We start from the raw sequence: 55999 nt of genomic DNA, 5'->3' as shown, positions 1-55999 counted from the left end.
GGACCATCGTCAACAAGCTCTACCATCTGCATTCATGAGAAACGGCCGGCGAGAACTTCGCCGGCCGTTTCCAGATTAACTTCTGAGCACGCCGCCGGTCGTCTTGGTGACGTTGGCGACGATCTTCTGCGTCAGAGCCTCGAAATCCTCGTCCGTCAGCGTCCGCTCTGCCGGCTGGATCTGAACCTCGATCGCGACCGATTTCTTGTCCTCGCCGAGCGATGCGCCTTCGAATATGTCGAAGACGTTGACGCCCGATATCAGCTTGCGGTCGGCGCTGGTCGCTGCGCGGATGATCGCACCTGCTTCAACAGACTTGTCGACCACGAAAGCGAAGTCGCGCTTGACGGCCTGGAAGGGCGAAAGCTCCAGCGCCGGCTTGGTGCGCGTCGCCTTCTTCTTCGGCTCAGCCATCGCGTCGATGAAGACCTCGAAGCCGCAGAGCGCGCCTGACACATCCAACGCATCGAGCGTCTTCGGATGAAACTCGCCGAAATAGCCGAGAACGACCTTCGGCCCCATCTTGATCGTGCCGGAACGGCCCGGATGATACCAGGAGGGACCGCCCTGCTCGACCTGGATATTGGCCATCGGCAGCCCACAGGCTTCGATCACCGCCAGCGCATCGGCCTTGGCGTCGAACACATCGACCGGCTTGCCGCCGCCCTTGGCGGCGTTGGACCACATGCGGCCGGAACCGGCAAGCGAGGCAGTGCCACGACGGATGCCGCCGGCAACGCGACGCTGGCCTTCCGGCCGATCGTTTTCGTAGGTGCCGGAGACTTCGAAGATCGCGACGTCGCCATAGCCCTTGTCGGCATTGCGCTGGGCGGCCGAAAGCAGGCCGGGCAGCAGCGACGGGCGCATGTCGGACATGTCAGCAGCGATCGGGTTTGCAAGCTTCAGCGCATCCGAGCCGCCGCCGAACAAGGCTGCCTGATCCGCCGAGATGAAGGACCAGTTGACCGCTTCCAGCATGCCGCGGGATGCAAGCGCGCGCTTGGCAACGCGGGTGCGGATCTGCAGTGTCGTCAGGATCCTGCCGTTGACGGCCGCGTAGCTTTCAAGCGGCGCCGGCTTGATATTGTCGACACCGTGAATGCGCATGATTTCCTCGACGAGGTCGGCCTTGCCGTCAATATCCGGCCGCCAGGACGGAACGGAGACAGACACACGTTCGCCGGCGCCGGAAACGGAGAAGCCGAGCTTTTCGAGGATCGACTTGCCCTCATCGGTCGAGACTTCGAGCCCGGTCAGGCGCTTTACCTCGGAATAGGGGAAATCGACGATCTTGGCCTTATAGCCCTCATAGCCGACGATCTTGGCTTCGGCTGCGGTACCACCGCAGCATTCGAGCACCAGTTCGGTCGTGCGCTCGAGGCCTGGGATCATGTATTCCGGGTCTACGCCGCGCTCAAAACGATAGCGCGCATCGGTGATGATGCCGAGACCGCGGCCGGACTTGGCGATGTTCATCGGGTCCCAGAGCGCGGACTCGATCAGCACGTCGGTCGTGCTTTCATCACAGCCGGAATGTTCGCCACCCATGATGCCGCCGATGGACTCGACGCCGTTTTCGTCGGCGATGACAACGTTGTTCGGGACGAGCTTGTATTCGCGCTGATCGAGCGCCAGTACCGTCTCACCCTCTTTAGCGCGGCGGACTGTCAGGTTGCCCTGAACCTTTGCTGCGTCGAAGACGTGCATCGGCCGGCCCTGATCGAAAGTCATGTAGTTGGTGATGTCGACGAGGGCGCTGATCGGGCGCAGGCCGATGGCGAGCAGGCGCTGCTGCATCCACTTCGGGCTCGGGCCATTCTTGACTCCGCGCACGAGGCGCAGGCCAAAACCGGGGCAGAGCTTCGGATCATCGAGATCGAGCGTCACGTTCACCGGCGTCCCGCCGCTGACCGGGAAGGACGGAACGTGACGTGCCTTCAGCGTACCGAGGCCGGAAGCTGCAAGATCGCGGGCGATGCCGTAGATCGACGTGCAATCCGGGCGGTTCGGCGTCAGGTTGATCTCGATGACCGGATCGTCAAGATGGGCATAGGCGGCATAGCTGGTGCCGACAGGCGCATCGGCCGGAAGATCGATGATCCCGTCGTGATTGTCTGAAATCTGCAGTTCCTTTTCCGAGCACATCATGCCGCGGCTTTCGACGCCGCGGATGTTGCCGACGGCGAGCGTCACGTCGATGCCGGGGACGTAGGTGCCCGGAGCTGCAAAGGCACCGACCAGCCCTTCACGCGCATTCGGCGCGCCGCAGACGACCTGAACCGGAGCGCCCTGGCCGATATCGACCATCAGCACCTTCAGCCGATCAGCCTGCGGATGCTTTTCCGCCGAAAGGACCTTTGCGATGACGAAGGGCTTGAACGCCGCCTTGTCATCGACATCCTCGACCTCCAGACCGATCTGGGTCAGGCGGGTGCAGATTTCACCGAGTGTAGCCTCGGTATCGAGGTGATCTTTCAGCCAAGAGAGGGTGAATTTCATCGGTCCAATCCTTCCTTACACGCTCAGACCGCCGAACAGCGTCGGCATGTCGAGGGGGCGGAAGCCATAGTGGGTCATCCAGCGAACGTCGGCGTTGAAGAAGTCGCGCAGGTCGGGCATGCCGTATTTCAGCATGGCGATGCGGTCGAGGCCCATGCCCCAGGCAAAGCCCTGATATTCGTCCGGATCGAGCCCGCCCGCGCGCAGCACGTTCGGATGCACCATGCCGCAGCCGAGGATTTCCATCCAGTCGGTACCCTCGCCGAACTTGACGATCGGGCCGGAGCGGTCGCACTGGATATCGACCTCGAAGGAGGGCTCGGTGAAAGGGAAGAAGGACGGGCGGAAACGCATCGTCACGCTGTCGACCTCGAAGAAAGCCTTGCAGAATTCCTCCAGCACCCAGCGGACGTTGGCAACGTTCGCCTTCTTGTCGACGACGAGGCCTTCGACCTGGTGGAACATCGGCGAGTGCGTCGCATCGCTATCCTGGCGATAGGTCTTGCCGGGGATGATGATGCGGATCGGTGGCTTCTGGGCTTCCATGGTGCGGATCTGCACCGGCGAAGTGTGCGTGCGCAGCACCTTGCGTTCACCCTTTTCATCCGGATTGAAGAAGAAGGTGTCGTGCATCTCGCGGGCCGGATGGCCCTCCGGGAAGTTCAGCGCGGTGAAATTATAGTAATCCGTCTCGATATCGGGACCTTCCGCGATCGAGAAACCCATGTCACCGAAGATCGCCGTGATTTCATCGACGATCTGGCTGATCGGGTGAATGCGGCCGCGTTCGGCCGGCGAGGAACGGACCGGCAGGCTGACGTCAACGGTCTCGGCCTTCAGGCGGGCATTGATTGCCACGTCCTTCAGCGTCGCGCGGCGGTCAGAAAGCGCATCCGTGACCTCGTTCTTCAGGCCGTTGATCGCAGCGCCGCGAGTCTGGCGCTCTTCCGGCGTCATGGCGCCAAGCGTCTTCAGGAGTTCGGAGATCGAGCCCTTCTTGCCGAGGGCAGATAGGCGCACGGCTTCAAGCGCCGGCTCGTCAGCGGCGGCCGCAATCTCGGCAAGCAGTGAGGATTTCAGCTGATCGATATCTGACATTGTCTTCTTTCCGTCCGGGATCGGCAGGTCATGAAAAGTCGGCGCAAGCAGTACAGAGAAAGAAAAACCCGCGCTAGCCCAAACCAGCGCGGGTTTCCCAAAATTCAAAAAAGCGTAAAGCCTGGGAAGCGCTGGCAGCGCATGTCCCGTGCGGGCGAAGCCCGCTCGAAAGGTACATGCGCCACTTTAAGCGTTGAGCCAGCTTTGCACGTTCTTACGAACGTGCGCGGCTCAACGAACCGCGCCTTCAAACTCGTTCGGCGTGCCAGAATCCTTTAGGTATTCCAGAGCCTTCTTGGCGGCTGCAACGAGTGCACCGAATGCTTCCGGCTCGTGGATCGCCATGTCGGAGAGAACCTTACGGTCAACTTCGATGCCAGCCTTGTTGAGGCCGTCGATGAAGCGGCCGTAGGTCAGGCCGAATTCGCGGACGGCAGCGTTGATACGCTGGATCCAGAGAGCGCGGAAATTGCGCTTGTTGACCTTGCGGTCACGGGTTGCGTACTGCTTGGCGCGATCGACAGCTGCCTTTGCGGTACGGATGGTGTTCTTGCGGCGGCCGTAGAAGCCCTTGGCCTGCTTCAGAACCTTCTTGTGCTTGGCGTGGGCTGCTACGCCTCTTTTTACGCGTGCCATGTCATGATCTCCTTAGTCTTAAGCGTTACGAAAAGTCTTAGAGACCGTTCGGCAAGTAATTCTTGATAACCTTGCGGCCATCGGGTTCTGCGAGAACCATGGTGCCGCGTGCATCGCGAATGAACTTGTTGGTGCGCTTGATCATGCCGTGGCGCTTGCCAGCAGCGGCGGCCTTTACCTTGCCGGTCGCGGTGATCTTGAACCGCTTCTTGGCAGAGGACTTCGTCTTCATCTTGGGCATTTTGCTACTCCTTTTGTGCCCCGTCTGCGCTTTATGAAAAAGCGCCCCTCGCAGATCCGGCTTGCCGGGTCCGCAAAAGCGCGGGTGCTTGTGTTGTTGAACTGCGAGAGCGGTGACGAACCGTCTTGCAAGCATTCTGAACCGCCACGGCATGCCCTGCCGGTCAGTTCGGACGCGCGCTTATAACCGCAGTGCCGCCAAAGTGCAACGGGGCGTCAGGCGGAATTTTGACTTGCGTATGACAACGCAGAAAGGGGGGCAGAAAAGCAGAGGCAAAAAAGAAAAAGCCGCCCCTTGGGACGGCTCGGTCTCCCGCCGGATGGCGCGCTCACGCCTTGGGCGCGAGCACCATCATCATCTGGCGGCCTTCAAGCTTCGGCTCAGCCTCAACCTTGGCAATTTCCAGCGTGTCTTCCTTGACCTGCTGCAGAAGCTTCATGCCGAGTTCCTGGTGAGCCATTTCGCGGCCACGGAACTTCAGGGTTACCTTGACCTTATCGCCCTCGTCGAAGAAGCGACCCATCGCCTTCATCTTCACCTCATAGTCGTGGGTGTCGATGTTCGGGCGCATCTTGATTTCTTTGATTTCGACGATCTTCTGCTTCTTGCGAGCCTCGGCGGCCTTCTTCTGGTTGGCGTATTTCAGCTTACCGAGATCGAGGATCTTGCATACGGGCGGCTCAGCATTGGGAGAAATCTCAACCAGATCGAGGCCGGCTTCCTCTGCCATCTTCAATGCCTGGTCGGTCGGGACAACGCCCATGTTCTGTCCATCAGCCGTGATCAGCTGAATCTTGGGAATGCGTATTTCCCTATTTGAACGCGGCCCTTCCTTTACGGGCGCGTCGGTTTTAAAAGGTCTGCGAATGGTCGTACTCTCCTAGATTTATTTCGGATGATTGCAGCCTCGAGCCTCCATCGGCGCAACTGACGGAAATGTCGTGACTGCTGCTACGAAGTCAATAGCACGCCTTAACGGAAAAATCACCTCCTGTCAGCCATCCGCGAATCTGTTTTATAGAGTGTAAATCTGGGAGTTATCGATGTCCGAGGCGCCAAAGACCCAAGAGACGCAATTTCTTTCCATCGGGACCGGCGATCAGGAACGGCAGATCGCCATGCTCATCCGTCCGCCGACGAAGAAGGTTGCCGGCACAACATTTGTCTGGCTCTCCGGCTATCGTTCGGACATGAGCGGCACCAAGGCCCTGGAACTGGACGCCCTTGCCGAAAGGCGCGGGCTCGGCTGCATCCGTTTCGACTATTCCGGCCATGGTCTGTCGGGCGGCAAATTCACCAATGGCACGATTTCCCGCTGGCTCGACGAGGCGCTTGCCGTGCTCGACCACGTCAAACCGAAGCGTCTCGTGCTCGTCGGCTCCTCGATGGGCGGCTGGATTGCGCTGCGCATCGCCCAGGAACTGCGCAAGCGGAAGAAAGCGCCCGTCGTTCAGGGCATGGTGCTGATCGCGCCGGCGCCCGATTTCACCATAGACCTGATCGAGCCAAACCTTTCAGAGGCGGAAAGGACGGCCCTTGCGGAGAAGGGCTATGTCGAGGAACGGTCGGAATACAGCCCCGAGCCGAACATCTTCACCAGGGCGCTGATCGAGGACGGCCGCGCCAACCAGGTCCTGACCGGCATGATCGAGACGGGATGTCCGGTGCATATTCTGCAGGGCATGCAGGACGCGGATGTTCCTTTTGCCCATGCGCTGAAATTGGTCGAGCACCTGCCGGCCGATGATGTCGTGCTGACGCTCATCCGCGACGGCGACCACCGGCTGTCGCGGCCGCAGGATTTGGACCGTATGCTTGCTGCAGCCGAGGCAATGGCGGCACGTTAATCAATTTGACGGCATCTGCCTTTTTATCGGCCAAATTTGCACCGAACTTACGCAACGTAAGCTCCTGTTTATGTGCCATTTTAACCATGTTTGGGAGTAACCGGCGTTAACGAATAAGTAACGATTGACTTCCCGCACCCCCCTCCATTAACAATTCGTTAATAAATGACGGGGCGATACAAGGAAGTTGGGTGTGCGTATCAAGGGCCTGTTTGTAGCCTTGGCGGCTATTATTGCCATGTCCACGCCGGCGATGCCGGCCACACAGAACACGCCATCGATGGTTGTCGGTGACGTGACCTCCCAGCCGATCGGGCACTACGATTTCTGCCAGCGTTACAGCAATGAATGTGGCCCGACCCGCGAATTGATGCCGGTCAGCATGACGCCCGAGATCTGGGCGCTGATCAGCCAGGTTAATCTCTACGTCAACAAGACCATCACGCCAGCGACCGATCAGGACATCTACGGCGTCGAGGAATACTGGGCCTATCCAGTCACCGCCGGTGATTGCGAAGACTTCGCGCTGCTGAAGCGTCGCATGCTCATCCAGCGCGGCATTCCGACATCCGATCTGCTGATGACTGTCGTGCGCAAGCCCGATGGCGAAGGCCATGCCGTGCTTACGCTTCGCACCGCGCAGGGCGACTACATCCTCGACAATCTGAGCGACGATATAAAGCTCTGGTACCAGACGCCCTATTCCTACATCAAGCGCCAGGCGAGCTATAATGCCGGTCGCTGGGTCACGATCGAAAACGGTCGCGACGTCTTGGTCGGCGCGCTGAAATAATCGAACGCAGACATCAAAGAAAAGGCCGGCTTTTGCCGGCCTTTCTATTTTCAGATCCACGGATTTGCGATCGCGAACTCTTGGGATCGAGCAATAGTTGCTAATTGTTCTTGTGGCCCTGCTGGCCAGACTTCCCATGCTGCTCGTGCGAGCCGCCACGGTTGCTGCTCGACTGATCGTTTTTGGAACCGGACGAAGCCTGCTGGCTGCCCATATTCTTGTGGCTCTGCTGACCGGCCTTTACGTGCTGGTCATGGGTTCCACCCTGGTTTGCCATTTGATTTCTCCTTGGGTTTCATGTCGAGACCATTGCGGCCTCGACACACAAACCAGTCAGGGACAGGAGCGTTCCCGCTTTTAATATTTCGTTACCTTAAAATTAGAGGGGTGCCTCAGCCGTTGCCGATCAGGATGCCGGCAGCCAGAACCAGCGAGCCACCGATGACAACCTGAAAGGCTGCCCGGAGGAACGGTGTTTCCATGTAGCGGTTCTGGATGAAGGCAATCGCCCATAGCTCGAAGAAGACGACGATGCCGGCGGTGATCGTGGCGGTCCAGAAATCCGGGATGAGGTATGGCAGCGCGTGACCAAGGCCGCCGATCGCGGTCATGATGCCGCAGGCAAGCCCGCGCTTGATCGGTGAACCACGACCGGAAATCTTGCCGTCATCATGCGCTGCCTCGGTGAATCCCATCGAAATACCAGCGCCAACGGACGCGGACAGGCCGACAAGGAAGGTCTGCCAGGTATCCTGCGTGGCGAAGGCGGCCGCAAAGATTGGCGCTAGCGTCGAGACCGACCCATCCATCAGGCCCGCAAGGCCGGGCTGGACATAGGTCAGGACGAATTGCCGACGGGCGGTCGCATCCTCCTCCTCCTTGACGGATTCCGGCGTGTGCTTGCCCTCCAGCATCCGCGCAATGTCCTCGTGCCCCTGCTCGGCAAGGGCCAGATCGCCGAGAAGCTGGCGCGTTCCAGCATCGGAAATCTGTTTGGCGGCCTCGACATAGAAGCGATAGGCCTGCGCTTCCATGGCTTCCGCCTCCTGCCTGATCGCCTCGAGCGAGAGGTTCTTGCGCAGCCAATCCGGCTTTCGCTCGTAAAAGCCGCTGACATGTTCGCGGCGGATCAGCGGAATGCGCTCGCCGAAACGCTTTCGATGCATGTCGATCAGCGTCTTGCGATGGGTATCCTCGACCTCGGCCATATCTTCGAAGACCTTGGCGGATGCCGGATAGCGTTCTCTGAGATCATCGGCATAGGCGAGATAGATGCGGGCGTCATCTTCTTCGGCCGCAATGCCGATGGCTAAGATTTCCTGTTCGGTCAAAGATGAAAAAGAACGTTTGGACGACCTGAAAAATCCAGCCATCGTGAGAATCTCCATTTTAGAATTATTCTAAAACTAAAGAAGCGGCCGTTTCGGGTCAAGAGCCCCGAGGCTTGATTTCGGTGCAATGCGGCAATGCAGGCCGCCGGGCTTTGGGACCGGGCAGAGAAAGCTTATATCAGGTGTGCCGCATAGTGCGGCCGAGGTGGAATTCGTGACGGATAATGATCTTCAGGGACGCGCAGCGCATGTCGCCGCCATCCGTGAGCGCGCCGAAGCCGATATGAAGGCGATCGGGGTGGATGCGGCTTTCATCGACAAATTGGTGGAGACCTTTTACGGCCGCGTGCTTGACCACCCGGAGCTCGGGCCGGTTTTTGACGCCAAGCTGAACGGGCGCTGGCCTGACCATATGGCCAAGATGAAAAGCTTCTGGTCGGCCGTGGCCTTCCGCAATGGCGCCTATGGCGGCAAACCGGTGCAAGCGCATATCGGCGTCCAGGACTTGACCCCGGCGCTCTTTCCGAAATGGCTGAACCTGTTTTCGCAGACGCTCGACGATATCGCGCCGAATGCGGAAGCCAAGGCATGGTTCATGGCGACGGCCGAGCGCATCGCCAAGAGCCTGACGCTCTCGCTCTTCTACAATCCTGCTCTGGACGATCCGGCACGGAAACCCGCCTGATCTCACGACTTTTCAGCCGAGAAGGTGGCGCCGGCGCTGGCAGTCACCACGAGGGCCGTCCCCATCATCTGGAGGATCGTCATCGGCTGCGCCAATATGATGAAGCCAGCCAATGCGCCGATGGCCGGTTCCAGGCTCATGAGGATGCCGAAGGACGCCGTCGGCATGCGCCGAAGGGCGGTCATCTCAAGCGCGTAAGGCAAGAGCGGCACCAGTAGCGCCAGACCTGCCATTTCCAGGAGGCCATAGGCGTCGAGATGCGGGACGGCTGTCGCAAAGCCAAAGGGTGTTGCGACAACAGCCGCGACAAGCAGCGACATCGAGAGACCTTCCAGCCCCTTGAAGGCGGCGCCGACCTTCTTGGTGAGCAGAATGTAGATCGCCCATCCGACCGCTGAACCTGCGGCGAAAAGGACGCCGGAAAGGCTTCCGACCCACCCCTCTCCGTCATAGGCAAGGAAAAGAACACCAACTCCTGCCAGAGCCGGCCATGCCAATCGCCAGCTCATTCCAAATCCAAGAGTCGCGACAGACAGCGGCCCGAGGAAATCGATGGCGACAGTAAGACCAAGTGGGATGCGCTCGATCGCCGCGAAAAAGCACATGGTCATCAGGGCCGTGGTGGTCCCGAGCACAAGGGCCGCGATCCACTGTGCGCCGCTATAACGCAGAACCGGCGGTCGGATGGCGATCGCAAGCATGACGGCTGCAAAAGCAAGCCGCAACCACGATGCGCCGGCCGGCCCGAACGTCGCGATGGCCGGCGCCGACAGCGCCGCCCCGAACTGGATCGACGACATTGACATCAGGCACATCAGGGCGCCCGCAGCCATGCCTGATGAGGAGGCCGATTGAAGCTTCGCCTCCACGCCATCCATCCCTATATCACCCGGCTGTTGCACCACTGCCTTCTCCCAATTTCGGGTTGTTGATAGAAGGCTTGCAGCAGCACGGCAAATTCAATCTTCTGATGCTGGGATAACCGGCATTGATCTTGAGCGTGGCTCAGGACAGCGGCCGATCGGGATAAAGGACCTCGTCCGCCTCCTCCGCGTCCATATCGAAAACCCGCCTCCCGATCTCGAAGCCGAATCCGTTTCGCGCAAAGGCCGATAGTTCCTTTGCCTTGCGCTTCTCATCCAGATCTCCTCGCCGGAATGGGCCGAAACCGCGCTTCCGCGCAAAGATGACCGCCGCGACGAGGTCGTCGGCATCCTGCACCGCCGATTGGACCGTTTCTGTCGCCACGCCCTTCAAGGACAATTTCTGGGCGATGACGCGCTTCGACTTGCCGCTGCGCACCGCCGTGCGCGTGCTGATCGCGGCAAAGGCGACGTCATCCAGCGCCTTCTGGTCATAGGCGAATTTCACAGCATATTCGGCGAGCGCCTTTACCTGGGCGCTGCTGATGTCCTCGAATTTCGATTTCGCCTTCTTGGCGATGGCATCAAAAAGCTGCTTTTCGGTCATCATCCGGCGTTCGAGCCTGTAGATGGTCGAGTTCTTGGCCCAGGAGAGCATGCGCGACGTCGGAACATCCGAGGTTAGAGTATCGTCGTCGGTCATCGGCAAATTCATCAGCGAGGTGTCTCTAGGCTTCCAGCCCTTTGAGCATATTGGCGACGTTCAGGCCGATTTCCGGCACGCCGTAGCCGCCCTCCATCAGGGTCAGGACCGGCAAGCCGGCGCCGGCGATTTCGGAACCCATGCGGATGAAATCCTCCGATGTCAGCTTGAAGAAGCTGATCGGATCGCGCTCGAACGTGTCGACGCCGAGGGAGACCACGATCGCTTCCGCGCCGAACGCCTTGATCCGCAGGAGGGCATTGGCAAGTGCTGCCGACCAGGCCTGCCAGGTCGTGCCGCGCGGCAGCGGGTAGTTGGCATTGCAGCCCTCGCCCTGCCCCTTCCCGGTTTCATCGGCATAGCCCCAGAAGTAAGGAAAGGCGTCGGCTGGCTCGCCGTGCAGCGAGGCGAAGAAGATATCGCCCCTGTCATAGGTGATGTCCTGCGTGCCATTGCCATGGTGAAAATCGACATCGAGGATCGCGACCTTCTTCGCGCCGAGATCGATCAGGTGCTGTGCGGCGACGGCTGCGTTGTTGATGAAGCAATAGCCGCCGAAGAGGTCGATGCCGGCATGGTGGCCGGGCGGGCGGCAGAGCGAGAAGGCAAATCGATTGCCGGCATTCAGCCAGTCAACACCGGTCAACGCACATTTCATGGAGGCGATGGCGGCCTCATAGGTGCCCTCGGTGATCGCCGTCTCCGCGGCGTTGGCATAATAGCCGAGCAGGGCGTCGATATCGTTTGGCACTCGCTGTGTCGAGCGGCGCACCGGAAAGGAGGTCGGGATCGCCTCGCCCTCTGCTCCGCTCGCCTTCCAGAGCGCCCAGGCCTTCGACAGGAACTCGAGATAGCCCCAATCATGAACCTTCAGTGCCGTCTCCAGCCCATGCAGATTCGGCGCGACGACATCCGAAAACCCGGCATCCCTGACGGCCTTCAGTATCCATTCCGCCCTGAACGGCCCCTCGAACGGCGTCACCAGAAGGCCGCCGTGCAACTCCGTCTTGGCGTCGCGCAGTTTGTGATCTTCGGAGTAGATGACGCGCATATCAGGCTCCTATGGATGGCAGTTGCATTCGACGGATCGAGAGTTACACGGATTCGCGATGAAGAGAAAAGTAATCCCAAATGGTCTTGCTCTTGCGGCAGAACGACAGCATCTTCATGCCGATTTTTAGAGCGGCCGATTTTCAGAACGAGAGATATTTTTATGAAAGCCCTTATGGTCGATGTCGATGGCGTGCTGGTTCACGGACGTCCGACAGATGGTCTTCCGCCCTTCACCTATCTGGAGCGAGATCTCGGCCTTACCCGCGAAATGCTGCAACAGGCGTTTTTCAAACCCTATTGGGCGGATATCGTCACCGGCCGCGAGCCGATCGAGCCGCGTCTGGCTGATGTGCTCGACCGCATCGCGCCGAACATCACGCCTGAAGCGCTGATGGACTACTGGTTCGAAAACGATTCCCGCCTGGATAGGCAATTGCTCGAGGGGTTGGTTGAGTACCGGAAGAAAGGCGTCACGCTATTTCTTGCCACCAACCAGGAGCATCGACGCGCCGCATACCTGATGGAGCGGCTCGGGCTTTCCGAGCATTTCGACGGCATCTTCTATTCTGCTGCCCTTGGTCACAAAAAGCCTTCCGAAGATTTCTTCCGGATTGCGACCGAGCGTTCCGGTTATGAACGCCACGAGATCGCCTTCATCGACGATTCGATCGAGAATATCGAAGCCGCCCGGGACTTCGGCTGAGCCGCGGTTCAGTGGTTGCCGGGCATGACGATCAATGGCGCCCTGGCGGCGCTCGAAGTCTGATCGACGCTGACGACCTGCCTCGCAGAATAGGACGACCTTGATGATGATCGAGGTCGAATGCGCTTTTGACCGCATCCATGGTTGGTCATCACTTCCAACCAGATGAGGTTCTTCATGCGACTGACACGCTTCCTTCTTGCGCTTGCCTTCAGTGCCACCGCCCTTCCCGCCTTCGCCGCCGAACCTATCGGCTTGCAGAAGATAAGCGTTGTGACGCAGGATTCGTCCCGCGCGCTCGCAGTGACCATCTGGTACCCCTCGAAGGCCGATGGAACGCCCGCGATGATCGGTGAAAGCAAGGTATTCGACGGCGTTCCTGTCCGTCGCAATGCGAGGATCCAGCAAGGCCGCTTCCCGCTGATCCTTCTCTCCCATGGTTCCGGCTCGCGTGCCGAGGGCATGGCCTGGATTGCGGAAAGCCTTGCCGAAGCCGGCTTCATCGTTGCCGGACCCAACCATCCGGGAACGACGAGCGGCGATTCCACGCCTGCGGCAACGCCGAAGATCTGGGAGCGGACGCAGGACATTTCGTCGATCATCTCCACGCTATCGGCGGATGCGCATTGGCAGGCATCGATCGATCCGAACCGCATAGGCGTTCTCGGCTTTTCGCTCGGCGGCTCCACGGCTCTGGAACTGGCGGGCGCACGCGGCGATCTCGACGCCTACATCCGCTACTGCCGGGAAAACCCTGACATGATGGATTGCAGCTGGTTTCGCGGCGGTCGCGGCTTCGCTGATGGCGAAGAGGTCGACGTGGCGCCTCTGGACCTTGCCAGCATCGACAAGGCCCGCTTCGAACAATCCAATCGCGACAAGCGCATCGCTTCGGTCGTCGCCGTCGATCCGGGACTCGCAACCGCCCTCAAACCGGAGAGCCTGACGTCGATCGGCATCCCGGTCACCCTCATCAATCTCGGCAGTCCCGGCAGCGTACCCGTTGCCGTTCTTTCAGATCGGCTTGCCGACGAGATCCCCGGCGCCGGCTATGCGCAGGTCGATAACGCCAACCACTTCAGCTTCCTGCCGATCTGCAAGGCAAGCGCTGCAGAATTCCTGGCATCGATCGGCGAACAGGATCCGATCTGCCAGGAGACCGCACGCCCACGGATCGATATTCACGCGGAGCTGGAAAAGCTCATCATCGACGCCTTTACGCGGACACTGAAGGCCGGCGGCTGATCTCGTTCGCAGGACGTCGCCACAGTCGGAGCATCAGTTCCTGTTGTCGCCGATCCGCTTGTAGAAGAAGGTAGTTGAGCAGAGGCCGCCCTCCGGCCACATCGCGTAGTCGGGAATGGCGCCCACCCGCTCCCAGCCAAGGCGCGGATAGATCGCTTCGGCATCGCTGCCGGTCGCGGTATCCAGCACCAGCAATGTCTTGCCCTGCCTTGCCGCCTCAGCTTCGACCGCTTGCATCAGCAGTCGTGCAAGGCCCCTACCACGGGCAGAGCGGTGGATCAGCAGCTTCTTCAGATCGCCGCGATGTGGCTGGTTCGGCATGGAGGCAAAGCCGATTTGCACCGTGCCGACGATTTTTCCCTCCAGTTCGGCGACAACGAGCAGGTTTTCGCCCTCCTCGACCGCTTCGGCGACACCTTGCCAATAGGCCAGAGCGTCCGCCGAGGTATAGGGCTGCATGAAGCCGACGGAGGCACCGCCATTGACGCAATCGGCCAATATTTCGCAGAGATCGGGTATGGCGGCGCGCGCCTCGGAGGCGGTGAGAAGGCGGATATCTGGCATGGTCTGCTCCTGAACGGGAATTATCGGCCGCCGCGATCGAGCACGACGCAGTAGCGTGCCGGTCCGTCGGACGGGTTGTGAAAGACGTGGCCCTCGCCCACGGGCATGTAGAGGCAATCGCCGGGCTTGAGGTGATAGGCGGTGTCGCGGGAGGTGATCTCCATCTCTCCCTCGAAGAGCCAGACATGCTGCCTCATGCCGTGGCTTGCCGCATGGGGCGGAAAGCTGACGCGGGCTCCGGCGGGAAAGACGACCTCGATGAGATCGACCATCGAATCCGTGGCCGAAGGCGAGACGGAACGTCTGAGATAGCCAGTTTCCGGATCGCGCCAGACCTGCTGATCGTTGCGGCGGGAAAGCGGCGAGGAAAGCTTGTCCTCTTCGGCAAAGAAGGCCGACAGCGACAGGCCGAGCGCCGCGCAAAGTCTTGCAAGCAGCGAGGCCGTCGGGCTGGCTTCCGCTCGCTCGATGCGGGAGATCATTGCGCGGCTGACACCTGACGCTGTCGCCAGTTCGTCGAGTGTCAGACCCCTGGCGATCCGCAGCTGGCGGATACGCAGACCGATCGCGATTTCGAGTTCTTCTTCCATCTCGGCACCCAATTTCTACTATAAGAGAAATACATGATCCGATGATGGAATCAAGGTCAAAAACTACCGTAGCCGACGATCGTCTTCGAATGGCTGAGCAAGTGCGTTTTGCGCTGTCTTTGCCATAGCTTTTGCCTATTGTGGCGCTGTAGTAAGCCGGGCCGCCCGGCAATCAGGATTGGAATGGATAAAGGCATGCAAGACAACCAAATGGCCAGCCAGCCGGCAACGGACAGCTTCACGACCGCCGCATGGGAGAGGATCGCATCGATCCGCGCCAGCATCGAAGCCCTGCCGCTGCTGGAACGGCTGTCCGACGGCACCCTGCCGCCCGAAATCTTTCGGCACTACATCCTGCAGGACGCGCTTTATCTCAAGCATTACGCCCGCTGCCTGGCCGTCGTTGCGGCAAAGGCGCCTGACAACGCGCAGGTCCTGCGCTTCTTGGGCTCGGCTCAAAAAGCTCTCAATGTCGAGCAGGGTCTGCATGCGGGATTTCTGGCCCAGTTCGGCATCACCCCTGCGGATGTCGAGGCCGCCGAACCGTCGCCGAGCGGCTTTGCCTATACCAACTTCCTGCTCGCCACGGCCTATCACTGCTCCTATCCGGTGGCGCTTTCCGCCATCCTGCCGTGCTTCTGGATCTACTGGAAAGTCGGCGAGGCCATCAAGAACAGGCCCTTGACCGAAGGCAATGCATTCCAGGCCTGGATCAACACCTATGGCGATCCGCAATTTGCCGCCGGCGCCCGCGAAGTGATCGCCTTGACCGACTTTGCCGCCCGTGGAGCATCCGAGGCGGAGCGGACGCAAATGCTCGATGTCTTCGTGCGCGCTTCGCAATATGAATGGATGTTCTGGGACTCCGCGTGGAACCTGGAGACATGGCCCGTCTGACCCATGCCGCGTCCCGATGGCAGGACTGCATCGCGCAGCCTGTAAAATAGGGCGAACATAGGGTTAATTACCGCTTTGCGGACGTTGCCGCCGCTGCTATATGGCGCGCATGAGCACCAATCCGACGACTCCGCTTTCGCATATCCGCAATTTTTCGATCGTGGCCCATATCGACCACGGCAAATCGACGCTGGCCGACCGCCTGATCCAGACGACGGGCGGCCTTGCCGAGCGCGAGATGTCGGAGCAGGTGCTCGACAACATGGAGATCGAGCGCGAGCGCGGCATCACCATCAAGGCGCAGACCGTTCGCCTGCACTACAAGGCGCAGAACGGCGAGACCTATATTCTGAACCTCATCGACACGCCCGGACACGTCGACTTCGCCTATGAAGTCTCGCGGTCGCTCTCGGCCTGCGAAGGTTCATTGCTGGTCGTCGACGCCTCGCAGGGTGTCGAAGCGCAGACGCTTGCCAACGTCTACCAGGCAATCGACAACAATCACGAGCTCGTCACCGTTCTCAACAAGATCGACCTGCCCGCTGCCGAGCCGGAGCGCATCAAGGAACAGATCGAGGAAGTGATCGGCATCGATGCCTCCGACGCCGTACTGATTTCGGCAAAGACCGGGCTCGGCATTCCCGATGTTCTGGAAGCGATCGTCCACAAGCTGCCGGCGCCGAAGAGCGCGGGCGGCGAGAAAGCGCCGCTGAAGGCGCTGCTGGTCGACAGCTGGTATGACACCTATCTCGGCGTCATGGTTCTCGTGCGCGTTCTCGACGGCGTGCTGACCAAGGGCCAGACGATCCGCATGATGGGCACGGACGCCAAATACCAGGTGGAGCGCGTCGGCGTGCTGACGCCGAAGATGGTCAATGTCGACAGTCTCGGCCCCGGCGAGATCGGCTTCATCACTGCGTCCATCAAGGAAGTGGCCGACACGCGCGTCGGCGATACGATCACCGAGGACAAGCGTCCGACGGCTGAGGCGCTGCCGGGCTTCAAGCCCGCCCAGCCTGTCGTCTTCTGCGGCCTCTTCCCGGTCGACGCTGCCGATTTCGAGGATCTGCGCGCTGCCATGGGCAAGCTGCGCCTCAACGATGCAAGCTTCTCGTTTGAAATGGAAAGCTCTGCTGCGCTCGGCTTCGGCTTCCGCTGCGGCTTCCTCGGCCTGCTGCATCTTGAGATCATCCAGGAACGTCTGGAGCGCGAATTCGATCTCGACCTGATCGCAACGGCGCCTTCGGTCGTTTATCAGCTGAGCATGACCGACGGCAGCGAGCGCGAGCTGCATAATCCGGCCGACATGCCCGATGTCGTAAAGATCGGCGAAATCCGCGAGCCCTGGATCAAGGCGACGATCATGACGCCGGACGACTATCTCGGCGGCATCCTGAAACTTTGCCAGGATCGCCGCGGCATCCAGACGGAACTCACCTATGTCGGCAGCCGCGCGATGGTCACCTACGACCTGCCGCTCAACGAAGTCGTCTTCGATTTCTACGACCGGCTGAAGTCGATCTCGAAGGGCTATGCCTCCTTCGACTATCATCTTGAAGACTACCGCGAGGGCAACCTCGTCAAGCTGTCGATCCTCGTCAACGGCGAGCCGGTCGACGCGCTCTCCATGCTCGTCCATCGTTCGTCTGCCGAAAAGCGTGGCCGCGACATGTGCGAGCGGCTGAAGGAGCTGATCCCGAAGCACATGTTCAAGATCCCGATCCAGGCAGCGATCGGCGGCAACGTCATTGCCCGCGAGACCATCTCGGCGCTGCGCAAGGACGTGACCGCGAAATGCTACGGCGGCGACGCCACCCGCAAGCGCAAGCTGCTGGACAAGCAGAAGGAAGGCAAGAAGCGCATGCGGCAGTTCGGCAAGGTCGAAATCCCGCAGGAAGCGTTTATTGCCGCGCTCAAGATGGGCGACGAGTAAGTCTTTGCACAGGCGACTCATGTGCATATGATGTGCGCATGATGGAGCCGCTGAAATGTCTCAACAGCAAAGAAAAGCAGCCAATCTTTCTCTGGACGAAAAACTCGTCACTCAGGCGCGGGATCTGAAGATCAATATCTCCCGCGCCACCGAGGACGGCATCGCGCGCGCCGTGAAGGCGGAGCGCGAACGGCTTTGGCTTATCGAAAACGCTGAAGCCATCCGCCTCGAAAACGAATATGTCGAAAAACATGGGCTGCCGCTCGCTAAATACCGGCAATTTTAATGGCTCGCTTTCAGGTCTATCGATTGAAAGGCAGCGATATCCTGGTGCTCGATCTGCAGGCCAATTTCTTCGATAGCCTCCCGTCCAGAGTGGTGGTTCCGCTTCATTCTGTCGACGAAATGAGCTAGGCGGCATCGAGCCTCAATCCGCGCTTCCGGATCAACGACGAACTTTATGTCATGGCCACCCAACGCATGGCGTCCGTGCCGGTCTCCGAAATCGGCGAGGCGATTGCCGATCTTTCAGCAAAGGCCGATACGATCATTGCCGCGACCGACTTCCTCTTCCAGGGCTTCTAGGACGCCTGCCCCATATATTCCTTCACCAGCACCTCATACTCCTCCATGGCCGGCAGCGCCGCGTAACTATGAACCGCCGGCGTCGTCGCGCCGGGCAGCTTCTCGCTCGTCCAGGTCTCGATGAAGGGAGAAAACCAGCTTGGGTCATCCAGCATGGTCGGGCGCAGGTTGACGAACCAGTCCATGCCTTCCGACTTCGTAAACATCCAGCTCATGCAATAGGGGCAGAAGTAATGGTGGGCGTCAGCGCCGTGAAGCCCACCGATGACGGGTTCGCCCTTTGTTACCTCGAAGCCGTCCGCCGGGATCGCGGCGCTCAGCGAATAGGCGCTGGACGACATCTGCTGGCAGCCCCTGCAGTGACAGGCCATAGTCAGCAGCGGGGGTGCGGTGATCTTCAACCGCACGCGCCCGCAGCGGCATCCGCCTTCCGCAGGTAGGTTCAATTCGCTCACGATTGGTCCTCCATTCCCGAAATTACTTAGAGGGCGACACGTCCACTAACCCTGTGGCTATCGTCCGCTCCCGGCATCAATCCTTGTCGTCAGGCGGGCAAGGCCAGTTCGCCGGTATGTTCAACCCGGAAGGCAGCTTCGTCGCCTTGTCGCCGCAAGCAAGATCGATCTGGCTCTGCTGCAGGTTCGCCGCGGCAGAGAGGTCCAGTCCCTCGATCCGCGTCAGGTACATGAAGGCCCTATCGAAATTGATAGGCCCCTGCAGCTTGGCGCTGCTAAGGTTGGCGCGAGAAAGATTGGCGAGCGTGAAACGGGTATCGCTCAGATCCGCCTTGTCGAAATTGGCTCGGCCGAGTTCCGCCTTCTCGAAATCCGTTTTTGCCAGCCTGGCGCCGCTGAAGTCCGCCCGCTGGAGCTCGGCACCGGCAAAACTGGCGCCGTCGGCTACGACATTGGTGAAACTCGAACGATAGGCCTCGATATGCGAGAAATTGGCACCCTCCGCATGGGCATCCGTCAGCCAGGTGCGCACCATGGTCGCCTTTTCCAGATTGGCTGACTGAAGATTGGTGTTGCTGAGATCGGTGCTGTCGAAATGGGTGCCGGCAAGATTGGCACCATGCAGATCGCTGCCCTGGAGAATGATGTTGTTCCGGTGGCATCCGCTCCAGTTTATGCCGGGCGTAGCCATATCGTCACAATCCGCGGCGGCTGCCGGATTGGAGCCCGCAAGCAATAGAACCAGGGCAATAGCAGCACCAAGAGCGGCAGGCACGCTCCCCAGCGCCAACAACGGATTGGAAAACCGCGCCCGAATTCTGCCCCCCAGTGATCTCACGCTTTTTACGCTGCCCATCCACGCGCTCCGTCCGCCCGCTTGATCAAGACCGATCGCCCGTATGATTCGGGTGACCGCCTTTCCTTTTCTATATAGTGCGTGCGGCAATAAAAAGAGTGCGGCAAATCTCGCCTCTCCAGCAATATCAAGAGGACCTTCAGTGCTTGCGACCGCTATCCGCGCTCTCTAGATAATCGGGATCGATCGAAAGGAACGCTGATGAGCGACAAGCCCCGGATAAGCATACTCTACTGCACACAATGCAACTGGCTGCTGCGGGCCGCGTGGATGGCACAGGAGCTGCTGCAGACCTTTACCGACAGTCTCGGCGAAGTAGCATTGATTCCCGGTACCGGCGGAAATTTCGAGATTCGCATCGACGGTGAACTTCTCTGGGAACGCAAGCGCGATGGCGGCTTTCCCGGCCCCAAGGAACTCAAGCAGCGGGTGCGCGATGTTATCGATCCGGGCCGCGACCTTGGCCATACCGACCGCACTGCAGCGGACGCTTGATCGGGTCGGCTCATCGGTAGGGTGAGTAGCAGACCAGCGACCCACCGCGAAAGGTCCGGTAGCGATTCGTAGTCGGATCATAGGAGCGGTATTTCCCCCGGCACCACTGAACATGCTGGCGGCTGAGGGTTGGCGCCCGTGTGGCAGGGCGAACCGGCGGCGGGACCGAGGTCGTGGTCGGCGGCTGGTATATGAGGTTTGGCGTACCCGTTGCGCGCGGCCTGTAATAGACCGGCGGCTGGTATCCTGGGGGGCGATAGGTAGGCGGGCGATATGTTTGCCGAGGCCCGAAGCCAAAGCAGCCCCTGTAATCGCACAGCGTCTGCACCTTCACGATATCCGAATGCACCTGTGGACCGATTGACCCCAGCGGCACGGCATTCGCGGCCAGGGGGGACAGAAGCAAAACAAGAAGAGACACGCAAACCAGCGTGATCCTAGCGAAAACGATCATGGCAACTTTCCATCCCCTGCGCGACTTCCCCACAACAGCATTCTCTAAAATGTAGAGCGAAATCATCGCCATCCAAGACGCGGTCACGCTATTGCGATGAGAGGCTATCTCGAGGACGGCCTTCAAGAGCGTAGGAGAAGTGGTTTCGTCGCCGTTCGAGGGGTGGTTGGAAACGGTTTTTTGCGGATTGCCATGAAAACTTCAAAAACCCTGTTGACAGCAAAGAGCCACCCCCGTACATGGCTCTCCGTCGCCCAGATGGCGGAATTGGTAGACGCGCCAGCTTCAGGTGCTGGTACCCGAAAGGGTGTGGAGGTTCGAGTCCTCTTCTGGGCACCATTCCATTTTGATCGTTGCCACGATCATCCTTAAATCTTTAATTTTTTCATTATGTTGACCGCGTTCAGCGCTGCCGCTGGTGGCTGTGCTGAACAAGCGCCAACGGTGGCTACCTGCGTTGCGTTTCAGTCGTCGCGATGCAAACCGTGGATTGGCGTTGTTCTGCCTCCATCAATGCAGATATAGCAGGCGGCCACCGTCCTGAATGCGCTACTGATTCTTGTTCGGACCTTTTCCGGTTGTGGGATTGCAGGTTTTGACCCTGCATTTCGGATCATCGCTCGTCGGCACGGTCGTGTTTGCCATGCCGCCCATCCCGACACAGCTCATCGAGTTTGTTACGGCACGGCTGTACATCATCATGTCTGATTTCTGCTTGGACGGATAGCGCAAGACCATCATGCCGTCTTTTGCAATTTCGTCATGCACCTGGGTACACGTCATCGACTGGGAGTTATGCCGCGACATCGCCATGGCGTTTGAGGCAAAAAGGCCAAGAGCCGCAATCAAAATGATCTTCTTCATCTGGATTCCTCTTCTCGGTCATAGACATCGCTTTCGGAGGCATCCCGATTGTTGTGCAGCTATCCTATCGTTTTTGTGACAGAGGCATACAGGCTTACCAACTGTACGCTGCGATACGACCCCCGTCGCGGCGGCATGGAGCTCTGCCCGCGCGCTATGAACTACGACAAACAGCGTGCTGTTATTATCTGTTCCGGTCGTTATACTGCCAGTAGGACCAATTCGGCGGTCTGGTGCTCGACGATATGACACCGTTCTGGTCACAGACATAGCCAAGCCGCGGCAGTCCACGATAGATGCCACCACGCCACCAATAGGAATGAATGGTCGTGGTGCGGCAGCTGAACTTGTCGTCCGCTGTCTGTTGCGTCGGTGCAGTGACGCCGGGCAAATCCTTGTAGGGATATATGGTCTTTCCCGCAGCGGCCCAATTGACCGGATTTCCCGCCATGGACAGACCAGGAGCGATAGCAGCAAACACCAAGGCGACGATTGTGGTTCTGATGGCGATCTTCATCTGCCTTGGTCCTTAGCGGTGTCTCAACATTCGGTCATTGGCCTCCATTCGATATAGTGATCGCCATGACTTACGCCAAGGTAAAGGCAAGCATCTCTTCAGGCACCGTGGTCAACGCTATCGGTCGTCCTGAGTGGTCCGGAGATCGCGGAAAGACGTGCCGCTCCCATGGCGAGATCGGCTTTGGCCCCGGAATTTCATGGGATAGCGCTGTTGCGCAGATCCGACCTTATACACAGGAGATTAAAAACGTCTTGCAGTCTCCGACAGCCGGGTTCATATAGCCGGGGGAGAGTGGCAGAGACGCAATCCTTGTTTGTGTCCCTATGGGTTTCTGCTACATTAGCATGAGATATCAGGCATACCGTGTCTTGCGGGTGGGATTATTTAGTCGGAGTTAAGGCTATTCTCGAGCGAGTGAGTCGGGGGAAATCGTCCGCAGATAGCGATGCAGCCGACGTTCCGGCAGCACCCATTCTCATATATGCGATCAACTTGGATCGCTCCGTCGACCGGTGGGAAAGATTGCGCGGACAAGCCGTGCGGTACGGTCTAAACGTTGTGCGTATTGCGGCCGTCGACGGCAGTGCGGTTCCCGAGCAGGATCGGGTCGATTTCCATCCCCATCAATTTGTATATCATAACGGCAGAAGACTTCTGGCCGGCGAATATGGCTGCTACCGCAGCCACTTGATGGCTATGGAGCAATTTGTCGACAGTGGCCACGAACTGGCGATCATCATCGAGGATGACGTCGACCTCAATCCCAGGCTGATACAGCGTGCCATTGCGGCAATCACTGCCGCGCCCGATATGGGCCTGGTAAAACTCGTCAACCACCGCGCCGTCGGATTCAAGCCGCATTTGGAAACGTCCGAAAGGGATATCGTCGGTCGCTGTCTGCACGGGCCACAAGGCTCGGCCGCCTGTTATATTCTCACGCGTAAGGCAGCTCAAAAGCTGCTGGTTACGCTCCGACCGATGTTGTTGCCTTTCGACGTCGCCCTTGAGCGCGGTTGGTCGACCGGCGTTCAAACCTTTTCAATGGAAAAGAACATCGTCGAGTTCAGCCCGTTCAGGGGGGATACTGCAATCGGCAGGCGAGTGCATTACCGGGCAGTCAAAAAGCACTTCATGCTTCGTGTCTCGGCTCACTGGTTCCGCACCCACGACCAGGTTCGACGCTGGTACTACGCGGTGAAAATGCGAAAGATGCTGGCTAGCAAGCAGATCCATCAGGCGGCTGTGTCTGCTTCCCTCTCCCGGAAAACGAGGTCGACGACCTCCACGGTCGGCGAATAGCCGGCAACAAGCTTTTCCAGCATGCTGCGCGTCAGCGGCACGTCATTTTCATCGAGAGCCGCTTCCAGAGCGTTCAAACGCTTCGATAATTCCAGCCATGGCAGAAAATCCTCATGTGCCCGCATGATTCGGGGATGCGGAGTGGCCTGCGGATCATCGCCGATCAAAAGCTCCTCGTAGAGCTTCTCACCAGGCCGCAACCCCGTGATCTCCATCTCGATGTCGCCGTCGGGATTTTCGTCGTCGCGCAAAGTCAGGCCGGAAAGCTCCACCATCCGCATGGCAAGGTCAGCAATGCGAACGGGTTCGCCCATATCGAGAAGGAAGACATCGCCGCCCTGTGCCATAGCGCCGGCCTGAATGACCAGTTGCGACGCTTCCGGGATTGTCATGAAGTAGCGGGTTATATCGGGATGCGTAAGCGTAATCGGCCCGCCATCGCGTATCTGCTGGCGAAAAAGCGGCACGACCGATCCGGACGAACCGAGCACGTTGCCAAAGCGGACCATCGAGAATGTGGTCGGCGCGCCCGGCTTCTGATCCGCATTCAAGGCTTGAAGAACGAGCTCGGCGAGCCGCTTGCTGGCGCCCATGATGTTTGTCGGACGCACCGCCTTGTCCGTGCTGATGAGCACGAAGCTTGCGACCCCGGCATTCTGCGCGGCCCGGGCCGTCGTCAGCGTGCCGAGCACGTTGTTCTTGATTCCTTCAGCGGGATTATACTCCACGAGTGGGACATGCTTGTAAGCCGCGGCGTGATAGACCGTACTCGGCTTCCATGTTTCCATGATCTGCTGCAACCGGCGACCGTCCCGGACGGAAGCTAGAAAGGGAATGATGCGTATATCTGCGCGCTCAAGTAGCAGTGCAGCCTTTTCCAACTCGGCGTGAATGGCGTAGAGCCCGAATTCATTCTGCTCCAGCAAGAGAAGGCAGGCAGGACCATTTCGAAGGATCTGACGGCAGAGCTCACTGCCGATGGACCCTCCTGCCCCCGTCACCATGACAACCTTGTCCTTAATATGTCGATCAAGCAGAGCCTGGTCCGGCACGACAACGTTGCGGCCGAGGAGATCTTCGATGTCGAGTTCTTTCAGGTCCGTTACGGCGATGCGGCCTTGCGCGAGCGCGGTCAAGTCCGGCATCGTTCGCACGGTCACTCTGACCTTTCGCATCTCCTCCAGGATTTCGTTGCGACGTTGTCGGGTGGCATTGGGCAATGCCAGGAGGACGTCGCCGATCTCCCCGGTTGCGACCAACGCAGCCAAATCCGACGGGTCGTAGATCGGCAAGCCGCCCATGATGCTGCCGTGCAAATTCTTGTCATCATCGAGATAGCCGACGACGTTGAGTTCGGCGCTGTTTGCAAGTGCACCGGCGAGTTGCCGACCGGAAGTCCCGGCACCATAAATCAATACCCTGGAGAGGGCATTCCGATTGAGGAGGCGTTGATAGGCGTTACCAAGCCAGTAACGCGTCCACATGCGCGAAAGGCCAATCGCGATCAGCAGCAGAAGTGGCTGCAGGATGCCAACGGTTCGCGGCACGCCCGGTACGCTGATCGCGGTGAAGATCGTCATGAAGGCCAAACCGTAGATCGAAACGGCCTTTACAACGGTCATGAAGGCGGACAGTCCGGCATAGCGGAAGATGGCGCGGTACAGACCAAGCACGATGAAGATCGGGATTGCGACAAGCAGGGACACGATTGCCGGCAGCCATTCGACGCCTTCCAGAATCACCCAACCATCCAGACGAAGACAGTATGCGAACCAGACAGTGAGAACACACAGGCTGGAGTCCACGATCAGCGCTAGGGCGCGCTTGGTCGTACGGGGTAGCGCGAGGAAGGGTAGAACGAGCTTATCGGCCGGTATCATAGCTATGTCTTCCTCCGGCGCCGATCATAAGAACAGCGTATCATATCTCTTGCATGGTTCCCGGTGTATTTGTCCAGGCAGGAACCTCTATTGATGCCTCTGGAGCCAAAAGGCAACAGCTCCCACCACTTCTCCGTGTTCGGTGCGGTGGATCGACAGGGCGGCGAATCTCGATACGACCATTCTCAGACCGCCGACGCTGCGGATCATTTCGACAAATAGCCGCGTATGACAGGATGCCGAAACAGGCTGGCGATCACAGCAATAGCCATGCCCAGGCCGATGCCGAAAAGGGCGCCGGCGATCAGGCCGGCCACCATCATGACCGATCTTCCCGGCCCGTCAGCCTTCAATGGCGGCACCGCCTCGGAGATGACGCGGATATTGGTCTGCGACAGGCTCTGGTCTTCGCTCGCCTGGTCCGAGCGTTTCGTCAGAGCCTGGTAGATGTCCCTTGCCGCGGTCGCCTTGCGTTCAAGCTCGTTCAGTTCGACAAGCTTGCCCGACGTGTTGACCTGGGTTGCCTTCTGGACCGCAAGCTCCTTGGCAATGCCCTGCTCCGCCTTCTGCGCCTGCTCATAATCGGATTGCGCTGACGTCGACAGGCGCTGAAGCTCGCTGCGAATTTCGGCCGCTATGCTTTCGAGGGAAGACCGCGCCGCCAGCAGCCTCGGATGGCGAGCGCCAAGCTGGCTTTCGAGGCTTCCGACATTGGCGGCTTGAACGGCATATTGCTGACGCAGATTGGTCAGAGAATTGGAGGTAGAGTTCAGGGCTTGCGGACTGGTGCTGGCAACGACATCCTCAAAGCTCAGCTTGCCGACGGCGTCCGCACGGGCCTTGGCCTCGATGGTTTTCTGCTGGGCAGTGACCAGGAGGTCGTTCAGCGCGGTCAGGCGCTTGTCGGAAATGAAGCCGCCACCCTGCACGGCGACCATGTCATTATCCGCCCGATAGGTTTCCACGGCTTTCTCGGCATCGAGGACCTGCTGGCGCAGGTCGTCCAGACGGCTGTCGAGAGCAGTGTTGGTGCTGTGATAGGCCGTCGCAGCCGCCTTGCTTTCCTCGTCCCTGAAGGACGTCACGATCTGGTTTGCGATCTGGGCCGACTTCAAGGGGTCGCGCGTCGTAACCTTGAGCGAGACCACATAGGTGGTGGCTTCACGGGCGATGACCGCAGCCTTCTGCAGCACCGCGATCGCGACGTATTTCGCGGTCTCGCCGGTCGCTCCACCGTTGAATTGAGGATCCTGATCGAGCTTCAGGGCATCGACCACGCGACCCATGACCTTTCCGGAGCCGAGTATCTGCGTCTGGCTGTCGATGAGCGCGGAAATCAATTCTGGCGCCGCGGTGCCCTGTTGCGGATCCGAAGCACTGACCTGATGCGGATCGAAGTAGAGACTGGTCTCCGCCGTGAATTTCTGCGGCAGCATTGGAATGACAGCGGCGCCAAGACCACCCATGATTGCCGCGAGAATAATAATGAGCAGGCGTCTCGCCCAGATCGCGCGAACGGCGGAGCGGAGATCGAGAATGGGGCCGGGCGCGACTGTTTCGACGGGCTTTTCGTGAACCTCTTCCTGCGGCGGAGCGCTGGGAGCAGGTACGGGTGCCGGTGCCGGTGCCGGTCGAGTTTCCGCCTGCGCGGATGTCTGTCGTGCAATTTCCTCTCCGGCGCGTTCGCGCAACTCGCTGACAGGCGCAGGCCGGGGTTGCTGGATGAAATCTGACGGCCGGATCACGGGGCCGCGCATACGAAGATCCTCGGGCTGCCCAGGAGGCGGCTCGTTGCTGCGCCAGCTCGGAAGGCGGCTTGTTCCCTTACTCTTCTCGTACGAACTCATGTCAGACTTTCGCTGCCGTCCGCATTACCCGTACACGGCAGATCACCTGGAGTTTAGAAATGTTTGGCTAAGGGATTCTTAAGGACGTTCCAATCTCGTCCAGATCTCACCGACAATTGCTGGCTGACCCACATAGACCTGTCATCCGGGCGCCTGTAAGAAGTAGCGTCCGGAGAGCCGCCTTCCCCTTGGTGTGCGAGGAAAGGGAGCCTGCATGAGTATAGTAAAGAGGCTGATGCGTCTTTCACTTGCCGCCACAGCCGTTTTCCTACCAGCCTTGGCCGCAAATACATCCGGTGCAGCGACTCCCGAGATATGCTACCGCGGCATAAATCTTTCCGGCGCGGAATATGGCGATCGCGGCGGGGTTCTCGGCACGAATTATACCTACCCTTCCGAAGCGACGGTGCGCTATTTCGCCCGTAAAGGCATGAACGTCGTCCGTCTGCCCTTCAAATGGGAACGGTTGCAGCCGACGCTGGGGCAACCACTCGACACGGGTGAATTGCAGCATCTCAAGGACGCCGTCGAGCTCATCCGCAAGAACGGCATGGCCGTCGTTCTCGATCCGCACAATTTCGGCTACTACGACAAGACGCAGGTCACGCAGCGACCGGCAACAGACATCGCCTTCGGCGATTTCTGGGCGCGGCTGGCCGTTGAGTTCGCCAACGAGAACGGCGTCCTCTTCGGGCTGATGAACGAGCCGCATGACATCAAGGCACCCGACTGGCTGAACGCGGCCAACACGGCCATTCGCAGCATCCGGACCGTCGGCGCCCGCAATCTCATCCTGGTTCCGGGAACGATCTGGAGCGGCGCCTGGACCTGGAGCCAGGACAGGCTCGGTGGTGGCTCGAACGCCAGTGTCATGATCGGCGTCAAGGACCCTCTCGATTACTATGCCTACGAGTTCCATCAGTATCTGGACGCCGACTCCTCAGGCACTCACGCGACCTGCGAAGGTGCGGACCAGGCCCGCCAAGGGCTGGTGGAGGTGACCAACTGGCTGCGTCAGAACAAGAAGCGCGGCTTCCTCGGCGAATTCGGCGCCGGGGCAAACGACCCGTGCCTGAACGGCCTGACACAGATGCTCGACGTGATGAACCAGAACAGCGATGTCTGGCTGGGCTGGACCTATTGGGCGGCGGGCGACTGGTGGCCGCCGGAAGAGCCGCTGAACGTTCAGCCCCGCAACGGCAGGGACAAGCCGCAGATGAAGGTTCTGACCGCAGGTCTTAGCAAGAAGGCATTGCCGGCGCCGGCATGCACGGCGGTCAAACCCGGGAACTGACCGCTCGATCCGGCCTTTGCCGCGAATCACGTGACTGATATCCTGCGGCCGGGCGACCGAACGCCGTCATTTTTGGATATTTCATGCATAGTTCAGGCGAAAAGCAGCGCATCGACTATCCCATTCTTGCGATCACGCTGCTGTCGGTGCTCTACAACTGCATCCTTGCCTATATCAACCACAACATCATGCATCTGACTGTCACGCCCGTCGTGCTCTGCGAAAGCACGGCGATGCTGCTCAGCGTCGCCTATATCCTGAAGAAGGGCATCTATGAGGAGGATCTGCCGCTCTTCCTCTATCTCCTCTTTACGCTGATCATGACGATCTACGTGACGGTGCTCAACCATATCACCTTCATCGATCAGTTCCGCAATGTGCTGATTGTCTTCTGCTTTGCGGGAATCGGCGGCTGGGCCAACGAGCGCACGATGCGGCTTGCGTTCTTCATCGGCTGCCTGTGCGTTTTTGCGGGCCTGGTCTGCGAGGTGGTCAGCACTCCCTTCTACGTTTCGCTGTTTGGACCCGGCGAATATTTCGAGAACACGCGCGGCATCAAGCAGGCGAGCTTCAACAATACCGGCCTTTTCGCCAACGCACTGGGTTTCGAAGGTCGCTTCTCCTTCGGCCTTATCAATCACCGCTCCTCGTCGATCTTCCTGGAGCAGGTGTCGCTTGCCAATTTCTGCGGCGTGATCGTCATCTACCTGCTGTCCTTCTGGCCGAAGCTGGGTTTCATCGAAAAGGCTCTGTGCATCGCGACGATCGTGCTCATCCTTTTGACCAACGACACCCGCACGATGCTGATCTTCTCCTTCATCAGCATATTCGGCTATTTTCTATTTCCGAAAATCCCGAAGGCCTTCGACCTCGTGCTGATGCCGATGCTGATCCTGGTCGGGTTCTTCGTGCATTACATGAAGCCCAACGAGACGGGAGACAATTTCACCGGCCGCATCGGTCTGACGATCACTAAGATGCTCGATCTTGACGTCAACGCCGTGCTTGGCCTTGAAGTCTCGCGCATCACCGAATTCGCCGATAGCGGCTATGTCTATCTCATCTACGGGTCGACGATCTTCGGCCTTATCATGTTTTGGCTGTTCATCTGCCTCTTTCCCGCAGGCGAGAGCCCGGCGCAGCGTCGCTGCGCCCATTCACTTTCTCTTTTCATTTTTCTGAATATGATGATTGGCGGAACTGCGATCTTTTCGATGAAGATCGCCGGGCTGTTGTGGCTCCTGGTCGGATATATGCGGTTTTCCGAAAATCCCCGCTCGACCCAGGAACACCTTGAAGATGTAGCGAGTAGCAAGGTGCCGGGCTAATCGAGGGAGACGCCAGATCTTTCCGAGCATGTCATGGCTGCGTAAGGGTTAGGGCGTTCCATGCTTGTTCAGCTCCAGTATCTGCGTGCGATCGCCGCGCTGATGGTCGTCTATTTCCATTCGGTCCTGCAGGTTCCCAAGGTCAATGCCGGCTTCGACTGGCAGTTTCACCTGTTTGGAGAGACCGGCGTCGACATCTTCTTCGTTCTCAGCGGCTTCGTCATGTGGCTGACGACGGTGGGACGGCGGATTTCGCCGATCGAGTTCTATCGCCGGCGCATCAAGCGCATCGTGCCGCTCTACTGGCTGGCGACGATCTTTTCGGCCGTGGTCGCCCTCATCGCTCCGACGATCCTCAAATCGACCGTCTTCAACCTCCCGCATCTCATCGCTTCGTTGCTGTTCCTGCCCTGGCGCAATCCGGCCGATCCCGATCTCATCACGCCGATCGTCGTGCCCGGCTGGACGCTGAACTATGAAATGTTCTTCTATTGCGTGTTCGGCCTGCTTCTGCTGGTGCCTGAAAGATGGCGGCTCTATTCACTCTTCGGCGCGATGACTGCCATCATCGTCGGCTGCCATCTCTTGCCCTTTCAGAGCACGGCGACAACCTTCTACGGCGATCCGATCATCTACGAGTTCCTGGCAGGCGTGGTTCTCGCCAAGCTCTATCTCGAAAAGATATTCTTGCCGCAAAGACTGGCATGGCCTGCCATCGCGCTCGGCTTTGCGTTTCTGCTCATCAACGAAACGCTGTGCGATGCGAGTATGCGCTCCTATATGTGGGGCATTCCGGCGGTCATCATCGTCTATTCCGCCGTCTCGATCGATTTCTCCCGCCTGCCCGAAATCGGCTGGCTGAACTATCTCGGCGATGCATCCTACAGTGTCTACATCACCCATGCCTTTACCCTGGCTTTCCTGCGCGTCGCCTGCGGCATCTTGAAGATCGACATCGTCACCCACGGTCCGGTCTTCGTGACCGCATGCATGATCTTCTCTGCCATCGGTGGCGCTATCGTCCATGAACTGACGACGCCGACGCGATGGAAGAAATGGCGCAGAAGCGCGCCGGTACTCGCCAGCCCGTCCAAGGCCAGCCCGTCCAAAGGATGAGACCTGAAGCCTTAAAACGCCTGCCCGTCGAGCCGTCACGGCGGGGATACGCGTTTCGAAGGCGCAATGGGAACGGGATTTTCCGGTGCCTTCCGTAATTTGGACGGCAGGGAGCACCGAGGGTCGAGACCAATCCTGCAGGAATTTGAGGGCTTGCCACACTCATTGTCGCAGAAATGAAATTTCCTCGACCTATCCGGCGCTTTTCATTTGATTTAAGCAGGCGGCATCACCTGCCACAGAGGAAAACGACATGAAGAGCTACGTTCTGACGGTATCCTGCAAGTCGACGCGCGGGATTGTTGCGGCGATATCGAACTATCTGGCCGAGCAGGGCTGCAACATCGTCGACAGCTCGCAGTTCGACGATCTCGACACCGGCAAGTTCTTCATGCGCGTCAGCTTCATCTCGGAGGAAGGGGTTGGGTCAGAGGCGCTGGTCGAGGGCTTCAGGCCGGTGGCAGAGAAATTCGCCATGGATGCCGAGCTGCACGATGCCACCAAGCGCATGAAGGTGCTGTTGATGGTGTCGCGCTTCGGCCATTGCCTCAACGACCTGCTCTATCGCTGGAAGATCGGTGCGCTGCCGATCGATATCGTCGGCGTCGTCTCCAACCATTTCGACTACCAGAAGGTCGTCGTCAACCACGACATCCCCTTCCACCACATCCGCGTCACCAAGGAAAACAAGCCGCAGGCGGAAGCCCAGCTTCTGGACCTTGCCGACCAGAGCGGCACCGAGCTGATCGTGCTTGCCCGCTACATGCAGGTCCTGTCGGACGCCATGTGCCGCAAGATGTCCGGCCGCATCATCAACATCCACCATTCCTTCCTGCCGAGCTTCAAGGGCGCCAATCCCTACAAGCAGGCCTATGAGCGCGGCGTGAAGCTGATCGGGGCGACGGCGCACTATGTCACCGCCGATCTCGACGAAGGCCCGATCATCGAGCAGGACACGGTGCGCGTCACGCATGCGCAGTCTGCCGAGGATTATGTCTCGATGGGCCGCGATGTCGAAAGCCAGGTGCTTGCCCGCGCCATCCATGCCCATATCCACCACCGCACCTTCATCAACGGCAACCGCACCGTCGTCTTTCCGGCAAGCCCGGGTAGCTATGCGTCGGAGAGGATGGGGTGAGGGTCGACAGCAGCCGCATGACAGAGCGCCGGAAACCGGCGCTCTTTTTGTTGGTCGCCCAGCCCTCGATCGGATAGCCCGAAGCAACCATCTGAAACGCAATCCTGCCTAAGTATCACGGGCGATTGCATCTTTGTCTTGCCGCTGGCAGGTTTGCGCTTATTTGCTGTTGTAGATAACCGCTTTCCGGGGATGCCATGGCCGACGTCGCTCTCGCCAACCGTATTCAATTGCCAAGACCGGAGGTCTCGGCGGAAGACGCATCGGACATCCTTCACATACATTACGGACTTTCCGGCACGCTCAGCGAACTCGGCAGCCAGCAGGACCGGAATTATCGGGTCGAAACCGATCAGGCGCACTACGTGCTGAAGATCTGCCGGGCGGAATACGCCGTTGTCGAACTCGAAGCGCAGAATGCGGCAATTCGGCATCTCAAGGCCAAGGAAAATGCGCTGCGCGTTCCGGCCGTCATTCCATCCTTGAGTGGTGAGGAGATCGTCGACCTCACCCTGCACGATCAGGAATACCGGGTCCGCCTGCTGGAATATCTCGACGGCCAGTCTTTGACGGGCCGCAAGCACCTCCCGGTCGCCTCGATCTCGGCCCTCGGCGCGCTCTGCGCACGCCTTGCCAGCGATCTCTCCGATTTCGACCATCTCGGACTGGACCGCAACCTGCAATGGGATCTGCGCCGCGCCGGTCCGGTTGCCGTGCAGTTGCTCTCGGCAATCACCAATAACGAAACCCGCGACCGTATCGCCAAGGCGATGGTGGCAGCCGTCAAGCGGATCCAGCCGCTGGCAAGCGGCCTGCGCATACAGCCTGTTCATCACGATGTGACAGGCGACAACGTCGTCAGCCGGCCGGATGCCAACGGCCGTCTCATCCCTGATGGCGTCATCGATTTCGGCGACATCATCCAGGGCTGGCTGGTCGGCGATCTCGCCGTGACCTGCGCTTCGCTTCTGCATCACGTGGAGGGCGACGCATTCGCCATCCTTCCGGCAATTCAGGCCTACCACGCCGCCTATCCGCTCAACGATGCGGAGCTGCGTGCGCTCTGGCCGCTGACCGTGGCGCGCGCCGTCATCCTTGCCGCCAGCGGCGAGCAGCAGCTCTCCATCGATCCGGACAATGATTACGTCCGCCGCAATCTGGAATACGAACGCAAAATCTTCGAGATCGCCACCTCGGCAGATCCCGATGTCATGGAGGCCGCAATCCTCAAGGCGGTGGGCGTGGACATGCCTGCGCTCGATAAGACGGGCTGGTTGCCGCTGCTGCCCGACATTGCATCCGAGACCATGACAGTCATCGACCTCTCGGTCACAAGCGCGAATTTCGGGGACGGCAACTGGTCGAAACCGGATATGGACTGGCAGCTGCTCGCAAGGGCCGCGATCGAATCCAGCATTGCGGCAACACGCTACGGCGAATTCCGGCTTACCCATACGAAGACCCTGAGCCTTGAGCCACCGCAGAATTTCGCCCTGCATAGCGATATCTGCCTGCCGGCAGGCACCGCAGTCGCAGCGCCCTTTGCCGGGCGCATCCATTGGCAGGGGCAGCATCTGGTTCTGTCGTCAGACGATCTTAGCCTTCATCTCGACGGCGCGGACTCCTCGCTGGAAGAGGACGCCGAAGTTGCAGCGGGCGAGCCCCTCGGCACCGTCTCGGGAGAAGAAGCTTCGGTGGGCGGGTTGCGCGTCCAGCTCTGCCGCATGCCCTCGCTGGTGCCGCCGCTTTTCTGCAGCGCCGGTCATGCCGAGGTCTGGGCGGACATATGTCCGTCCCCGGCCGGCATTCTCAACCCGGCGATGGACGCACCGAGACCGCAGGCCACAGCCTGGCTCGCGCTGCGCGACGCACATTTCGCCAAGCCGCAGAAACATTACTATCAGTATCCGCCGCAAATCGAGCGCGGCTGGCGGGAACATCTCTTCGATGTGCAAGGCCGCGCCTATCTCGACATGGTCAACAACGTCACTATTCTTGGTCATGCGCATCCGCGGCTGACGGCGGCGGTCGAGCAGCAATGGTCAAGGCTCAACACCAATTCCCGATTTCACTATGCGGCTGTCGCGGAATTCTGCGAGCGGCTGACGGCTTTGGCGCCGGAAGGGCTCGACAGCGTCTTTCTTGTCAATAGCGGATCGGAAGCCAACGACCTGGCGCTTCGTCTGGCCGCGGCGCATACCGGCTCCGTGAATATGCTCTGCCTGCTGGAGGGTTATCACGGCTGGTCGGTCGCAAGCGATGCCGTTTCCACCTCGATTGCCGACAATCCGCAGGCTCTGACGACGCGGCCGGACTGGGTGCATCCCGTGATGGCGCCGAATACCTATCGCGGTCGCTTCCGCGGACCGGAATCAACCGCAGATTATGTCGAGGCGGCAATGCCAGTTCTCGACGGGATCAGGGAAAGGAACGAGGGACTTGCCGGTTTCATCGCCGAATCAGTCTACGGCAATGCCGGCGGCATTCCGCTGCCGAACGGCTATCTCGAAAGGATGTATGCCCTGGTGCGGGAGCGCGGCGGTCTTTGCATCGCCGACGAGGTGCAGGTCGGCTACGGCCGCCTTGGACATTTTTTCTGGGGCTTCGAACAGCAGGGCGTCGTGCCCGATATCATCACCGTGGCCAAGGGCATGGGCAACGGCCACCCGCTTGGCGCCGTCATTACCCGCCGCGAGATCGCCGAATCACTGGAAAAGGAAGGCTATTTCTTCTCTTCGACCGGCGGCAGCCCGGTGAGCTCTGTCGTCGGCCTGACGGTTCTCGACATTTTGAAGGACGAGGCACTGCAGCAGAACGCACGTGAGGTCGGCGATCGCCTGAAGGCCGGGCTTGTCGGGCTGATGGGACGCTTTCCCTTGGTCGGGGCCGTTCACGGCATGGGTCTCTATCTCGGTCTCGAATTCGTCCGCGACCATGATTCGCTGACGCCGGCCACCGAAGAAACGGCCGCGATCTGCGATCGGCTGCTCGAGCTCGGCATCGTCATGCAACCGACTGGCGATCACCTCAATGTGTTGAAGATCAAGCCGCCCCTCTGCCTGCAGCCCGAAAGTGCCGATTTCTTCCTGAAGGCCCTGGAAAAGGTGCTGGATGAGGGGTGGTAGCCGCCTTCAAGGCGGCATTAACCATTAGGGTGATTTCGCGACCATCCTATTTTTACCCTTACTGGGCATTGTCGATAAGGCTGCGACTTCCTAAATGTAGGTCGGTGATCGGCGAGCCGCTCGCCGCGCGAAGTCGTACGAAAGCGTGATATCGTTCTTTCCTAAACTTCGCCGGCAAAAGAATTTTATTTCTCCGATCGTCGACATTTTGACATCTTTCGGAATATAGTTCCGTAGATATCTTCGTTATAGTCTACATCATTGGTAGATTAATAACGGCTCATCGGTGACTGTCCGGGTCTGCCCGGAAAGCCATACAAGTACAACGCCAACTAAGGAAAGTGATATGCAGGTATACGAAGTCATCGCTTTTGGCCTTGGGCGGTTCGTGCTTGGCCATGACCGCTCGGGCGCACTCTCCCGCCCGCGCTGTCGAATGTGACGTTCGTCCCCCACTCGGACCAAAACTGTCAATTCGCCGTATCTGCGCCACGTGAGTGCAGTGGGAGTATTTTTTATGAAGAAGCAAGTGATCGAATACGCCGGCGTTCCCGTCGGCATCGTTGTCCCGGATGAAGATCGGTTGAAGTTCATCGCCGTGAAATTCCATGTGCATGATCTTGATGAGCAGCGTTTCCGGAACACGGATGAGGTGAAACTCGCCATCCGTGACCTGTTGGCGCGCCAGAACGCAAGGCCGATGCATGTCTGACATAGGCCGACGGCCGGGACTCTAGCCACTGCCATTTATGTCAGTCCCGACAATTAAGACCGCTCCGAGCCTCAGGCCGGGGGCGGTCTTGTCTTTCCGGCCTCTTTGCGATCCTATCGCCAGCATGCTGCGCATGTCAGACGAGCGAAGGATAACCCGTGGCCGACCTCCTTAATCTCCTCACCGATATCGAAGGCGTTTCCGTCGGCAACGTCACGGATCTGTCTCTCGGATCCGGTGTTACCGCTGTTGTCTTCGACGAGCCGGCGATTGCCTCAGGCGTCGTGCTGGGCGGCGCTCCCGGAGGACGCGACACGGCGCTGCTCGATCCTTCGATGACAGTCGGTACGGTCGATGCGCTGGTGCTCTCGGGCGGATCGGCCTTCGGCCTCGATGCTGCCGGTGGCGTGCAGGCGGGCCTGCGCGAAGCCGGACGTGGGCTACAGGTGGGAACGACGCGCGTGCCGATCGTGCCGCAGGCGATCCTCATGGATCTGCTGAACGGCGGCAACAAGGACTGGGGCCTGCAATCGCCCTACCGCGAACTCGGTTACGACGCTTTCAAGGCTGCGAAGAAGGGCGTTTTCCAGCTCGGCACCGTGGGCGCCGGAACGGGCGCGACGACTGCGACGTTCAAGGGTGGCCTCGGTTCGGCGAGTGCCGTCAGCAGCACAGGACATCGGATTGCGGCGATCGTCGCAGTCAATGCGCTGGGCTCGGCGACGATCGGCGACGGCCCGCATTTCTGGGGTGCTCCATTCGAGAGAGGCGGCGAGTTCGGCGGGCTGGGCTTACCGCAGCAGATCTCGGACAGGGACATTGCCATGCGCCTGAAAGGCGTGAATGTTACAGCGACCACGATCGGCGCGATCGTCACCGACGCGACGCTCACCAAGGCCGAGGCGCACCGCCTCTCCATTCTTGGCCATGACGGGCTGGCGAGAGCGCTGCTGCCCGCCCATCTGCCCTTCGACGGCGACACGGTCTTTGCCGCTTCAACGGGGCACCGACCGATGGCTGATATGCTGGACTTCATGGAACTATGTCACCTCGCGACATCGGTCATGGCCCGCGCCATTGCCCGCGGTATCTATGAGGCATCAGCGCTCCCGGTCGAGGGGGCTCAGAAGGCATGGCGCGACCGCTTTCCTGCGGGACGATGATCGCCTAGAGCGCGTCCGCTTTTCTTCGAATCGCCGACCCGCTCTATCTCTTTGAATAGACGCAATTCCGGACGCAAAACCGTATAACACTTTTGCTGGAATTGCTCTAAAGGAAAAGGATGCCAAACGGCGGAGTTTAAGTGAATGCAGATCCGGGCCCTGATGTATTTCGACGAATTGGTCAGGACCAATTCCATGCGCCAGGCTGCGGAGAACCTGAACGTCGCCCCGACCGCGATCAGCCGGCAGATCGAAAACCTGGAGTATCATTTCGGAGCGCCACTGGTGGAGCGCAGCGCCCGCGGCGTGAAACTGACGGCGGCGGGCGAACTGCTGGCCGCCCGGGCCGGCCGGACGCTGCGCGAACTCGACCATGTGCAGCAATTGATCGGCGACCTGAAGGGACTGCAGCGCGGACGCGTCAGCATCTACGCCAACGGGGCAACCGTCGCCAATCTGCTGGCGCCGGCGCTTGCCGAATTCAGCCTCAAATATCCGAAGCTGCGGTTCCAGGTAGCGATCACCAGCGCGCGGCAGGCGGTGGAAGCCGTCAACAGTGCCGAGGCCGATATTGCCGTTACGCTGTTTGCACCGGCAATGTCCGGCGCCAAGGTGCGACTGCGCTCGGAGATCGCCTACGACCTGATAGCGGCGCCGAACCACCCGGCGGCGGGGCGGCAGGATATTTCGCTGAGAGAACTCGCCGAATATTCGCTGGCATTGCCGGAACAGTCCTTCGGTTTCCGGCAGGCATTCGATGCGTTGTTCGAGAAGGAAGGACTGGAGCTCGATCCGGTCTTCATCACGAGCTCGCTGGAAATGCTCAAGGAGCTTGTTCTCAGCGGCGCCGCGGTCACGCTTCTGCCCGCGCTGACCGTCAATCGCGAAATCCAGGCGGGACAGCTGGTCGCCATACCGCTCAGCGGCAAGAGCCGTGTCCGCACCCATGTCGATCTCTGCGTCGCGCCCGATCGGCAATTATCCTTTGCTGCGACGAAGCTTCTCGATTTCATCGAGCGCTTCATGCGCGAGCGAACCGACCGCAGGAGTGACTTGAAAGAATAGCTGCGGGCTTGCATCCGGCGACAATTTCCTGTGTAGCTTTTTCGGCTACACCGAGCACACAAAATTGACATTGTGTGTGCACCGGCGCGGTGCCACTATTTTCTTCAAAAGGGGTTTGTCGTCACGCCACGGCAGCCAGACAAGGGAACATGATGATCAAGGTTTCATTCGCGTCTTCAACGCGTCTCGTCCGGCTCCTTTCCCTGGGTGTGGCCATGTCGGCCGGCCTGATGCTGATGGGCCTGACGCCGGCCGAGGCCGCCAAGACCACGCTCAACCTCGGCATGGCCGTCGAGCCGACGGGCCTTGATCCGACGATTGCGGCACCCGTCGCGATCGGCCAGGTGACATGGCAGAACGTTTTTGAAGGGCTTGTCGCAATCGACGAAAGCGGCAAGGTCATCCCGCAGCTCGCCAAGAGCTGGGAGATTTCACCCGATGGCCTGACCTATACGTTCAAGCTGCAGACCGGCGTGAAATTCCACGATGGCGAGGCATTCGATTCAGCCGCCGCCAAGTTCGCGCTCGACCGGGCGCGTGGCGCCGACTCCGTCAATCCGCAGAAGCGCTTCTTCTCGACGATCGCCTCGATCGACACGCCCGATGCCGAGACGCTGGTGCTGCATCTGTCCTCGCCGGCCGGCAGCCTGCTCTACTGGCTCGGCTGGCCCTCCTCCGTCATGGTCGGTCCGAAGTCGGCCGCCAATGACAAGATGACGCCTGTCGGCACCGGGCCGTTCAAATTCTCCACCTGGGCCAAGGGCGACCATGTCGATCTCGTCAAGAACCCCGACTACTGGAACAAGGACGTCCAGGTAAAGCTCGACAAGGTGACGTTCCGCTTCATTGCCGATCCGCAGGCGGAAGCAGCGGCGCTCAGGGCCGGTGACGTCGACGCCTTTCCGGAATTCGGAGCACCCGAGCTGATGAGTTCCTTCGATGGCGACGCGCGGCTTACGACCAAGGTCGGCAATACCGAGCTTAAGGTCGTTGCGGGCATGAACAACACGCGCAAACCCTTCAACGATAAGCGCGTGCGCCAGGCGCTGATGATGGCGCTCGACCGCAAGACGATCATCGACGGCGCATGGTCGAGCCTGGGCACGCCGATCGGCAGCCACTATACGCCGAATGATCCGGGCTATGTCGACATGACCGGCACCCTGCCCTTCGATCCCGCCAAGGCCAAGGCGCTGTTGGCAGAGGCCGGCTATCCCAACGGCTTCACCTTCACCATCAAGACACCGCAGATGCCCTATGCGCCGCGTAGCGCCCAGGTGATGCAGGCGATGTTTGCCGATATCGGCGTGACGATGAACATCGAGCCGACCGAGTTTCCGGCAAAGTGGGTGCAGGACGTCTTCACCGGCCGCGACTATGACATGACCATCGTCGCGCATGCGGAGCCGCTAGATATCGATATCTATTCGCGCGACAACTACTACTTCAACTACAAGGTCCCCGCCTTCAACGACCTGATGAAGAAGATCCAGGAGACATCAGATCCGGCCGAGCAGAACAAGCTCTATGGCGAAGCGCAAAAGATCCTCGCCGAGGACGTGCCGGCGCTTTATCTCTTCGTTATGCCCAAGCTCGGCGTCTGGGACAAGAAGCTGAAGGGGCTCTGGGAAAACGAACCGATCCCGTCGAACGTTCTGACGAATGTTTCCTGGGAGGAATGACCCATCAGAACGCCGCCGGTGGCATGAGCCGCCAGCCGAATGACATATCGATACTGAACCGGAAGAGGTCCGGCATGGGAATGCAATGATCGTCCTCCTCACCCGCCGGATCATCGGGCTTATCCTGACGCTGATCGCAGTTTCGCTGCTGGTCTTTACGGTCATGGCAGTCCTGCCGGGCGATCCGGCGGCGATCACGCTCGGCACGTCGGCGACGCCGGAGACATTGGCGGCACTTCGCCACGCGATGGGTCTCGATCATCCGTTGATCCTGCGATATCTCGGCTGGCTCGCAGGCGCGATCAGCGGCGATCTCGGCCAGTCCTATACCTATGGCGTCCCCGTTGCCGGGCTGATCCTGGAACGGCTCGCCGTGACCCTGCCACTCGCAATCCTCGCCATCATCCTGTCGGTGCTGATCGCGCTTCCGCTCGGCGTTGCAGCTGCGGCCCGGCGCGGCGGCGTGTTCGATGTCGTCGCCTCGCTTTTCTCGCAGATGAGCATCGCGGTGCCCGGTTTCTGGGTGGCGCTGCTGCTGATCATCCTCTTTGCCACGACGCTCGGCTGGATGCCGGCCGGCGGCTTTCCCGGATGGGGCGGCGGCGCGCTGCCGGCGTTGCGGGCGCTTGTCCTGCCGGCAGTCGCGCTCGCCCTCCCGCAGGCGGGCGTGCTGACACGAGTGACGCGTTCGGCTGTTCTCGATACGCTGCATGAGGATTTCATCCGCACGGCGCGCGCCAAGGGCCTGTCGAACGGCTTCATTCTCTGGCGCCATGTCGTGCCGAATGCGCTGGTGCCGATCCTCACCATCCTCGGCCTGCAGTTCACCTTCCTGATTGCCGGCGCTGTGCTGATCGAGAACGTCTTCAACCTGCCGGGTCTCGGGCGGCTTGCCTATCAGGCGCTGACACAGCGCGATATCATTGTCATGCAGGACGTGGTGCTGTTCTTTGCCGGCCTCGTCATCGTAATGAATTTTCTGGTCGATCTTTCCTATCTCGTCATTGATCCGCGTCTTCGCGCCGGGGGCCATGCATGAGCGCCGTCTCGGTCGAACCAATCATCGTCTCCCGCTCTCGCTATGGGCGCATCCGCAAGCGCACCAACCTCCTTGTCGGCCTTGTCATCATTCTTGTGCTGGTCGGCATTGCAGTCCTGTCGCTGTTCTGGACGCCGCTGCCGCCAGCAAAGATGCAGATCATCCACAAGCTGCAGCCGCCGCTTACCTTCGGCATCCTCGGGACGGATCAGTTCGGTCGCGACGTTCTGTCGATGCTGATGGTCGGCTGCTGGAATTCGCTGTCGATTTCGGTCTCGGCCGTGGCGATCGGCGGCCTCATCGGAACGATCATCGGCATGCTTGCGGCGGCCGAGCGCGGCCTGTTCGCGTCGCTTCTGCTGAGGGCCTGCGATGTCATCTTTGCGCTGCCGCCGATCCTGTCGGCCATGGTGCTCGGCGCCTTTCTCGGCACCGGCCGGCTGACGGCTATCATCGCGATCGCAGTCTTCATGGTCCCCGTCTTTGCCCGCGTCTCGCTCGGTTCTGCGCTGCAGGCCTGGAGCCGCGACTATGTGATGGCGGCGCGGGCGCTCGGCAATACGCGGCTCACTATTACCACGCGCCATGTGCTTCCGAACATCATTAGCGGGATCATCGTGCAGGTGACGATCCAGCTCGGCCTCGCGATCCTGACCGAAGCGGGCCTGAGCTTCCTCGGCCTCGGCGTGCCGCCGCCGGCGCCGACCTGGGGGCGGATGCTGGCCGACGCGCAGACCTATATGGCGCTTGCGCCGTGGCTTGCCATCCTGCCCGGCCTCGCAATTGCCCTCTCCGTTTTAGGCTTCAACCTGCTCGGTGACGGATTGCGTGACCTGTTCGACCCGCGCGAGGCGAGCCGATAGATTTTTCAAAGCGAGAGACGCCAAGAGATCGACCATGGCTGAAGAAACCGACATTTCCGTTCGCGACCTGCTAAAGCGTTTTTCAGAAAGAAGCCTTTCGCCCAGCGAATACTGGCTGGCGCTTGAAAAGCACATCGAAGCCTGGGAGCCTGTCATATCGGCGCTCTACGCCTACGACCCCGATGAAGCGCGCCGCATGGCTGCCGCCTCGACCGCGCGCTGGGCAAAGGGTGCGCCGACGGGGCCGCTCGACGGCATTCCCGTGACACTCAAAGAGCTGATCGCCACGAAGGGCCAGCCAGTGCCGCTCGGCACGCGCGCGACGGAACTGACGCCGGCTTTAGAGGATGCACCGATCGCGGCCCGCCTGCGCGAAGACGGCGCAATCCTCTTTGCCAAGACCACCTGCCCCGACTACGGCATGCTGTCGTCAGGCCTTTCGAGCTTCCACAAACTCACCCGCAATCCCTGGGACCCGACACAGAACCCCGGCGGCTCGAGCGCCGGTGCTTCGGCGGCTGCCGCTGCGGGCTATGGGCCTCTGCATATCGGAACGGATATCGGCGGATCGGTGCGCCTGCCGGCCGGCTGGACCGGTGTCTTCGGCTTCAAGCCGAGCCATGGGCGCATTCCGGTCGATCCCTATTATGTCGGGCGCTGTGCGGGACCAATGGCCCGCACAGTGGAGGATGCCGCCTATTCCATGGCAACTCTATCGAGGCCGGACTGGCGTGACGGAACCAGCCTGCCCCCCAACGATATCAATTGGATGGATCTCGATATCGACGTGCGCGGCATGAAGATCGGGCTGATGCTGGATGCCGGCTGCGGGCTTGCCGTGGATGACGAGGTTCGCGATGCCGTTGCCGCTGCAGCGCGGCGTTTCGAGGAAGCCGGCGCTGTCGTTGTCGATGTCGCGCCGGTCCTGACGCGAGAAATGCTCGACGGGCTCGACGTGTTCTGGCGAGCCCGCTTCTGGGGGGATATCGTCGGCCTGAGCGAGGAACGACGGCAGTCGATCCTGCCTTACATCCATGACTGGGCGAAAGGCGGCGCCGATATCAGCGGCGTCGAGGCGGTGCGCGGCTTCAACCAGACGATCGAGATGCGCAAGACCTGCGGAAAGCTGTTTACAGAGGTGGATGCCGTGCTTTCCCCGACCAATCCGATCGTTTCCTACCCCGCCGAATGGGCATCACCGACCAACGATTCGCAAAGGCCCTTCGAGCATATCTGCTTCACGGTTCCCTGGAACATGTCCGAGCAGCCGGCCTCCTCGATCAATTGCGGGTTTTCCCGGTCCGGCATGCCGATCGGCCTGCAGATCATTGGGCCACGGTTTGGCGACATGCGGGTGCTACAGTTATCGAAGGCATTCGAAGGCTGGACTGGCGGCATGAGCGTGTGGCCGAAGAGGCCCTCTCAACAAGCAACGGCCTGAAAAGCCAGTCACATCAAGCCGCTGTCCTGCGTATCGGCACCGAGCTGCTGGAGTGCTTTCTCAACGACGCGCAAATCATCCTGAATGCCATCGTCTATGGTCATCGGTCTTCCGATCACCGCTCGCTGGATGCCGCGCGTTTCTCTCTGCAATTTCCGAAGCTCGTTCACCTTGCTGCTTCTTGGAAGTTGCCCATTGCTGACGATGTTCTTGACCTTCAGTTCCATTGCAGTAACCGGCATAGATATTCTCCCGGCATCGGCACAGTGGTTAATCCAAATGGGTAACGTTTCCGGCCGCCTAGAGTTCCGCCATTGCTTCAAGGGCGGCGGTAGCCGGTCGGGCGATCGTATAGCCAGCCAATACGTTCGATCGCCGCTTCGAAATTTTCCCGGACGACCGACATGGTGTGGCCGTTGGCGTGGATGATGGTCTCGGGATCTTCCATGATCGCGACGTGACCGGGCCAGAAGACGAGATCGCCCCGTCGCAGCTCCTGGCGCTCGATCGGCTCGCCCAGGCCGACCGCCTGCATGTCGGTGTCGCGAGGGGCGCTGCGTCCCGCCATCATGAGGGACAGTTGCACGAGGCCGGAACAATCGATGCCGAGTCCCGAACGGCCACCCCAGAGATAGGGCGTCTCCAGGAAACGGAGCGCGATATCGACATAATCATCCTCGCCGATCTCGCCGATCGGCTTGACGTGCTTTTCGAAGATCGCGGCGCCATCCTCCAGCACGACATAGCGGTTGTGCCTTGGCCCTTCCACGGCATCAGTCACCCGGACACGGCTGCCCATGGATAGCACGCTGACATAGGGCTTCCTGAGTTCCGGCTCGGGATAGAGGAAGGTCCGTTGCGGCAGGACGATATGCGTCGGCTCGGACATGCTGCTCGAGATCGACGTCTCGGGGAGATAGCCGACATATCCATCGCTTTCGGCCTTGACCCAGCACCAGCCATCCCTGCGCTCGAAGACGGTGATGTCTTCACCGAAAAGGAGTTCGGTATCGATGCCCCTGATAGCATCAGGTGCCGGACGCAAGGGCGCGACGGGGACGGCGATGCGCGCCTTTTCTCCCTCGACAAAACGCCCCGCCTCGACCTTGCCCTTGAGCGAGGCTTCGGCAATGTCGGGCCGGAAGGCATGCAGTCGTCGATCGAACATTCCATTCTTCCTTAAAGCGGCAGCTTGCGGCCCTGATCCATGACGAGATCGCCGAGTTTTTCCAGATAGAGCGCGCCGGTCACCGTTCGCTTGATAATGACATTGCGGCGGTCACGGTCGTCGCGAACGCGGTCGACCAATCCCATCTCGCCCATCGTGTCCAGGGCTCGGGTGATGACCGGCTTGGTGACGCCAAGCGTCGCCGCAAGGCCACGCACCGTGTGCGGCGGCGGCACGAGATAGATCTGCAGCAGAATCGCCATCTGCCTCAGCGTCAGATCGCGCTTGTCCAGCCGCACCTGCTCCAGCGACACGCCGTGCCAGAGACCAAGAGCCTGCGAGGCGGACAATTCAAGCGGCAAGCCAAGCTCCGGATATCATTACGCTGCCGTTTTATTTAGCGGGCAGATCATGGCGGATTCAAGGGCTTTCTGCTTGTCCGCAAAGGAGGGAGGGGCCGAGGCCCCTCGCCTGCCATGAGACAACCCTCCCCGATCGGAGAGGGGACAAAGGTTTAGCGAACGCTCTCGCGAATGTGATGGTATAGCGCCCGGATCGCCTGTGCCTCACCGCCACCCGGCGAATGCGGGCGTTCGTTCTGCGCCCAGCCGTAGATGTCGAAATGCACCCAGCTTGGCGTTTTCGTCACGAAGCGCTTGAGGAAGAGTGCAGCCGTGATCGAACCGGCCATGCCGCCCGAGGGCGCATTGGTAATATCGGCGAACTTGGCGCGGATATCCTTGTCGTAGCCCATGTAGAGCGGCATACGCCACAGCGGATCGTCGGTCTCGATCGAGGACTCGATCAGGTCATGCGCCAGCGTTTCGTCGTCGGTGAAGAAGGGCGGTAGATCAGGGCCGAGTGCCACGCGGGCTGCGCCCGTCAGCGTTGCCATATCGATCATCAGATCAGGCGCATCCTCGTCGGCATAGGCAAGCGCGTCGGCCAGGATCAGCCGGCCTTCGGCATCGGTATTGTCAATCTGAACCGTCAATCCCTTGCGGCTCGTGTAGATATCGCCGGGACGGAAGGCATTTGATGAAATCGAGTTCTCGACGACGGGGATGATGACGCGGAGATCGACCTTGAGCTTGGCGTCCATGATCATCAGCGCAAGGCCCATGACATTGGCTGCACCGCCCATGTCCTTCTTCATCAGGAGCATGGAGGCTGCCGGCTTGATGTCGAGACCGCCGGTGTCGAAGCAGACGCCCTTGCCGACCAGCGTGACCTTCCGGTGTCCCTTCTTGCCCCAGCGCAGCTCGAGCAGGCGCGGCGCATCGGCGCTGGCACGACCGACCGTGTGCACCAGCGGGAAATTCTCCTTCAGGAGATCGTCGCCGATGATGACGGACATTTCGGCCTTATAGTGCGCGGCGAGAGCGCGGAAGGCCGCCTCCATCTGCTCCGGGCCCATGTCGTTGGTTGGCGTGTTGATGAGATCGCGGGCGAGGAAGACGCCGGCCAGCTGACGCTTGATATCGGCGGCGTCGGCATCCCGCGGAATGAGCAGCGTCGGCGCCTGCGCCTTTTCGGACTTGTAGCGCTCATAGCGATAGCTGCCGAGACCGAAGCCGAGCGAAAGACGATTGGCGGTCAGCGGCGCCGTTTCGATATGCCAGTCGCCAGCCGGCAGCGTGCGCGCCAGCTTTCCTGTCAGAAAGGGCTGTTCGGAAGGATTGGAACCCAGCCCATAGAGCGCGCCGCCAAGATGCCCCTCCTCAGTCGGGATCAGCAGAAGCGATCCGCTTTCGGCTCTGTAACCCGCCTTGCGTGCCCAATCGAGAGCGATGGGATCGATGGTGCCTGTGTCGATATGCGCCGGTGTCACGGCGAAGATCGGCAGCGTCTTGCTCCCCTTGGTATTGAAGGGGGTCGGACGTTCGATAAACTGATAGGGGGCCATAATTTTCCTTCGACGATCGCAGCGGGAATCAACGGATTAACTCTCTGTTAGGGTTAACAGATTATTGCTGGAGTGAAGATTGCGTCAAACCTTCCCTGTTTCCGTTTAGAGGCCAGGCGCAGGATCATGGATTTCAGGGACCGCGCATGACCGCCTCGGCACTTTCGTCCTCTCTCAAAATTCGTCCATTGTTCGGAGCGTTTGCGGCCATTCTGGTGCTAGGCTTGGCCGGATGTTCGACGACGTCGAAAGACAATATCACGACGGGTTCTATCCCGACGATGTCCAAGCCGGTCGATCAGATGAACGAGACGGAGCTTGCAAGCGCAAGCGCATCGTTCAGCAAGGCCTATAGCGCTCATCCCAAGGATCCAGCCGTCGGCGTCAGCTACGCCAATGTGCTGCGCATGACCGGGCGAAACGACCAGGCGCTCGCCGTCATGCAGCAGGTGGCGATCGCGAACCCCAGCGACCGCACGGTGCTTGCCGCCTACGGCAAGGCGCAGGCGGCCGCGGGCCAGCTCAACGAAGCGCTCTCGACCATCGATCGCGCGCAAACGCCGGATCGCCCCGATTGGAAGCTGGTGTCGGCGGAAGGCGCGATCCTCGACCAGCTCGGCCGCTCCGATGAAGCGCGCCGCAAATATCACGACGCTCTTGACCTGCAGCCGAACGAACCGTCGATCCTGTCCAATCTTGGCATGTCCTACGTGCTGACCAATGATCTCAGGACCGCGGAGACCTATCTGCGGTCGGCTGTGGCCCAGCCGGCAGCCGATAGCCGTGTGCGGCAGAACCTTGCGCTTGTCGTCGGCCTGCAGGGACGTTTTCCGGAAGCCGAACAGATCGCCCGGCGCGAACTGACACAGCAACAGGCGGACGCGAATGTCGCCTACCTGCGCTCCATGCTGTCGCAGCAGGGATCCTGGCAAAAGCTCGCCTCAGGCGACAAGACCGAGACCAAAGCGGTCAACTGAGTAACTGGGCCTAACGGGGCAGGCTTTCGGCGATCAGGCGGATGCCGAGGCCGCCGATGACGACGCCGGCCAGCCGATCGATCCAGCGCTTGAGACCTATATAGATGGCGCGCGGCCGGTTCGACGAGAAGGCGACGGCAACGATCGAATACCAGCCGGCTTCGATGCAGAACACCGTGGGCGGGATCGTGAGGGCAAGCCAGAGAGGCGGATGCGCGGGAAGCAGCGCCGCGAAGATGCTGGCGTAGACGACCGCGGTCTTGGGGTTGCTGAGCTGTGTGGCGAGACCGAAGGCAAAATTCCGCACGATACCTGAACTTGCCGGAGAGCCGGAGACATCCATGGCGATGTCCTGCGTCGCGCCCTGCCAAATCTTGACGGCGAGATAGACCAGATAGAGGCCGCCTGCAATTTTCAGCACCAGATAAAGCCAGGAAAGCTGCATCAGCAGCGCCGTCAGGCCAAGCAGGGCCAGCGTCGCAAAGACGACGCCCCCTGCTCCCATGCCGAAGGCTGCTGCCAGCCCCGCCTTTCTGGAGCGCGAGATCGAGATACGCGAGACGAGGACGAAACTCGGCCCCGGGCTCATGGCGCCGATCGCAAGCGTTGCGGCAATCGTCAGGAATACGGTAATCGATGACATCAGGTAGCTCCCGTTCAGATGCCAATCATTAGCTTCGAGCAGGAGGCGGAGCAATATCGCCGTCAGAACCGATCCATGACCTGGATGCCGGCGGGGCCCAGAATGACCGCGATGAGGACAGGCAGAAAGAACAGGATCATCGGCACCGTGAGTTTCGGCGGCAAGGCGGCCGCCTTCTTCTCCGCTTCATTCATGCGCTCGTCGCGGCCTTCCTGCGCGAGTACACGCAACGCCTGCGCCACAGGAGTACCATAGCGCTCCGCCTGGATCAGAGCCTGGGTAACGGCCTTGACGATCTCGATCTGCGTACGGTTGGCAAGATTGTCGAAAGCCTGGCGGCGATCCTGCAGGAACGACAGCTCTGCCGTGGTCAGGACCATCTCTTCGGCGAGCGCCGGTGATTGCTCGGCAAGCTCTTCCGAAACGCGCCGCATGCCCGCCTCGATCGAGATGCCGGATTCAACGCAGATCAGCATCAAATCGAGGGCGTCCGGCCATGCGCGCTTGATCGATTTCTGCCGCTTGCCCATGGCGTTGGAAATATACAGGTTCGGGGTATAGAACCCTACATAGGCAAAGCCGATGACGGTCAGCAGGCGGATCGGCAGTGGCCTTGTCACAAGATGATTGAGAGCGAATACCCAGATGACTGCAACAATCAGGAAGACGAAAGGCAGCACGAACCGCGCGACAAGGAAGGTGTTCAAGGCATTTTCGGAGCGAAAGCCGGCGGCGCGCAGACGGTTGACGGTGTTGGCGTCGACGAGCGCCTCGCGCAGATTGAACTTCTCGACGATCTGTCGGATCGGTCGGCTATTTTGATTGCGCAACGACGCCTTGGCCGGGTCAGCATTCAACTTGGCGCGCTCGCGGGCCCGGATCAGATCCCGCTCCGTGGATACGGCCTTCATGCGCTTGCTGAGATCACCGCGCTCGAAATAGGGAATGGCGATGGTGTAGAAGGTCGCAAAAACGGCAATTGCGACGGCGACCGCCAAGATCATCCCCGGATCGGTAAGCGTAGCTGCGAGATCAGTGGACATGGGGGTCTTCCTTCAGGTCAGATATCGAAACTGACCATGTTTTTCATCACGTAAATTCCGATCGACATCCACACGGCGGAGCCGGCCATGATCAGATGGCCTCGCGGATCGGTGAAAAGAATCATCATGTAGGCCGGTGAGGTCAGGTAGACGAGCGTTGCGACAATGAAAGGCAGGGCGCCGATAATGACGGCGGAAGCCTTGGCCTCCATCGAGAGTGCACTCACTTTCGCCTTCATCTTCTTGCGTTCACGCAGCACCTTCGAAAGGTTTCCGAGCGCTTCCGAGAGATTGCCGCCGGCCTGGGACTGAATTGCGATGACGATCGCGAAGAAATTGACTTCCTGAAGCGGCAGGTGGCTGGTCATACGCGCACATGCCTCGGACATGCTCAATCCTACCTGCTGTGCCTCGATTACGCGACGGAACTCGGTCTTCACCGGCTCCTGGGCTTCCGAGGCGACCAGGCGCACCGCGTCGTTCAGCGGCAGGCCAGAGCGCAACGAACGGGTAATGACATCAAGCGCATTCGGGAATTCCTCGAGAAATTTGTTCTGGCGGCGCTTGATGAGAAAGCCGACGACCCAGCGCGGAAGACCAAAGGCGGCAGCGAAGGGCAATCCGAACACGACAGGCTTGGGCGCACCGGCGATAAAGGCAACGACCAGAACGAACAGGCCGAACAGCACGCTGAAGATATAGAAGCGCGATGGCGTGATCGGCAGACCCGCCTGTGTGAGCCTCGACTTGAGCGATAGGGCCTTCTTGCTCTTTTCCTGCTGCCGCTTTTCCAGGTCCTTCAGGGAATCCTGCACGGACTTGCGTCGCTTCGACATTTCCTGGACACGGTCGCGGGCAGCCTTGACCTTGACACGATCGACCTCGGCCGATTTGACGCGGTTGACGCGAATCTCGGCCTTCTTCTGGCTCTCGATCTGGGAATAAAGAAAGGTATAGCAGATCGCCGCCGCGGAGACGGCGGCAAGGACGACTATCAGCAATATGACCGGATCGATTCCGAACATCCCTTAGACCTTCGACTTGTCTTCCATCTCGTCGAGGGCGGCGGCAAGGCGCTTTTCCTCGTTGTAGTAACGGGCGCGATCCCAGAAATGCGGCTTGCCGATGCCGGTTGCCACATGGCGACCGATCAGGCGGCCGGCTGCGTCCTCGCCCTCGATTTCGTAGCGCATCAGGTCCTGAGTGATGATCACGTCGCCTTCCATGCCGACCACCTCGGTGATCTGGGTGATGCGGCGGGAGCCGTCGCGCAAGCGGGCCGCCTGGATGACGACGTCGACGGAGCTCGCAATGATTTCGCGGACGGTTTTCGCCGGCAGCGTATAGCCGCCCATGGCGATCATGGATTCCATACGACTCAGGCATTCGCGCGGATTGTTGGCGTGGATGGTGCCCATGGAACCGTCATGGCCCGTATTCATCGCCTGCAGGAGGTCGAAGACTTCGGGTCCGCGCACTTCGCCGACGATGATGCGTTCGGGACGCATACGAAGGCAGTTCTTGATGAGATCGCGCATGGTAATCTCGCCCTCGCCCTCGATATTGGGCGGGCGGGTTTCCAGGCGCACGACATGCGGCTGCTGCAGCTGCAGTTCCGCAGTGTCCTCGCAGGTGATGACGCGTTCGTCGGTGTCGATGTAGCGCGTCAGGCAATTCAGGAGCGTCGTCTTGCCGGAGCCGGTACCGCCCGAGATGACGACATTGCAGCGCACGCGACCGATGATCTGCAGGACGGTCGCACCTTCTGGCGTGATTGCCCCGAAGCGGACGAGCTGATCGAGCGTCAGCTTGTCCTTTTTGAACTTACGGATGGTGAGCGCGGGGCCATCGATCGCCAAGGGCGGCGCGATGACGTTGACACGCGAGCCGTCGGGAAGGCGGGCGTCGCAGATCGGGCTCGATTCATCGACGCGGCGGCCGACCTGGCTGACGATGCGCTGGCAGATCGACAGCAGCTGGGAATTGTCGCGGAAGCGGATTTCGGACTCGATCGTCTTGCCGCCGACTTCGATGAAGGTCTGGCCGGCGCCATTGACCATGATATCGGCAATGTCGTCGCGCGCCAGCAGCGGTTCCAGCGGACCGTAGCCCAGAACGTCGTTGCAGATGTCCTCGAGCAGTTCCTCCTGCTCGGAGATCGACATCGCAAAGTTCTTGATCGTGATGATGTCGTTGACGATGTCGCGGATTTCCTCGCGCGCGCTTTCGCCGTCGAGCTTGGAGAGCTGCGAGAGATCGATCGTATCGATCAGCGCGCCGAAGACCTGAGCCTTGGTATCGTAATACTCTTCAGTGCGGGCCGGGCGACGGCGCTGCGGCGTTTGCATCGGGGGCGGCGTTACCTGCTGGCGCGGGCTCGCGCTTTCGCGAGCCGGTTCCATCAGTGTGGTCGAACTTTGCGGCGGCGCACTGACATTCGGCGTCGGCGTCGGCGCATGCGACGGGGTCGGAGGCGGAGCTCCAGCTCCGCTCTTTCCAAAACCTTCATTTCCGCGTTTGCCAAACATGCCGACAATCCATTTCTATTCGACGGAACACTTTGACCCGAGAAGCCAGGGCGAGCATTCCTGCAACTCTCGGCACCCTTGGATCAGTCCGTCTGCGGCGACCAAAGAGTGCCTGACAATCATTTGCGCCTGAGCAGGCCCATAAGCCCGCCCTTCTTTGCCTTCTTCACCGCGACGCGACCGGTGACGATATGCGATATCTGTGAAAATGTTTCCGCCACCGCGGACTTCGGATCAGTCTCCGCGATCATGCGGCCGCTATTGGCGGCATTGCCGAAGAGGTGGATATCAAAGGGAATGATGGCGATCGGATCGGTTTCAAGCGGCTCGCAAAATTCAGCGGGCGCGATCTCCGGTCGCTTGGGCATGCCGACCTGGTTGAGGATGAGATGGGGGGCCTTGTCGTTGGGACGCAGCTTGCGCAGCGCATCCAACTGGTTCTTGGCGTTGCGCAGGTTGGCAAGATCCGGAATTGCGCAGATCACGACCTCGTCGACAGCGGCAAGCACCGACCGTGTCCATTCCGACCATGCGTGAGGCACATCGAGCACGGCCACTGGCGCACTGCGCTGCAGCACGTCGAGCACTGGCTGGAAGGCGGTGCCATCGAAATCATATGCGCGATCGAGCATCGACGGAGCGGCGAGTAGCGACAGGTGGGTCGAGCACTTCGTCAGCAGGCGATCGAGGAAGACCTCGTCCAGACGCTCGGGCGCGAAGACGGCCTCGGCGATGCCCTGAGCCGGATCCTGATCGAAATCGATATTCGCCGTGCCATAGGGAAGATCGAGATCTGCCAGAATGGTCTCGGTCGAGAAAAGGCTGGAAATTCCGAAGGCGCAATTGTGAGCGATGGTCGATGCGCCGACGCCGCCTTTGGCGCCGATGAAGGCGATGCTGCGGCCGAGCGGTTCGGCTTCCGGATCGACAAAGATCGCGGCCATGGCCGACATGATATCCGTCATGGAGACGGGCTGGACGATATATTCCGAAATGCCATTGCGGATCAGTTCGCGATAAAGGCCGATGTCGTTGTGGTAGCCGACGATGATGACCTTGGTGCTCGGGTCGCAGACGGCGGCCAGCGGCGCCAGATCTGCAAGAAGGCTGGACGGATTTGCACGGGTTTCCAGAATGATGAGGTTCGGTGTCGCCGTGCTGGCAAACATGTTCGCTGCCGCCGCCGTGCCGCCGCTGGTGATGCGAAGGCTGACCTTGGCCATTCGCCGGTCGCTGCCGCAGCGCTCCATCAGATGCTGCAAAGCCTCGCTTTCGCAGAATGCGTGAACCGAGATGCGCGGCAGCGGTCGCATGTTTTCGAGATCGTCGGTCCGCGGTACATCGTCGATGTCCCCCGCTTCCGTCCTGATATCGTATTCGATCGCGTTCATGGCCTTGTCCTGTTAACCCGGCCTCAACCGGAAATTCCTGTTAGAAGCCGTTGCCGCCGAGACCGCCGATTGTCGCAGTACTCGTGGGAGTCGAACCGCTTCGATAGCCATCGATGACCTTGCTGCGCTGTTCGGCATCTATCGGGGTCTGGGCGCGTGGCGCAATGAGGTCGGTCGGGTTGGCAACCTGAGCCGCCAGATTGTTCTGCTGGGCGCAGCCGAAATTGTAGTAATTCTGGTTGTCGAAGGCATTGGCTGAGAGGTCTGCAGGCCACTGTCCGCAGGCATTGGTAACGGCAGTCGTTGCCGTGAAGCGCAGGCGGATGGGTGCGGCGTCACCCGCGCCATCGGCAGGGTAGATGCTGTCGACGATGAGCCGCGACGGGACACCGTTGGCGACCAGTTCACGACGTATCTGCTGACGCAAGGCCACGACCGAGCGCGAATTCGGCGACCCCTGCGGCGCGAGAATTTCGACGGTTCCGGTGGAATGCGCCTTGTAGTCCTGCGTGAACCCGCGAACTGTATCGCGGGCGCCTGACGTCAGGCCGCGCTGGCCGGCAGAGACCGGAATGTCGACATTATGCTCGGCCTGCGTGAGCACGATCGGATGACGCTGGCGGTAATCGTCCGAGAGAGCGCCCGTCACCATGCCGTCCTTGGGGTTGGCGCAGCTGCTGACCGAAGCGGCCAAAGCGATGAGGGTGACGGCGGCGAACGACAGCCGTGCGATACGGGATGCATTGCATTCAGGGCTGGCCATCGATCGGTCTTTCATGGGGCTGATGGAAAGATGATGCGTCATGAGCCGCGGCCTCACTTGTAGATGAAGCCGACGGAGCCGTGGAATTCGGCATCGGCAACCGGCGTATCGCGCCGGCCGTAGATCTTGTTGACACGGTTCAGGAAGAAGGTTCCCCCATCGCCGGCGGGCGAAAAGTTATCATCGGGCCGCGCCAGCTGATTGCGTGCGACGGGGCGCACCAGATAGGGTGTCGCTATGATGACGAGCTCGCTTTCGTCGCGCTCGAAGCTCTTCTGGCGGAAAAGCGTGCCGAGGATCGGTATCTTGGAAACGCCGGGCGTGCCATTCGTGGTGTTCTGAATGTTATCGCTCAGCAGGCCGGCCAATGCGATCGAACCGCCGGAGGGTAGCTCGACCGACGTGTCGGCAGCGCGCTGATTATAGGTGGCTTGCCCGGCCGTGCCGACGGGTTCCGAAACCTGCGTCTGGATATGCAAGCTTATTCTTCCTGCAGACAAGACAACCGGCGTGAAGGCGAGGCTTATGCCATAGGTGTACGGCGTAATCGTCACCGTGCCCTGATTGTCCGTCGTGGAGTAAAGCGTCTGGCCACCGGAATTGAAGGTGGCTGCCTGGCCGGAGATTGCGGTCAGGGTCGGCTCGGCCAGCGTACGAATTGCCTTCGCCTGCTCCATCGCATTCAGGTAGGTGGAGATATCGTATTTACCGATTGCACTCTTGAACAAGGCAGCGATGCCGCCGCCTGCCGTGCTGATGGCCGAATCGGCATTCGGGCTGCCAAGCTGGGCCACGGTCAGACCCGAGGAATTGGACACCAGATTGTCGAAACCAAGCTGTTTCAGAACGCTCCGCTTGATTTCCGCCACGGTAACCTTGAGCGTTACCTGATCCTCACCCTCTATCTGCAAGAGGTTGACGATCTGCGATACTTGGCGCGTTTCGGCAAAGAGCGCGACGGAACTGTCGCCGCCAGTGCCGCTGGCGGTCTCCTTTCTCGTCGTCGCCTCACCGCCCTTCAGAAAGGCTTCGGCCAGTTGGGCGGCGCGTGCCGAATCCTGGGGCGTGCGGACCGTTCCCGTCATGACAATATTGTCCGAGACAATTTCGACATCGATATCGGAATCGGGAATAAAGCGCCGGAGGTTGGCCTGCAGCCCGGAAATGTCTCGTTCGATTTCGATATCCAGATTTGCGATCTGTTCGCCGTGTTCGCCGAAGACGAAGATATTCGTCTGCCCGACCGTCTTGCCGAAAAGATAGATGCGTCGCGAGGTGCGGGTGACTGCATCGGCCATCGTCGGATCGGAAACCAGAATGTCGTGAGCGTCTGCGGGCAGGTCGACCACGAGCGCCTTGTTGAGACCGAGCTTCAAACGCCTGCTGGCGCCCACCGATGCAATGGTCACGATGCTGTCGGAACCATCGGCCAAGGCCACGGGCGTCCGCAGGATGCCGGGCAACTCGTGAAATGGCAAACCGGCAAAGGCAATGGAGAAGGACAGAAGCGCCACAAACGGAAGGGCGCCTTTTTTCCGAATATTCCACATGATGTCGCTTCTTCTCATTGTGCCTTGACCGCCGTGCCGTTGGTGACGATCGCACCCGATTTGATGACTTGGACGACCGAGGCGCCGCTGTCGCCTGTCAGAAGATAATCGGCAGCTCCCGTATCCGGCTCCTGTGCATCGGCAACGGAGCGCAGCGCGAGGGAAAGCCTGTCGGCCATCTGCTGGGCGACAGCCAAAACCTTGGTCTGATCGGGTGTGAGCTCCAGTGTCGCGGTCGTGCCGACCACAGCCTTGGTGCCGTCGTCCTTTTCCTGGATCTGCTGGTCGATCGCGAGAACACGAACGTTGCTGAGTACGGTCTCGGTCTGGAATTTCTGGGCGTCGGTACCCTTCCGGACCATGATCACGTCGACACGGTCATTGGGGAGGATGAAGCCGCCGGCGCCCGTTGCGACCGAGATCTCCGTCGCCACAGCCCGCTTGCCAGTGGGCAGCAGCGACGAGAGGGTGCGGCTATTGGCATCCGCCACCTTCTCTTCACGGATCGGTTCGCCCTCGAAGATCGGCAGGCGAACGATGGCCCCGTTCAGATCCTTGAGCGCATCGGGCCGTTCCGCCTGGGTGATGAAGCCCTTGACCACACCGCTCTGCGGCCAGGCCATCCAATGGATGGATTTGTCGTTCAGCCGGGCGCCGACGGGAAGGTTGGCATCTGCCACCAGCACATTGACGCTGGGCTCCTTCTGTATCACGGCCTCGACTTGCCGCTGCACGACATTGTGGCCGCCAGCCAGACGCATCGCCAGCAGTCCGGCAAGACCTGCCGCGACGACCGCCACTGCGAGTATCATTATGCGAGCGGGTTTCATGGATCATTCCTCGGGGAATTCGACTCTTCGCCCCGCAGAATGCTCCGGAATTGGTGTAAGTATGGTTAACGGCTTGCTTACAATTTAAGTTAACGGAAGGTGTCTTTTGCCAGATCGCTAGTGAAGCCGGCCAAGCGCTGCTTCCATAAGAGGCGATGAGGGATAAGCGAGGAATCCAGCGATTCCGATTGCGATGCCGTAAGGTATTTTCTTGGCAATAAGCAAGGAATCGGGAATGCGCAGGCCCATCGTATTGATCGTCTGACGCTGAGAACGCAGCAAGACGATGGCAATCGTG

Annotated in this window: 55 protein-coding genes, 1 tRNA gene and 2 pseudogenes (2 of these 58 only partly in view); 26 read left to right on the top strand and 32 right to left on the bottom strand. The window is 60.1% G+C overall.

Features of this window, described 5'->3' with window-relative positions:
* Positions 1–38, top strand: partial view of a nuclear transport factor 2 family protein gene (locus tag EV561_RS08915; RefSeq protein WP_132520265.1) — the final stretch only. 322 nt of this gene lie to the left of the window's left edge; only the last 38 of its 360 coding nucleotides appear in the window; the start codon falls outside the window, past its left edge; the stop codon is at positions 36–38.
* Positions 39–75: 37 nt separating this feature from the next.
* On the opposite strand, the gene pheT is transcribed toward EV561_RS08915, so the two are convergent.
* From pheT to infC, 5 genes are all read right to left on the bottom strand, one after another.
* Positions 76–2499, bottom strand: a complete 2424-nt coding sequence (pheT, locus tag EV561_RS08910) for a phenylalanine--tRNA ligase subunit beta (RefSeq protein WP_132520262.1) — start codon at positions 2497–2499, stop codon at positions 76–78.
* Positions 2500–2514: 15 nt separating this feature from the next.
* On the bottom strand, positions 2515–3597 hold the full coding sequence (gene pheS / locus EV561_RS08905; protein ID WP_132520259.1) for a phenylalanine--tRNA ligase subunit alpha: 1083 nt from the start codon (positions 3595–3597) through the stop codon (positions 2515–2517).
* 231 nt (positions 3598–3828) lie between these two features.
* Positions 3829–4233, bottom strand: a complete 405-nt coding sequence (rplT, locus tag EV561_RS08900) for a 50S ribosomal protein L20 (protein WP_132520256.1) — start codon at positions 4231–4233, stop codon at positions 3829–3831.
* Positions 4234–4270: 37 nt separating this feature from the next.
* Positions 4271–4474: a 50S ribosomal protein L35 gene (rpmI, locus tag EV561_RS08895; RefSeq protein ID WP_003570998.1), complete on the bottom strand. Its 204-nt coding sequence runs from the start codon at positions 4472–4474 to the stop codon at positions 4271–4273.
* Positions 4475–4802: 328 nt separating this feature from the next.
* The gene (gene infC / locus EV561_RS08890) at positions 4803–5342 is read right to left on the bottom strand and encodes a translation initiation factor IF-3 (RefSeq protein ID WP_132520253.1); all 540 of its coding nucleotides are present in this window, start codon (positions 5340–5342) and stop codon (positions 4803–4805) included.
* A gap of 175 nt (positions 5343–5517) precedes the next feature.
* Between infC and EV561_RS08885 the strand changes: the two genes are divergently transcribed.
* Both EV561_RS08885 and EV561_RS08880 read left to right on the top strand, forming a co-directional pair.
* Positions 5518–6321, top strand: a complete 804-nt coding sequence (locus EV561_RS08885; protein WP_132520250.1) for an alpha/beta hydrolase — start codon at positions 5518–5520, stop codon at positions 6319–6321.
* 193 nt (positions 6322–6514) lie between these two features.
* Positions 6515–7114 carry a transglutaminase-like cysteine peptidase gene (locus tag EV561_RS08880; RefSeq protein ID WP_132520248.1) on the top strand — a complete coding sequence of 200 codons (600 nt, stop codon included), beginning with the start codon at positions 6515–6517 and terminating at the stop codon, positions 7112–7114.
* Positions 7115–7214: 100 nt separating this feature from the next.
* Here EV561_RS08880 and EV561_RS37105 read toward each other — a convergent pair whose 3' ends face one another.
* Together EV561_RS37105 and mbfA are read right to left on the bottom strand one after the other, a co-directional pair.
* The gene (locus EV561_RS37105) at positions 7215–7391 is read right to left on the bottom strand and encodes a hypothetical protein (protein ID WP_165927778.1); all 177 of its coding nucleotides are present in this window, start codon (positions 7389–7391) and stop codon (positions 7215–7217) included.
* A 115-nt stretch (positions 7392–7506) separates the two neighbouring features.
* Positions 7507–8487 (bottom strand): iron exporter MbfA, encoded by a 981-nt coding sequence (mbfA, locus tag EV561_RS08875; protein ID WP_132520245.1) that lies wholly within the window; start codon positions 8485–8487, stop codon positions 7507–7509.
* A 172-nt stretch (positions 8488–8659) separates the two neighbouring features.
* Here mbfA and EV561_RS08870 point away from each other — a divergent pair, with 172 nt between their 5' ends.
* Positions 8660–9130, top strand: a complete 471-nt coding sequence (locus EV561_RS08870; RefSeq protein WP_132520242.1) for a truncated hemoglobin — start codon at positions 8660–8662, stop codon at positions 9128–9130.
* A 2-nt stretch (positions 9131–9132) separates the two neighbouring features.
* On the opposite strand, the gene EV561_RS08865 is transcribed toward EV561_RS08870, so the two are convergent.
* The 3 genes from EV561_RS08865 to EV561_RS08855 all read right to left on the bottom strand — a co-directional run bounded on the left by EV561_RS08865 (position 9133) and on the right by EV561_RS08855 (position 11747).
* Complete coding sequence (locus EV561_RS08865) at positions 9133–10008, bottom strand: EamA family transporter (RefSeq protein ID WP_132521610.1); 876 nt, start codon at positions 10006–10008, stop codon at positions 9133–9135.
* Positions 10009–10135: 127 nt separating this feature from the next.
* On the bottom strand, positions 10136–10696 hold the full coding sequence (gene recX, locus EV561_RS08860; RefSeq protein WP_132520239.1) for a recombination regulator RecX: 561 nt from the start codon (positions 10694–10696) through the stop codon (positions 10136–10138).
* A gap of 25 nt (positions 10697–10721) precedes the next feature.
* Positions 10722–11747 carry a histone deacetylase family protein gene (locus EV561_RS08855; RefSeq protein ID WP_132520236.1) on the bottom strand — a complete coding sequence of 342 codons (1026 nt, stop codon included), beginning with the start codon at positions 11745–11747 and terminating at the stop codon, positions 10722–10724.
* 162 nt (positions 11748–11909) lie between these two features.
* On the opposite strand from EV561_RS08855, the pseudogene EV561_RS08850 reads away from it, so the two are divergent.
* Positions 11910–12449 (top strand): annotated as a pseudogene (locus EV561_RS08850) (HAD-IA family hydrolase); the annotation flags it as partial.
* 180 nt (positions 12450–12629) lie between these two features.
* Positions 12630–13697, top strand: a complete 1068-nt coding sequence (locus EV561_RS08845; RefSeq protein WP_165927777.1) for an alpha/beta fold hydrolase — start codon at positions 12630–12632, stop codon at positions 13695–13697.
* A gap of 33 nt (positions 13698–13730) precedes the next feature.
* On the opposite strand, the gene EV561_RS08840 is transcribed toward EV561_RS08845, so the two are convergent.
* Both EV561_RS08840 and EV561_RS08835 read right to left on the bottom strand, forming a co-directional pair.
* Complete coding sequence (locus EV561_RS08840) at positions 13731–14261, bottom strand: GNAT family N-acetyltransferase (RefSeq protein ID WP_132520230.1); 531 nt, start codon at positions 14259–14261, stop codon at positions 13731–13733.
* A gap of 20 nt (positions 14262–14281) precedes the next feature.
* Positions 14282–14851: a helix-turn-helix domain-containing protein gene (locus EV561_RS08835; protein ID WP_132520226.1), complete on the bottom strand. Its 570-nt coding sequence runs from the start codon at positions 14849–14851 to the stop codon at positions 14282–14284.
* Between the two features lie 195 nt (positions 14852–15046).
* Here EV561_RS08835 and tenA point away from each other — a divergent pair, with 195 nt between their 5' ends.
* From tenA to EV561_RS08815, 4 genes and pseudogenes are all read left to right on the top strand, one after another.
* Entirely contained in the window at positions 15047–15748 is a 702-nt protein-coding gene (tenA, locus tag EV561_RS08830) for a thiaminase II (RefSeq protein ID WP_245512634.1), read from the top strand.
* A gap of 100 nt (positions 15749–15848) precedes the next feature.
* Positions 15849–17681: a translation elongation factor 4 gene (gene lepA, locus EV561_RS08825; RefSeq protein WP_132520223.1), complete on the top strand. Its 1833-nt coding sequence runs from the start codon at positions 15849–15851 to the stop codon at positions 17679–17681.
* Between the two features lie 55 nt (positions 17682–17736).
* A complete protein-coding gene (locus tag EV561_RS08820) occupies positions 17737–17967 on the top strand; it encodes a type II toxin-antitoxin system CcdA family antitoxin (RefSeq protein WP_132520220.1) in 231 nt (76 codons plus the stop codon).
* Positions 17967–18266: pseudogene (locus EV561_RS08815) on the top strand (CcdB family protein). The gene EV561_RS08820 and the pseudogene EV561_RS08815 overlap by 1 nt, the downstream one beginning before the upstream one ends.
* Here EV561_RS08815 and EV561_RS08810 read toward each other — a convergent pair.
* A complete protein-coding gene (locus EV561_RS08810) occupies positions 18263–18721 on the bottom strand; it encodes a GFA family protein (RefSeq protein ID WP_132520217.1) in 459 nt (152 codons plus the stop codon). The pseudogene EV561_RS08815 and the gene EV561_RS08810 sit on opposite strands and share 4 nt — an antisense overlap.
* A 76-nt stretch (positions 18722–18797) precedes the next feature.
* A complete protein-coding gene (locus EV561_RS08805; RefSeq protein ID WP_132520214.1) occupies positions 18798–19577 on the bottom strand; it encodes a pentapeptide repeat-containing protein in 780 nt (259 codons plus the stop codon).
* 201 nt (positions 19578–19778) lie between these two features.
* On the opposite strand from EV561_RS08805, the gene EV561_RS08800 reads away from it, so the two are divergent.
* On the top strand, positions 19779–20072 hold the full coding sequence (locus EV561_RS08800; protein WP_132520211.1) for a SelT/SelW/SelH family protein: 294 nt from the start codon (positions 19779–19781) through the stop codon (positions 20070–20072).
* A 10-nt stretch (positions 20073–20082) separates the two neighbouring features.
* Here EV561_RS08800 and EV561_RS08795 read toward each other — a convergent pair whose 3' ends face one another.
* Positions 20083–20526, bottom strand: a complete 444-nt coding sequence (locus EV561_RS08795; protein ID WP_132520208.1) for a BA14K family protein — start codon at positions 20524–20526, stop codon at positions 20083–20085.
* A gap of 252 nt (positions 20527–20778) precedes the next feature.
* Here EV561_RS08795 and EV561_RS08790 point away from each other — a divergent pair.
* A tRNA-Leu gene (locus EV561_RS08790) sits at positions 20779–20865 on the top strand.
* Positions 20866–21075: 210 nt separating this feature from the next.
* On the opposite strand, the gene EV561_RS08785 is transcribed toward EV561_RS08790, so the two are convergent.
* Complete coding sequence (locus tag EV561_RS08785; protein ID WP_132520205.1) at positions 21076–21390, bottom strand: hypothetical protein; 315 nt, start codon at positions 21388–21390, stop codon at positions 21076–21078.
* A 184-nt stretch (positions 21391–21574) separates the two neighbouring features.
* Entirely contained in the window at positions 21575–21907 is a 333-nt protein-coding gene (locus EV561_RS08780; RefSeq protein ID WP_132520202.1) for a hypothetical protein, read from the bottom strand.
* 417 nt (positions 21908–22324) lie between these two features.
* On the opposite strand from EV561_RS08780, the gene EV561_RS08775 reads away from it, so the two are divergent.
* Positions 22325–23209: a glycosyltransferase family 25 protein gene (locus EV561_RS08775; protein WP_281025201.1), complete on the top strand. Its 885-nt coding sequence runs from the start codon at positions 22325–22327 to the stop codon at positions 23207–23209.
* Here the strand turns inward: EV561_RS08775 and EV561_RS08770 are convergent.
* Positions 23143–25089, bottom strand: coding sequence for a nucleoside-diphosphate sugar epimerase/dehydratase (locus EV561_RS08770; RefSeq protein ID WP_132520199.1), 1947 nt, complete (start codon positions 25087–25089; stop codon positions 23143–23145). The two genes, EV561_RS08775 and EV561_RS08770, sit on opposite strands and share 67 nt — an antisense overlap.
* Before the next feature lie 206 nt (positions 25090–25295).
* Positions 25296–26936, bottom strand: a complete 1641-nt coding sequence (locus EV561_RS08765) for a GumC family protein (protein ID WP_132520196.1) — start codon at positions 26934–26936, stop codon at positions 25296–25298.
* A gap of 214 nt (positions 26937–27150) precedes the next feature.
* On the opposite strand from EV561_RS08765, the gene EV561_RS08760 reads away from it, so the two are divergent.
* The 12 genes from EV561_RS08760 (at position 27151) to EV561_RS08700 (ending at position 42902) form a co-directional block, all read left to right on the top strand.
* A complete protein-coding gene (locus EV561_RS08760) occupies positions 27151–28230 on the top strand; it encodes a glycoside hydrolase family 5 protein (protein ID WP_132520193.1) in 1080 nt (359 codons plus the stop codon).
* 83 nt (positions 28231–28313) lie between these two features.
* Entirely contained in the window at positions 28314–29558 is a 1245-nt protein-coding gene (locus tag EV561_RS08755) for a hypothetical protein (protein ID WP_132520190.1), read from the top strand.
* A gap of 60 nt (positions 29559–29618) precedes the next feature.
* Positions 29619–30674 (top strand): acyltransferase, encoded by a 1056-nt coding sequence (locus EV561_RS08750; RefSeq protein WP_132520186.1) that lies wholly within the window; start codon positions 29619–29621, stop codon positions 30672–30674.
* Positions 30675–30927: 253 nt separating this feature from the next.
* Positions 30928–31812: a formyltetrahydrofolate deformylase gene (gene purU, locus EV561_RS08745; protein WP_132520183.1), complete on the top strand. Its 885-nt coding sequence runs from the start codon at positions 30928–30930 to the stop codon at positions 31810–31812.
* Positions 31813–32009: 197 nt separating this feature from the next.
* Positions 32010–34937, top strand: a complete 2928-nt coding sequence (locus EV561_RS08740; RefSeq protein ID WP_132520180.1) for an aminotransferase — start codon at positions 32010–32012, stop codon at positions 34935–34937.
* A gap of 517 nt (positions 34938–35454) precedes the next feature.
* Complete coding sequence (locus tag EV561_RS08735; RefSeq protein WP_132520177.1) at positions 35455–35649, top strand: hypothetical protein; 195 nt, start codon at positions 35455–35457, stop codon at positions 35647–35649.
* Between the two features lie 158 nt (positions 35650–35807).
* Entirely contained in the window at positions 35808–36812 is a 1005-nt protein-coding gene (locus EV561_RS08730) for a P1 family peptidase (protein ID WP_132520174.1), read from the top strand.
* Positions 36813–36956: 144 nt separating this feature from the next.
* Complete coding sequence (locus tag EV561_RS08720) at positions 36957–37877, top strand: LysR family transcriptional regulator (protein ID WP_132520168.1); 921 nt, start codon at positions 36957–36959, stop codon at positions 37875–37877.
* Between the two features lie 152 nt (positions 37878–38029).
* Positions 38030–39559: an ABC transporter substrate-binding protein gene (locus tag EV561_RS08715; protein WP_188079894.1), complete on the top strand. Its 1530-nt coding sequence runs from the start codon at positions 38030–38032 to the stop codon at positions 39557–39559.
* An 85-nt stretch (positions 39560–39644) separates the two neighbouring features.
* Positions 39645–40598, top strand: a complete 954-nt coding sequence (locus EV561_RS08710) for an ABC transporter permease (protein ID WP_132520162.1) — start codon at positions 39645–39647, stop codon at positions 40596–40598.
* Positions 40595–41461, top strand: a complete 867-nt coding sequence (locus EV561_RS08705) for an ABC transporter permease (RefSeq protein WP_132520159.1) — start codon at positions 40595–40597, stop codon at positions 41459–41461. Before EV561_RS08710 ends, EV561_RS08705 begins: the two co-directional genes overlap by 4 nt.
* Positions 41462–41495: 34 nt before the next feature.
* Positions 41496–42902, top strand: coding sequence for an amidase (locus tag EV561_RS08700; protein ID WP_132520156.1), 1407 nt, complete (start codon positions 41496–41498; stop codon positions 42900–42902).
* 8 nt (positions 42903–42910) lie between these two features.
* Here EV561_RS08700 and EV561_RS08695 read toward each other — a convergent pair whose 3' ends face one another.
* From EV561_RS08695 to EV561_RS08680, 4 genes are all read right to left on the bottom strand, one after another.
* On the bottom strand, positions 42911–43129 hold the full coding sequence (locus EV561_RS08695) for a hypothetical protein (RefSeq protein ID WP_245512632.1): 219 nt from the start codon (positions 43127–43129) through the stop codon (positions 42911–42913).
* A 92-nt stretch (positions 43130–43221) separates the two neighbouring features.
* Entirely contained in the window at positions 43222–44070 is an 849-nt protein-coding gene (locus tag EV561_RS08690; protein ID WP_132520150.1) for an NlpC/P60 family protein, read from the bottom strand.
* 11 nt (positions 44071–44081) lie between these two features.
* Positions 44082–44432, bottom strand: coding sequence for a MarR family winged helix-turn-helix transcriptional regulator (locus EV561_RS08685; protein WP_132520147.1), 351 nt, complete (start codon positions 44430–44432; stop codon positions 44082–44084).
* A 152-nt stretch (positions 44433–44584) separates the two neighbouring features.
* Entirely contained in the window at positions 44585–45976 is a 1392-nt protein-coding gene (locus EV561_RS08680; protein ID WP_132520144.1) for a M17 family metallopeptidase, read from the bottom strand.
* A 146-nt stretch (positions 45977–46122) separates the two neighbouring features.
* Between EV561_RS08680 and EV561_RS08675 the strand changes: the two genes are divergently transcribed.
* Positions 46123–46953, top strand: coding sequence for a tetratricopeptide repeat protein (locus tag EV561_RS08675; protein WP_132520141.1), 831 nt, complete (start codon positions 46123–46125; stop codon positions 46951–46953).
* A gap of 10 nt (positions 46954–46963) precedes the next feature.
* Here EV561_RS08675 and EV561_RS08670 read toward each other — a convergent pair whose 3' ends face one another.
* The 9 genes from EV561_RS08670 to EV561_RS08630 form a co-directional block, all read right to left on the bottom strand.
* Positions 46964–47596 (bottom strand): LysE family translocator, encoded by a 633-nt coding sequence (locus tag EV561_RS08670; protein ID WP_132520138.1) that lies wholly within the window; start codon positions 47594–47596, stop codon positions 46964–46966.
* Between the two features lie 62 nt (positions 47597–47658).
* Positions 47659–48639 (bottom strand): type II secretion system F family protein, encoded by a 981-nt coding sequence (locus tag EV561_RS08665; RefSeq protein WP_132520135.1) that lies wholly within the window; start codon positions 48637–48639, stop codon positions 47659–47661.
* A 17-nt stretch (positions 48640–48656) separates the two neighbouring features.
* Positions 48657–49664 (bottom strand): type II secretion system F family protein, encoded by a 1008-nt coding sequence (locus EV561_RS08660; RefSeq protein WP_132520132.1) that lies wholly within the window; start codon positions 49662–49664, stop codon positions 48657–48659.
* 3 nt (positions 49665–49667) lie between these two features.
* A complete protein-coding gene (locus EV561_RS08655) occupies positions 49668–51167 on the bottom strand; it encodes a CpaF family protein (protein WP_132520129.1) in 1500 nt (499 codons plus the stop codon).
* 119 nt (positions 51168–51286) lie between these two features.
* Positions 51287–52558, bottom strand: a complete 1272-nt coding sequence (locus EV561_RS08650; protein WP_132520126.1) for a CpaE family protein — start codon at positions 52556–52558, stop codon at positions 51287–51289.
* Between the two features lie 40 nt (positions 52559–52598).
* A complete protein-coding gene (locus EV561_RS08645) occupies positions 52599–53321 on the bottom strand; it encodes a CpaD family pilus assembly protein (protein WP_132520123.1) in 723 nt (240 codons plus the stop codon).
* Positions 53322–53374: 53 nt separating this feature from the next.
* On the bottom strand, positions 53375–54871 hold the full coding sequence (locus tag EV561_RS08640) for a type II and III secretion system protein family protein (RefSeq protein ID WP_132520120.1): 1497 nt from the start codon (positions 54869–54871) through the stop codon (positions 53375–53377).
* 14 nt (positions 54872–54885) lie between these two features.
* A complete protein-coding gene (cpaB, locus tag EV561_RS08635; protein ID WP_132520117.1) occupies positions 54886–55701 on the bottom strand; it encodes a Flp pilus assembly protein CpaB in 816 nt (271 codons plus the stop codon).
* Positions 55702–55818: 117 nt separating this feature from the next.
* Positions 55819–55999, bottom strand: partial view of a prepilin peptidase gene (locus EV561_RS08630; protein WP_132521602.1) — the 3' portion only. It continues 332 nt past the right edge of the window; only the last 181 of its 513 coding nucleotides appear in the window; its start codon lies beyond the right edge, outside the window; its stop codon occupies positions 55819–55821.

This window comes from Rhizobium sp. BK376 (assembly GCF_004341625.1).
Lineage (GTDB): Bacteria > Pseudomonadota > Alphaproteobacteria > Rhizobiales > Rhizobiaceae > Rhizobium.
This window is presented reverse-complemented; position numbering and strand designations above follow the sequence as displayed.

Bases quoted from the DNA above. Each gene is read 5' to 3' on its own strand.
- EV561_RS08710 (WP_132520162.1), top strand. From the start codon at position 39,645: ATGATCGTCCTCCTCACCCGCCGGATCATCGGGCTTATCCTGACGCTG.
- EV561_RS08650 (WP_132520126.1), bottom strand. From the start codon at position 52,558: ATGAACGCGATCGAATACGATATCAGGACGGAAGCGGGGGACATCGAC.
- EV561_RS08755 (WP_132520190.1), top strand. From the start codon at position 28,314: ATGCATAGTTCAGGCGAAAAGCAGCGCATCGACTATCCCATTCTTGCG.
- pheS (WP_132520259.1), bottom strand. From the start codon at position 3,597: ATGTCAGATATCGATCAGCTGAAATCCTCACTGCTTGCCGAGATTGCG.
- mbfA (WP_132520245.1), bottom strand. From the start codon at position 8,487: ATGGCTGGATTTTTCAGGTCGTCCAAACGTTCTTTTTCATCTTTGACC.
- EV561_RS08690 (WP_132520150.1), bottom strand. From the start codon at position 44,070: ATGTTCGATCGACGACTGCATGCCTTCCGGCCCGACATTGCCGAAGCC.
- rpmI (WP_003570998.1), bottom strand. From the start codon at position 4,474: ATGCCCAAGATGAAGACGAAGTCCTCTGCCAAGAAGCGGTTCAAGATC.
- EV561_RS08655 (WP_132520129.1), bottom strand. From the start codon at position 51,167: ATGTTTGGCAAACGCGGAAATGAAGGTTTTGGAAAGAGCGGAGCTGGA.
- EV561_RS08885 (WP_132520250.1), top strand. From the start codon at position 5,518: ATGTCCGAGGCGCCAAAGACCCAAGAGACGCAATTTCTTTCCATCGGG.
- pheT (WP_132520262.1), bottom strand. From the start codon at position 2,499: ATGAAATTCACCCTCTCTTGGCTGAAAGATCACCTCGATACCGAGGCT.
- EV561_RS08845 (WP_165927777.1), top strand. From the start codon at position 12,630: ATGCGACTGACACGCTTCCTTCTTGCGCTTGCCTTCAGTGCCACCGCC.
- EV561_RS08820 (WP_132520220.1), top strand. From the start codon at position 17,737: ATGTCTCAACAGCAAAGAAAAGCAGCCAATCTTTCTCTGGACGAAAAA.
- EV561_RS08665 (WP_132520135.1), bottom strand. From the start codon at position 48,639: ATGTCCACTGATCTCGCAGCTACGCTTACCGATCCGGGGATGATCTTG.
- EV561_RS08680 (WP_132520144.1), bottom strand. From the start codon at position 45,976: ATGGCCCCCTATCAGTTTATCGAACGTCCGACCCCCTTCAATACCAAG.
- EV561_RS08750 (WP_132520186.1), top strand. From the start codon at position 29,619: ATGCTTGTTCAGCTCCAGTATCTGCGTGCGATCGCCGCGCTGATGGTC.
- EV561_RS08805 (WP_132520214.1), bottom strand. From the start codon at position 19,577: ATGGGCAGCGTAAAAAGCGTGAGATCACTGGGGGGCAGAATTCGGGCG.
- EV561_RS08695 (WP_245512632.1), bottom strand. From the start codon at position 43,129: ATGGAACTGAAGGTCAAGAACATCGTCAGCAATGGGCAACTTCCAAGA.
- EV561_RS08735 (WP_132520177.1), top strand. From the start codon at position 35,455: ATGAAGAAGCAAGTGATCGAATACGCCGGCGTTCCCGTCGGCATCGTT.
- EV561_RS08840 (WP_132520230.1), bottom strand. From the start codon at position 14,261: ATGCCAGATATCCGCCTTCTCACCGCCTCCGAGGCGCGCGCCGCCATA.
- lepA (WP_132520223.1), top strand. From the start codon at position 15,849: ATGGCGCGCATGAGCACCAATCCGACGACTCCGCTTTCGCATATCCGC.
- EV561_RS08780 (WP_132520202.1), bottom strand. From the start codon at position 21,907: ATGAAGATCGCCATCAGAACCACAATCGTCGCCTTGGTGTTTGCTGCT.
- EV561_RS08640 (WP_132520120.1), bottom strand. From the start codon at position 54,871: ATGTGGAATATTCGGAAAAAAGGCGCCCTTCCGTTTGTGGCGCTTCTG.
- EV561_RS08705 (WP_132520159.1), top strand. From the start codon at position 40,595: ATGAGCGCCGTCTCGGTCGAACCAATCATCGTCTCCCGCTCTCGCTAT.
- recX (WP_132520239.1), bottom strand. From the start codon at position 10,696: ATGACCGACGACGATACTCTAACCTCGGATGTTCCGACGTCGCGCATG.
- EV561_RS08740 (WP_132520180.1), top strand. From the start codon at position 32,010: ATGGCCGACGTCGCTCTCGCCAACCGTATTCAATTGCCAAGACCGGAG.
- EV561_RS08800 (WP_132520211.1), top strand. From the start codon at position 19,779: ATGAGCGACAAGCCCCGGATAAGCATACTCTACTGCACACAATGCAAC.
- EV561_RS08670 (WP_132520138.1), bottom strand. From the start codon at position 47,596: ATGTCATCGATTACCGTATTCCTGACGATTGCCGCAACGCTTGCGATC.
- tenA (WP_245512634.1), top strand. From the start codon at position 15,047: ATGCAAGACAACCAAATGGCCAGCCAGCCGGCAACGGACAGCTTCACG.
- EV561_RS08765 (WP_132520196.1), bottom strand. From the start codon at position 26,936: ATGAGTTCGTACGAGAAGAGTAAGGGAACAAGCCGCCTTCCGAGCTGG.
- EV561_RS37105 (WP_165927778.1), bottom strand. From the start codon at position 7,391: ATGGCAAACCAGGGTGGAACCCATGACCAGCACGTAAAGGCCGGTCAG.
- rplT (WP_132520256.1), bottom strand. From the start codon at position 4,233: ATGGCACGCGTAAAAAGAGGCGTAGCAGCCCACGCCAAGCACAAGAAG.
- EV561_RS08645 (WP_132520123.1), bottom strand. From the start codon at position 53,321: ATGGCCAGCCCTGAATGCAATGCATCCCGTATCGCACGGCTGTCGTTC.
- EV561_RS08795 (WP_132520208.1), bottom strand. From the start codon at position 20,526: ATGATCGTTTTCGCTAGGATCACGCTGGTTTGCGTGTCTCTTCTTGTT.
- EV561_RS08760 (WP_132520193.1), top strand. From the start codon at position 27,151: ATGAGTATAGTAAAGAGGCTGATGCGTCTTTCACTTGCCGCCACAGCC.
- EV561_RS08855 (WP_132520236.1), bottom strand. From the start codon at position 11,747: ATGCGCGTCATCTACTCCGAAGATCACAAACTGCGCGACGCCAAGACG.
- EV561_RS08660 (WP_132520132.1), bottom strand. From the start codon at position 49,664: ATGTTCGGAATCGATCCGGTCATATTGCTGATAGTCGTCCTTGCCGCC.
- EV561_RS08715 (WP_188079894.1), top strand. From the start codon at position 38,030: ATGATCAAGGTTTCATTCGCGTCTTCAACGCGTCTCGTCCGGCTCCTT.
- EV561_RS08700 (WP_132520156.1), top strand. From the start codon at position 41,496: ATGGCTGAAGAAACCGACATTTCCGTTCGCGACCTGCTAAAGCGTTTT.
- EV561_RS08770 (WP_132520199.1), bottom strand. From the start codon at position 25,089: ATGATACCGGCCGATAAGCTCGTTCTACCCTTCCTCGCGCTACCCCGT.
- EV561_RS08785 (WP_132520205.1), bottom strand. From the start codon at position 21,390: ATGAAGAAGATCATTTTGATTGCGGCTCTTGGCCTTTTTGCCTCAAAC.
- cpaB (WP_132520117.1), bottom strand. From the start codon at position 55,701: ATGAAACCCGCTCGCATAATGATACTCGCAGTGGCGGTCGTCGCGGCA.
- EV561_RS08865 (WP_132521610.1), bottom strand. From the start codon at position 10,008: ATGGATGGCGTGGAGGCGAAGCTTCAATCGGCCTCCTCATCAGGCATG.
- EV561_RS08835 (WP_132520226.1), bottom strand. From the start codon at position 14,851: ATGGAAGAAGAACTCGAAATCGCGATCGGTCTGCGTATCCGCCAGCTG.
- purU (WP_132520183.1), top strand. From the start codon at position 30,928: ATGAAGAGCTACGTTCTGACGGTATCCTGCAAGTCGACGCGCGGGATT.
- EV561_RS08675 (WP_132520141.1), top strand. From the start codon at position 46,123: ATGACCGCCTCGGCACTTTCGTCCTCTCTCAAAATTCGTCCATTGTTC.
- EV561_RS08720 (WP_132520168.1), top strand. From the start codon at position 36,957: ATGCAGATCCGGGCCCTGATGTATTTCGACGAATTGGTCAGGACCAAT.